The organism is bacterium (genome assembly GCA_035559435.1).
GTDB lineage: Bacteria > Zixibacteria > MSB-5A5 > WJJR01 > WJJR01 > JACQFV01.
Genome location: DATMBC010000055.1, coordinates 57672 through 112498, shown reverse-complemented (window position 1 = coordinate 112498; position 54827 = coordinate 57672). Strand labels below are relative to the sequence as shown.

Annotated in this window: 50 protein-coding genes and 1 tRNA gene (1 of these 51 only partly in view); 5 read left to right on the top strand and 46 right to left on the bottom strand. The window is 64.4% G+C overall.

Going from position 1 to position 54827, the window contains the following annotated elements; translation table 11 throughout:
- Positions 1-196: 196 nt before the first annotated feature.
- From wecB to VNN55_06720, 19 genes are all read right to left on the bottom strand, one after another.
- Positions 197-1291 (bottom strand): UDP-N-acetylglucosamine 2-epimerase (non-hydrolyzing), encoded by a 1095-nt coding sequence (gene wecB, locus VNN55_06810; GenBank protein ID HWO57259.1) that lies wholly within the window; start codon positions 1289-1291, stop codon positions 197-199.
- A 19-nt stretch (positions 1292-1310) separates the two neighbouring features.
- Positions 1311-2411: a DegT/DnrJ/EryC1/StrS family aminotransferase gene (locus VNN55_06805; protein HWO57258.1), complete on the bottom strand. Its 1101-nt coding sequence runs from the start codon at positions 2409-2411 to the stop codon at positions 1311-1313.
- A gap of 15 nt (positions 2412-2426) precedes the next feature.
- Entirely contained in the window at positions 2427-3194 is a 768-nt protein-coding gene (locus VNN55_06800; protein HWO57257.1) for a DapH/DapD/GlmU-related protein, read from the bottom strand.
- A gap of 26 nt (positions 3195-3220) precedes the next feature.
- Positions 3221-4255: a Gfo/Idh/MocA family oxidoreductase gene (locus VNN55_06795; protein HWO57256.1), complete on the bottom strand. Its 1035-nt coding sequence runs from the start codon at positions 4253-4255 to the stop codon at positions 3221-3223.
- A complete protein-coding gene (locus VNN55_06790) occupies positions 4252-5496 on the bottom strand; it encodes a hypothetical protein (protein HWO57255.1) in 1245 nt (414 codons plus the stop codon). The genes VNN55_06795 and VNN55_06790 overlap by 4 nt, the downstream gene beginning before the upstream one ends.
- On the bottom strand, positions 5493-7103 hold the full coding sequence (locus VNN55_06785) for an SLBB domain-containing protein (protein ID HWO57254.1): 1611 nt from the start codon (positions 7101-7103) through the stop codon (positions 5493-5495). Before VNN55_06785 ends, VNN55_06790 begins: the two co-directional genes overlap by 4 nt.
- A gap of 6 nt (positions 7104-7109) precedes the next feature.
- Positions 7110-9680 (bottom strand): sugar phosphate nucleotidyltransferase, encoded by a 2571-nt coding sequence (locus tag VNN55_06780; protein ID HWO57253.1) that lies wholly within the window; start codon positions 9678-9680, stop codon positions 7110-7112.
- Positions 9677-9958, bottom strand: coding sequence for a hypothetical protein (locus VNN55_06775; protein ID HWO57252.1), 282 nt, complete (start codon positions 9956-9958; stop codon positions 9677-9679). Before VNN55_06775 ends, VNN55_06780 begins: the two co-directional genes overlap by 4 nt.
- 52 nt (positions 9959-10010) lie before the next feature.
- Positions 10011-10865 (bottom strand): sulfite exporter TauE/SafE family protein, encoded by an 855-nt coding sequence (locus VNN55_06770; protein HWO57251.1) that lies wholly within the window; start codon positions 10863-10865, stop codon positions 10011-10013.
- 3 nt (positions 10866-10868) lie between these two features.
- Complete coding sequence (locus VNN55_06765) at positions 10869-12527, bottom strand: S41 family peptidase (GenBank protein HWO57250.1); 1659 nt, start codon at positions 12525-12527, stop codon at positions 10869-10871.
- A 256-nt stretch (positions 12528-12783) separates the two neighbouring features.
- On the bottom strand, positions 12784-13449 hold the full coding sequence (gene tmk / locus VNN55_06760; GenBank protein HWO57249.1) for a dTMP kinase: 666 nt from the start codon (positions 13447-13449) through the stop codon (positions 12784-12786).
- A gap of 256 nt (positions 13450-13705) precedes the next feature.
- A complete protein-coding gene (locus VNN55_06755) occupies positions 13706-14860 on the bottom strand; it encodes an inositol-3-phosphate synthase (GenBank protein HWO57248.1) in 1155 nt (384 codons plus the stop codon).
- A gap of 115 nt (positions 14861-14975) precedes the next feature.
- Positions 14976-15914, bottom strand: a complete 939-nt coding sequence (locus VNN55_06750; protein HWO57247.1) for a PfkB family carbohydrate kinase — start codon at positions 15912-15914, stop codon at positions 14976-14978.
- Positions 15911-16459, bottom strand: coding sequence for a CDP-alcohol phosphatidyltransferase family protein (locus tag VNN55_06745; protein ID HWO57246.1), 549 nt, complete (start codon positions 16457-16459; stop codon positions 15911-15913). The genes VNN55_06750 and VNN55_06745 overlap by 4 nt, the downstream gene beginning before the upstream one ends.
- A 166-nt stretch (positions 16460-16625) precedes the next feature.
- Positions 16626-17432, bottom strand: a complete 807-nt coding sequence (lgt, locus tag VNN55_06740; GenBank protein ID HWO57245.1) for a prolipoprotein diacylglyceryl transferase — start codon at positions 17430-17432, stop codon at positions 16626-16628.
- 15 nt (positions 17433-17447) lie between these two features.
- Positions 17448-18392, bottom strand: a complete 945-nt coding sequence (locus VNN55_06735; protein HWO57244.1) for a phosphatase PAP2 family protein — start codon at positions 18390-18392, stop codon at positions 17448-17450.
- Between the two features lie 43 nt (positions 18393-18435).
- Entirely contained in the window at positions 18436-19116 is a 681-nt protein-coding gene (gene rsmI / locus VNN55_06730) for a 16S rRNA (cytidine(1402)-2'-O)-methyltransferase (GenBank protein ID HWO57243.1), read from the bottom strand.
- The gene (locus VNN55_06725; protein ID HWO57242.1) at positions 19113-19961 is read right to left on the bottom strand and encodes an NAD+ synthase; all 849 of its coding nucleotides are present in this window, start codon (positions 19959-19961) and stop codon (positions 19113-19115) included. The genes rsmI and VNN55_06725 overlap by 4 nt, the downstream gene beginning before the upstream one ends.
- On the bottom strand, positions 19958-20818 hold the full coding sequence (locus tag VNN55_06720; GenBank protein ID HWO57241.1) for a nitrilase-related carbon-nitrogen hydrolase: 861 nt from the start codon (positions 20816-20818) through the stop codon (positions 19958-19960). The genes VNN55_06725 and VNN55_06720 overlap by 4 nt, the downstream gene beginning before the upstream one ends.
- Before the next feature lie 255 nt (positions 20819-21073).
- Here VNN55_06720 and VNN55_06715 point away from each other — a divergent pair, with 255 nt between their 5' ends.
- The 3 genes from VNN55_06715 to VNN55_06705 all read left to right on the top strand — a co-directional run bounded on the left by VNN55_06715 (position 21074) and on the right by VNN55_06705 (position 23588).
- Complete coding sequence (locus VNN55_06715; protein ID HWO57240.1) at positions 21074-21517, top strand: single-stranded DNA-binding protein; 444 nt, start codon at positions 21074-21076, stop codon at positions 21515-21517.
- 293 nt (positions 21518-21810) lie between these two features.
- Positions 21811-23007, top strand: coding sequence for a DegT/DnrJ/EryC1/StrS family aminotransferase (locus VNN55_06710; GenBank protein ID HWO57239.1), 1197 nt, complete (start codon positions 21811-21813; stop codon positions 23005-23007).
- A 2-nt stretch (positions 23008-23009) separates the two neighbouring features.
- The gene (locus VNN55_06705) at positions 23010-23588 is read left to right on the top strand and encodes a sugar transferase (protein ID HWO57238.1); all 579 of its coding nucleotides are present in this window, start codon (positions 23010-23012) and stop codon (positions 23586-23588) included.
- A gap of 5 nt (positions 23589-23593) precedes the next feature.
- On the opposite strand, the gene VNN55_06700 is transcribed toward VNN55_06705, so the two are convergent.
- The 21 genes from VNN55_06700 to VNN55_06600 form a co-directional block, all read right to left on the bottom strand.
- The gene (locus VNN55_06700; GenBank protein ID HWO57237.1) at positions 23594-24235 is read right to left on the bottom strand and encodes a hypothetical protein; all 642 of its coding nucleotides are present in this window, start codon (positions 24233-24235) and stop codon (positions 23594-23596) included.
- Positions 24236-24304: 69 nt separating this feature from the next.
- Positions 24305-24378 (bottom strand) — tRNA-Gly (locus tag VNN55_06695).
- A 62-nt stretch (positions 24379-24440) separates the two neighbouring features.
- Positions 24441-26138 carry a S8 family serine peptidase gene (locus VNN55_06690; GenBank protein ID HWO57236.1) on the bottom strand — a complete coding sequence of 566 codons (1698 nt, stop codon included), beginning with the start codon at positions 26136-26138 and terminating at the stop codon, positions 24441-24443.
- A gap of 39 nt (positions 26139-26177) precedes the next feature.
- The gene (locus tag VNN55_06685; GenBank protein ID HWO57235.1) at positions 26178-26924 is read right to left on the bottom strand and encodes an amino acid ABC transporter ATP-binding protein; all 747 of its coding nucleotides are present in this window, start codon (positions 26922-26924) and stop codon (positions 26178-26180) included.
- Positions 26921-27646, bottom strand: coding sequence for an amino acid ABC transporter permease (locus tag VNN55_06680; protein HWO57234.1), 726 nt, complete (start codon positions 27644-27646; stop codon positions 26921-26923). Before VNN55_06680 ends, VNN55_06685 begins: the two co-directional genes overlap by 4 nt.
- 68 nt (positions 27647-27714) lie before the next feature.
- The gene (locus VNN55_06675; GenBank protein HWO57233.1) at positions 27715-28497 is read right to left on the bottom strand and encodes a basic amino acid ABC transporter substrate-binding protein; all 783 of its coding nucleotides are present in this window, start codon (positions 28495-28497) and stop codon (positions 27715-27717) included.
- Between the two features lie 106 nt (positions 28498-28603).
- Positions 28604-29575, bottom strand: a complete 972-nt coding sequence (locus VNN55_06670) for a DUF5668 domain-containing protein (protein ID HWO57232.1) — start codon at positions 29573-29575, stop codon at positions 28604-28606.
- On the bottom strand, positions 29562-30026 hold the full coding sequence (locus tag VNN55_06665) for a PspC domain-containing protein (GenBank protein HWO57231.1): 465 nt from the start codon (positions 30024-30026) through the stop codon (positions 29562-29564). The genes VNN55_06670 and VNN55_06665 overlap by 14 nt, the downstream gene beginning before the upstream one ends.
- 107 nt (positions 30027-30133) lie before the next feature.
- Complete coding sequence (locus tag VNN55_06660; protein HWO57230.1) at positions 30134-30859, bottom strand: protein-L-isoaspartate(D-aspartate) O-methyltransferase; 726 nt, start codon at positions 30857-30859, stop codon at positions 30134-30136.
- A gap of 179 nt (positions 30860-31038) precedes the next feature.
- A complete protein-coding gene (locus VNN55_06655) occupies positions 31039-32214 on the bottom strand; it encodes a hypothetical protein (GenBank protein HWO57229.1) in 1176 nt (391 codons plus the stop codon).
- 71 nt (positions 32215-32285) lie between these two features.
- On the bottom strand, positions 32286-32891 hold the full coding sequence (locus tag VNN55_06650) for a sigma-70 family RNA polymerase sigma factor (GenBank protein ID HWO57228.1): 606 nt from the start codon (positions 32889-32891) through the stop codon (positions 32286-32288).
- Positions 32892-32903: 12 nt separating this feature from the next.
- Positions 32904-33947 (bottom strand): DNA polymerase III subunit delta, encoded by a 1044-nt coding sequence (holA, locus tag VNN55_06645; GenBank protein ID HWO57227.1) that lies wholly within the window; start codon positions 33945-33947, stop codon positions 32904-32906.
- A 119-nt stretch (positions 33948-34066) separates the two neighbouring features.
- The gene (locus tag VNN55_06640) at positions 34067-34444 is read right to left on the bottom strand and encodes a hypothetical protein (GenBank protein HWO57226.1); all 378 of its coding nucleotides are present in this window, start codon (positions 34442-34444) and stop codon (positions 34067-34069) included.
- 201 nt (positions 34445-34645) lie between these two features.
- Positions 34646-35818 (bottom strand): deoxyguanosinetriphosphate triphosphohydrolase, encoded by a 1173-nt coding sequence (locus tag VNN55_06635; protein ID HWO57225.1) that lies wholly within the window; start codon positions 35816-35818, stop codon positions 34646-34648.
- A 59-nt stretch (positions 35819-35877) separates the two neighbouring features.
- On the bottom strand, positions 35878-36705 hold the full coding sequence (locus VNN55_06630) for a hypothetical protein (GenBank protein ID HWO57224.1): 828 nt from the start codon (positions 36703-36705) through the stop codon (positions 35878-35880).
- Positions 36702-39911, bottom strand: coding sequence for a lamin tail domain-containing protein (locus VNN55_06625; protein ID HWO57223.1), 3210 nt, complete (start codon positions 39909-39911; stop codon positions 36702-36704). The genes VNN55_06630 and VNN55_06625 overlap by 4 nt, the downstream gene beginning before the upstream one ends.
- 61 nt (positions 39912-39972) lie before the next feature.
- Positions 39973-41553, bottom strand: coding sequence for a hypothetical protein (locus VNN55_06620; GenBank protein ID HWO57222.1), 1581 nt, complete (start codon positions 41551-41553; stop codon positions 39973-39975).
- A gap of 58 nt (positions 41554-41611) precedes the next feature.
- Positions 41612-43063, bottom strand: coding sequence for a sigma-54 dependent transcriptional regulator (locus VNN55_06615; protein ID HWO57221.1), 1452 nt, complete (start codon positions 43061-43063; stop codon positions 41612-41614).
- Between the two features lie 74 nt (positions 43064-43137).
- Positions 43138-45330 carry a ribonuclease R gene (gene rnr / locus VNN55_06610; protein ID HWO57220.1) on the bottom strand — a complete coding sequence of 731 codons (2193 nt, stop codon included), beginning with the start codon at positions 45328-45330 and terminating at the stop codon, positions 43138-43140.
- Between the two features lie 75 nt (positions 45331-45405).
- Positions 45406-46434 (bottom strand): rod shape-determining protein, encoded by a 1029-nt coding sequence (locus VNN55_06605; GenBank protein HWO57219.1) that lies wholly within the window; start codon positions 46432-46434, stop codon positions 45406-45408.
- A gap of 9 nt (positions 46435-46443) precedes the next feature.
- Positions 46444-47409, bottom strand: a complete 966-nt coding sequence (locus VNN55_06600) for an HD domain-containing protein (protein ID HWO57218.1) — start codon at positions 47407-47409, stop codon at positions 46444-46446.
- 157 nt (positions 47410-47566) lie between these two features.
- Here VNN55_06600 and VNN55_06595 point away from each other — a divergent pair, with 157 nt between their 5' ends.
- A complete protein-coding gene (locus tag VNN55_06595; protein ID HWO57217.1) occupies positions 47567-48937 on the top strand; it encodes an LptF/LptG family permease in 1371 nt (456 codons plus the stop codon).
- Positions 48938-48952: 15 nt separating this feature from the next.
- Complete coding sequence (locus tag VNN55_06590; protein ID HWO57216.1) at positions 48953-50083, top strand: LptF/LptG family permease; 1131 nt, start codon at positions 48953-48955, stop codon at positions 50081-50083.
- A 166-nt stretch (positions 50084-50249) separates the two neighbouring features.
- Here VNN55_06590 and VNN55_06585 read toward each other — a convergent pair whose 3' ends face one another.
- The 6 genes from VNN55_06585 to VNN55_06560 form a co-directional block, all read right to left on the bottom strand.
- The gene (locus VNN55_06585) at positions 50250-50948 is read right to left on the bottom strand and encodes a pirin family protein (GenBank protein ID HWO57215.1); all 699 of its coding nucleotides are present in this window, start codon (positions 50946-50948) and stop codon (positions 50250-50252) included.
- Positions 50949-51000: 52 nt separating this feature from the next.
- On the bottom strand, positions 51001-51720 hold the full coding sequence (locus tag VNN55_06580; GenBank protein ID HWO57214.1) for an HAD-IA family hydrolase: 720 nt from the start codon (positions 51718-51720) through the stop codon (positions 51001-51003).
- Complete coding sequence (locus VNN55_06575; protein HWO57213.1) at positions 51717-52013, bottom strand: NIPSNAP family protein; 297 nt, start codon at positions 52011-52013, stop codon at positions 51717-51719. Before VNN55_06575 ends, VNN55_06580 begins: the two co-directional genes overlap by 4 nt.
- A 106-nt stretch (positions 52014-52119) precedes the next feature.
- A complete protein-coding gene (gene ahcY, locus VNN55_06570; GenBank protein HWO57212.1) occupies positions 52120-53379 on the bottom strand; it encodes an adenosylhomocysteinase in 1260 nt (419 codons plus the stop codon).
- A gap of 37 nt (positions 53380-53416) precedes the next feature.
- Positions 53417-54571: a methionine adenosyltransferase gene (gene metK, locus VNN55_06565; protein ID HWO57211.1), complete on the bottom strand. Its 1155-nt coding sequence runs from the start codon at positions 54569-54571 to the stop codon at positions 53417-53419.
- Between the two features lie 61 nt (positions 54572-54632).
- Positions 54633-54827: the end of a sugar phosphate nucleotidyltransferase gene (locus VNN55_06560; GenBank protein ID HWO57210.1), read on the bottom strand. 789 nt of this gene lie beyond the right edge of the window; 195 of the gene's 984 nt are visible here — the last part of the coding sequence; its start codon lies beyond the right edge, outside the window — the gene reads right to left on this strand; the stop codon is at positions 54633-54635.

The following is a 54827-nucleotide window of genomic DNA, read 5'->3' as shown; positions in this document are numbered from 1 at the left end:
CGGGCATGGTGAACGCCGCCAGGAAAAGGTCGACCTCCCTCGTCGCTCCGTACGCGGCGGCGACCACTGCCTCGCGGAAGTATCCCATCAGACGGGCGGCGATGGTCACCAGGATCATCACCAGGCCGGCGCGACGCAGGGAGACGGCGTTCATCGCGGCCAAGTTAAGCGCTGATCGGAAAGAATGCTTGCGTGATTACGACCGCGCCAGATCGCGGGCGAGAGTGCGAACAATGACCCGCGACGGGGCGCGTTGGCGGAAGATGCGATCGGTCACCGGTCGGCGAATCCATCGCCGGTCAATGGCCGCGCGCGCTCGGCGCGCATCCAGCCCGACCAGGCGCGCCGCGCCGCAGTCCAGCAATTCCACCCACTCGGTCACATCGCGCAGGATCAGGCAGGGCACCCCGGACCAATACGCTTCGCGTTGCACGCCGCCGGAGTCGGTCAGAACCATGCGCGCTCCGGCGGTGAGCGCCAGCGAGCGCGAGTGCGGCACGGGCGGCAGAAGCATGAGGTTCGGGCGCTTTCGCAGACGTTGCCACAATCCCGCCGCGGTCAGCCGTTTGCGTGTGCGCGGATGCACCGGCCAGACAGTCGGCGCATCGAGGCCCGAGAGAATACGCACCAGCGATCGCAATCGTTCGGGAGCGTCGACATTCTCGGCCCGGTGCGTGGTGACATAATAGTACCCGCCGGGCGGCAGTTCTGCCGGCGGCGAAAGCGATGGCCGTTGACCAAGCCAGTGCTCGTACATCAGATCGCCGACAGCGTGGAGTCCGTCGCGCATTCCTTCGCGCCGCAGATTGGCCATGGCGGTCCGTGTGGGGCAGAACCGCCAGCGGGCGAGGTGATCGGCAATGAGACGGTTTTTTTCTTCGGGGGCGGAACGGTCAAAAGAGCGCATGCCGGCTTCGATGTGCGCCACCGGGATACCGCGATAGGCGGCGGCGATGGCGGCGCCGGCGGTGGTGCTGGTATCGCCGAAGACGATCACGGTCTGGGGCCGCAATCGGGCCAACCGCGCATCGAGGGCGTCGGCCACCCGTCCGATCTGCGCGGCGGGGCTTGACGATCCGACACCCAGATGAAGATCGGGAAGCCGCAGTCCGGTGTCGGCATGCATCACGCCGGCCAGTTCCCAGTCGTAGTGTTGACCCGAATCGATAAGGACCGAGCGGAAGCGCTCTTCGAGCGGCCGCCAGAGGACGGCCAGTTTGATGAATTGGGGGCGGGTGCCAAAGACGGTGACGACAAGAGGGCGGGCGCGGCCAACTTGTCGTGCTCCCATCATCACCGTAGTTCGGACCTCAGGCGAAAAACCGCTTGATGGCGTCGATCACTTCCGACTGTTCGCTCTCGGTCATCTCGGGGAAGATCGGGAGTGACAGGACGGTCCTGGCGGCCTTCTCGGCGACCGGGCACTGCCCCGGTCTGTCGCCGAGGTAGGCGTAGCACTCCTGCAGGTGCAGGGGCAACGGATAGTAGATCTCGGTGCCGATCTTGGCGGCCTGCAGGTGCGCGCGTAGTTCATCGCGGCGCGAGGTTGTGATCGTATACTGGTGGAAGATGTGATAAGCGTTGGGGCGGCGCATCGGAATCTTGATGTCGCCGACGCCGGCCAGCTCGCGGTCGTACACATCGGCGTGTTGGCGGCGCTTTTCGGTCCAGCGATCCAGGTGCGGCAGTTTTGCCTGCAGGATGGCGGCCTGGAGCCCATCGAGGCGCGAGTTGTATCCGACCAGTTTGTGGTAGTACTTCGGGTGCGCGCCGTGCTGGCGGAGGATGCGGACGCGTTCGGCCAGTTCGGGGTCGTCGGTGGTCACCATCCCGCCATCGCCGGCGGCGCCGAGGTTCTTGGTCGGGAAAAACGAGAAGCAGGCGGCGTCGCCGCAGGCGCCGGCGGGCACGCCTTCGAAGGTCGCGCCGATCGATTGGGCGGCGTCCTCGATCATGGCGATGCCGCGCTCGTAGGTGAGTTCGCGCAGCGCGGCCATGTCGGCCATCTGACCGTAGAGCTCGACCACGATCGCGGCGCGGGTGCGCGGCGTGATGCGCCGGGCGGCATCGGCGGGGTCGAGGTTGAAGTCCGCGCCAATGTCACAGAAGACGGGTTTCGCGCCCAAACGGCTCACGCAACTGGCGGTGGCGAAAAAGGTGAAGGTCGGAACCAGGACTTCGTCGCCGGGACCGATGCCGAGCGCGTGCATCGTCAGGAGCAAAGCGTCGGATCCGGAGGCCACGCCGATGGCGTGCTCGGCGCCGCACTTCTGCGCCGCCATCTCCTCGAAGGCCTTCACTTCCCTGCCCAGGACAAACTGGCCGTGGTTCCAGACACGCTGTACGGCGTCGTCGATTTCCGACTTGATGCTGTGATACTGACGGACCAGATCGATCAGCGGCACTGCCATACGGGTCTCCGTCTCCTACTTGGCCTTGACATCGGGCCAGTTCTGCGCTTCGAGCAGCTGATTGGCCGGCACGTCGCGGAAGGGTTTGGCGGGCACGCCGGCGACGATCTTGCGGGCGGGCGCGTCCTTGGTGAGCACCGAGCCGGCGGCGACCAACGCGTCCTCGCCGATCTTCTTGCCGGGGAGGATGACGGCGCCGACGCCAATCCGACCGCCGCGTCCGACCGTGACGCCCTTGAAGTTCTTGAAGCGTTCCTCGGTGCGCCCGACGAAATTGTCATTGGAAGTGACCACGCCCGGCGCGACGAAGACACGATCGCCGACTTCGGAGTAGGCGGTGATATAGACGTTGGTCTCCAGCTTGCAGTACCTGCCGATGGTGCAGAAATTCTCGATGGCGACACCGCGGCCGACGATGGTGAAATCGCCGACGGTGACGTTTTCGCGCACGGTGGACAGATCGGCCACAAGCACCTTCTGGCCAAGCGTGGCGCCGCGGTAGATGACCACGTGCGTGCCGATGATGCAGTTGTCGCCGATCACCGTCGGCGGCAGGTCCTGTTCCTTGGTGACCGCGGTGTTGGCGGCGCGCATGGGACGTTTGCCGATCACGGCGCCATCGTCGATGCGCACCGCGGCGCCGATGCGGGTGCCGGCGTGCAGAACGACATGATGGCCGATCTCGCAGTTGGGCCCGATTTCAACGTTGGGACCGATGATGCAGAATTCGCCCCACCGCGTGTTCGAGCCGATGTGGGCCGAGGGATCAATGGAGATACTCATGGGCGGTCAACTCCTCCTCCGCGCGATCACGCGGGGTGGGGAATGTCGATGGGAACGCCGCCGGAATCCAGCGATTGTTGGGCGGCGTCGAGCACGCGGAGCACGCGCAGGCCATCCTGCCCGTCGGAGCGGGGCGTCTTGCGTTCGCGGACGCAGTTGATGAAGTGACGGCACTCCAGCGCCAACGGCTGGGTGTTGTCCACCAAGGGGATGTAGACCTCCCCGGTCCGCAGGGTCAGATACTCGGCGTAGGTTTCAAAATTCAACGACCGGTCGACGCCCTTGTCAAAAACCTTGATCTTCTCCTGCGGGTCGGTGTCGGAAAAGACAGCCATGCGCTTCTGGCCGACGATGGTCAGGGATCGCACCTTGTGCGGATCCAGCCACGAGGTGTGGATATGGGCCATGCGGTTGCCGGCGAAGGCGAGGTTCATGAAGACGACATCCTCGATGCCCTTGCGGACATAGCAACTGCCGACGGCGCTGACGCGGCGGGGGTAGTCATCGAGCAAGTAGGAGATCATCGAGACATCATGCGGCGCCAGCGACCACATGGCGTTTTCGTTTTCGCGGACCTGGCCGAGATTCACGCGTGTGGCATAAATGTAGTAGATGTCGCCAAGTCCCCCGTCGGCGATGTAGCGCTTGAGCCACTCAATGGCGGGGTTGTACTCCATGATGTGACCAACCATCAGGATGCGCCTGGCGGCGGCGGCGGCGGCGACCAGTTTCTCTCCTTCGCCCACATCCAGCACCAGCGGCTTTTCGACAAAGACATCCTTGCCGGCGGCGATCGCCTTCATCGCCAGCGCGAAGTGCGATACCGGCGGTGTGGCGATTACGACGGCGTCGATATCGGCGGCAAAAACGCCCTCGATCTGGTCGGTGATAATGATGTCGGGGTGATTCTGTTGGGCGCGTTGACGCGCGGCCGGAGCCGGATCGCAGGCGATGGGGACACGCGCGCCGGGCGTCCCGGCAAATTCACGCAGGAGGTTCTTGCCCCAGGCGCCCAACCCGATGCAGCCCACGTTGATGAGACGGTCTGAGGATGAGGTCATGGCGGGGACAGCTCCTTGGCCCTGTTGCCGGCGCGGCGAAACATCGCCTGCCACAGCGAGATGATTTCGTGATGACGTTCGGGATCCACGACCGCCAGCCGGTCCAGCCAGGCGCGGACGACGATCACTCCGGCGACCAACACCAGGGCCGCCAGCAGTGTCGCCAGGCCAAGCAGGAGCCGCCGCGGCCGCACCTTTTCGCCGCCGCCACTGGCCGGATCGAGGACCGAGAAGGTGGGCGTGTCGCGGCGTTCCTGAATGCGGGCATGTTCGTACTGCTGTGTGAGCAGTTCATAGAGCGCTTCCGCCACCTTCACATCGCGCAGACGGATGGCCAATTCCTGGGCGAGTCGGGGCAGTTCGGCGAAGCCGGTGCCCAGATAGGAACGTGCGGTGTCGTCCACCGGCGATTCCAGTGCGCTCAGCTTCTGCCGGGTCTGGCTGATGCGGGTTGACAGTTCGCGGATGCGGGGGTGGTCATCGGAAAGCGTTTCGCGCAGGACCGACAATTCGATCTCGTCGGCGGTCTGTTGCGCGCGCAGGGTCGCCGCGCCTTCCACCATCGCCTTGACCTCGACATCGAGGGCGATGGTGCGATGCTGCTTCTGAAATTCTTCGAGCGCGGCGGCGGCGCTGTCGAGCTGTCGGCGTGTCTCCTCCAGGCGACGTTCGACGAAAGCGCGGGTGCGCGAGGCCTTGGTGTTGACGATGGTCTGGTTGAGCCGGTCGGCGATACTCACCATCGTGTTGGCCAGCGTGTCCGCAAACCAACGGTTCCGGTACTCCACCCAGAAGGTGACCACGCCCGACGGCGCGACCTTGGATCCGGTGGTTTGCTGCAACTCCTCGAGAACCTCCGCGCGTGTCATTCCCCATCGTGCCGGAAGATCCAGACGCGTGGCGGTGGATTCACGCACCGTGCGCGAGAGGAGGACGGCTTCGAGAATGTCCGACGGCGTGGCCATGACCGGCAGCGCCATCCCGCCGGAGAGGAAGGATTTCAGGTCGCCGGTCGGCTGCGACAGGCTCTGGAAGTCGCGTTCGGGCGGCAGAATCGTGACCGTCGAACGGTAGATGTTGGGAAACAGGAACGATGCGCCCAAAACGAGGGCCGTGATCGCCAGTGGGTATTTCCACAGGAGCCCGCGGTTCCGCACCAGCAGACGCAGAAGCCCCAGCAGTCCGCCCTCGATGAGGGGCGGGGGATTCGACGCGGCGCGGGGCGTGGACTCGAGCGTCATTGTGTAACCTGGTCGATGACCAAGTAGAGAGTCGCCAGACTGGTCGTGACGGTGAGCGTTTCACGGAAGGCCGCCCACCAGCGGCGCCCGCGCCGGGTCGGGATCACGATGGTGTCGCCGGCGGTGATCTCGCGGATTCTCTTCTTTTTGATCGCGGAACCGGTACCACCTTTGACGAGGAAGGTGCCGCCACGGTCGGCCCGCCAGGAGTAACCGCCGGCCCGATCAATGTAGTAATTCAGGTCGGCGCCGGGCTTGACCGGCACCAGGCCCGGCTGGACCACGCGACCGATGATGTTGACGCTTTCGGTCATGCGCGGCACGACGATCTCGTCGCCGTCAAAGAGCGGGACGTTGTGGCTCTCGTTACCGCGCCCGAAGAGTTCGGCAAAATCGGCGGCGACCCGTCCGGGCACGGTCAGCGCGTCGGCCTGCAGCAGATCAGATTCGGCCTCGGAGCGCAGTTCCGAGGGGATCAACGCCACCCGCTGACGATTTTCCTCAACCCACTTGGGCTGCTGGTAGCGGATAATAAAGGCGTGAACGAGATCGGCTTCATCGGTGAAGCCCCCCGCCGAATCGATGACATCGCGCAGATGGATGCTCTCGCCGGCGAAGGGATAGTAACCGGGACGAACCACTTCGCCGGTGATCCGCACCAACCGCTTCGCGCGGAAGCCTTCAACGGTTCGGATAAACAGCCGGTCATCGGGCTGCAGGGCGAATTTGCGCCACTGCGAATACGTTGTGCCGGTGGGCCACTCGAAACGGATGGCCTCGTTCTGCCCGACCGGAAACCGCCACAGCTCGAGACGCAGCGTATCGGCATCGGCGCGCAGGCCGAAGGCGAGATCGATCAGGTCGCCGACCAGATCGCCGGGTGAAAAGCCGAAGGTGCCGGGCAGGTTTACCGCCCCTTCGATGCGGACATTCCCCCAGCGGTTGTCCAGCGGGGGGGCGACCAGCACATCGCCCTCGGCGAGATAAGGATTGGCGTTACGTATGCCCAGCCGCTCGAAGGCGGCCAAATCCACCAGCATGGTGGTGTCGCGGCGCTCCAGACGGACCTGCCGCCGGGCGGCATCATCCTCCAGCCCGGCCATGTCGAGCACCTCCGAGGCGCGGGTGTTGGCGGTGACGACATGAAGGCCGGGTTTCTTCACCGCGCCGGTCACGGTGACGCGGAAGCGGCGCACGGCCGCCAGCGTCACGGAAATGGGTGGCTGTTCGTAATAACGGCGCAGGCGCGCAATTGCCGACTCTTTCAATTGGGTGAGCGTGAATCCTTCCACATTCAGTTCGCCGACCCCCGGAATGATGAAGGTGGCCTCCGGCGAGATCTCGACGCGGAACTGTTCGGGCCGGGAACTCCAGATGTTGATCAAGACGACGTCACCGGGGCCGACGTGGTAGTCATCGGGGTCGATCACTTGATCCAGATACGCCGGAGCCAGCACGTCGGACGCGCTGATCTTCTCGGGTACGGCAGGCGTTCGCGCGGCTTCTGCGGCGGGCGGGGCGGCAGTCGGCGGGCGCAGTTGTGCCGATGCGACCGAGGCCAAAAGCCCAAGCCCCAGCGCCACAGACCATGTCAGTTGTCGCTTCATCCGTGATTAATCCGGGCTCAAGGAATCTTCCGTGAGCGTGGCCCGTTCGAGATCGCCGCGCCAGGCGGCCAGGTGCGCGCCCCATTCGGCAAGAACTTCGCTCGCCTTTTCCTGTGTGGCGGCCTCGACCTGGACCCGAAATAGCGCACTTCGGCGGTCGGGCGCAACCCACAACCACGCATCATCGAGACGAATCCGCACGCCGTCGACCATCAGCCGGGGCAGGTCGGAGGTCTCTTCGAGGATGCGGCGCATGAGCGCCCCCTTGTGACGCCACTGGCAGGGCACCGCCGCCTCGGCGAAGGCGCCGGGGACCGCCTCCTGCGCCACCAGGCCGAATTCGCTGTCGGAACGGGCCAGCAATTCGAGCAGGTTGGCCAGCGCCGCGGCGGCATCCGCCCCGCGTTGCCAGCCCGGGAAGATGAAGCCGCCACGGGTCCCGGCCACCAGCACCGCCTGCCCGGCCGCGGCCGCCTGCATCATCGCCAGATGGTCGCTTTTGACCCGTTCGACTCGTCCACCGACACGCTCCGCCAGTGTGTCGACCGCCGCGGTGGCGGTGACCGGAACGGCAATGGTGCCCTTGGGATGCACCCGCCAGGCGAGATCGCACATGGCCAGAAGCAGATGCTGCGCGCCGAGGATCTGCCCGGTGCGTGTCACCAGCGTGATCTTCTCCCCGGCCGGATGGATATGGATGCCCAGATCGCACTCCATCGCCGGGACGATACGGGACAACGAGCGGAATGCGGTGTCGTGTGCGTTTGGGCCCATCTCGATGTTGGCGCTGTTGAGCGCCACCGCCTCAACGCCCATCTCCTCAAGGAGCGGCGGCAGGACATGCGACATGAGGCCGTTGGCGTAGTCGACGACGATCCGGAAGCCGCGGGCACGAATCTCCCCCACCCGCAGATGGGTGAGGAAGGCATCGCGATAACGGTGGAGAAAACGTTCGGAGTAGCGGATGGTGCCGATTTCATCCGGGTCAGCGCGGCGGAAGTCCTCGCGGAAGAAGACACGCTCCACCGATCGGGCCGAGCCGCCGGACAGATCGAAACCAGCCTTGTCAAAGAAGATGGCGTCGGTGATCTGCCGGTCGGTGGGTGAGCGGCGCACAAACAGGCCGCCGCTGATCCGCGGCTCCCCGCGATTCTGCGACAGTTCGAAGCGCAGAACAGGCACGACCGTGTCGCGCAGGTCCCGGACATGAATGCCGGAGGAGGTGATGCCGGATTTGAGCGCCTCGGTGACGGCGCGGGCCTCCAGCGAGGGGTCGCGCGCGACCACCAGCACCGACCCTTGCGGAAACTGCGAGGCGAAGGCCGCGCCCAGCCGCGCGGCAAATTCCGGGGTCATCTCGCGATTGGTCAGGCCGGACACCTTGGCGTCGGTAAACAGTTCGCGGCTGTATTGTTCGCCCCAGACGACGCTGGAGGAAACCCGCGCACCATCCTCGACGCTCTTGTGTGGCCAGATTTTGCAGCCGGGCTGCACAGTGACGCGCTCGCCCAGCTGGCAGAGTTCGGAGACGATCGAGCGCTCACGCAGAATGCAATCGCTGCCGATGCGGGTCCCGGATTGAACGATGGTCTCGTTGAGGTTGGAGCGAACCCCGATCCCGACCGCCGTCCAGATGACCGACCGGCGGATTTGCGCCGCCTGCCCGATCGCCGATCCGGAGCCGACAAACGAGTCGGTCAGGTGCGCGCGCGGGCCGATGGAGACACGGTCGCCCAGCACCACCGTGCCGGAGAGTTTGGCGGACGGATCGATCATGCAATCGGCGCCGCAGACCACACGGGCGCCGTCGCGTTCCTGCATTGGGTTCGCCCAATGCACCTTGACGCGGTTGGAGATGAGGTCGATGTGCGCCTGCGCGTAGTCATCGACATGGCCGACATCACGCCAGTATCCCTCGGCGATCGGGCCATAAAGCCCCTTGCCCTGCGCCAGCGCCAGCGGAAAGACATCCTGCGAAAAGTCCACCGAACGCTCGGTGGTCCAAGGGGCCAGAAGCGATTTCTCCAGCAGGTAGATCCCGGTGTTGACCGTGTCGCTGAAGACCTCGCCCCAGGACGGCTTCTCAAGGAAACGCGTGATACGCGATTCGGGATCGGTCAATACGATGCCGTATGGCAGCGGGTTGGCGTGGCGGGTGAGCACAATGGTGGCGTCGGCGTTGCGGCTTTCGTGGAACCGTCGCGCCGCTGTCAGGTCGATGTCGGTGAGGACATCGCCGGCGATCACCAGGAAGCGGTCGGCCAGCAGGTCGAGGGCATGGCGAACGCTGCCGGCGGTGCCGAAGTCGCCGTTGGGGCGCAGATAGTGCATGTGGACGCCAAAGCGCGAGCCGTCACCGAAATGGCCGGTGATGCGCTCGGCCTGAAAGAAGAGCAGAACGAGGACGTCCTTGAACCCATGGTCGGCCAGAAGTCCAATGACATGTTCCATCAGCGGCCGGTTGCCGACGGGGACCATGGGTTTGGGCAGAGACGCGGTCAGCGGTTTGAGCCGGGTGCCGAAGCCGCCGGCCAGCACGACCGCATCGCAGGGGCGTGGTGTGGAAGTCGTTGTCACTTTACAACCCAGAAGGATGAGAGGAACAGTGAGATGGCCACGGCGAACCAACCGGTCCAATCCCGGCGATTACGCCGAATCCAGACCGAGCCGCCGATGAGCAGCGCCAGTACCGGCACCGCCCACAGTCCGACCAGCGAAACATGAGAACCAAGTTCGATCACGCGATTCCAAAATGGGTCCGCGCCGCCGGCAGACTGTCTGACCAGTCGCATCAGCAGGTAGACAAGCAGCAGCGAGCCGATCAGGCGCGCGCCCCAGTGATACAACATGGCCACGATGCCATCGGAGGCGGGCGCGGACGGACGGGGCGAGGGCATGGGCGGCTTTCTATCCGAAGGCGCGCATCAGCAGACGCGCGGACAACACGATCAGGATAATTGCAAACACACGGCGCAACAGCAGCGCCGGCAGCCGGTGCTGGATCGCCGAACCCAGCATCGCCCCGGCGAACACTCCCCCCGCCAGCAGCGCAGCCGGTTCGGACGGCACATCACCGTGCAGATAGTATACAATGCCGGCGGACGCGGCGTTCATCCCGACCATGAACACCGAGGTGCCGACCGCGCGACGCACGGGAAGATGCATCAATTCGGTGAGGATCGGAACAATGAACACGCCGCCGCCCAGCCCGAGAATGCCGGAGACCGCGCCGACCAGAAACATCGAAGGCAGAGCGAATGCATACTGTTTTGTCGTCGGTTGCGCGCCGGCCGTATGGGCGCCATCTTCGGCAGCCGCGCGTGGGTTCCACATCTTATAGGCGGAGAACACCGCCACCGCGGCAAACCCGATCGCGATGGCATCGACCGGGGCCCAGCGCGCCGACAGGGCGCCGAAGGCCGCCCCGGCCACCGCTACCACCTCCAAGATGATCCCCAGCCGCCAGTCGATCAGCCCGGCCGCCGAGTAATTGCCGGTGGCGGAGGCCGAGACCGCCAGTCCGCAGAAGTGGCTGGTGGCCACTGCCGCCAACATCGGCCAGCCCAGCCAGGAAAACAGGATCGGAACCAACAGGAAGCCGCCGCCAACGCCCAGAATCCCCCCGGCCAGTCCGACCACCAGCCCGACACACAGCAATGTCAATAATTCCACCATGCGGCGTTTCCGTCCCTGCGTTCCGACACGGAGAAGGAACTGAACCGCGGTGGCTCTGACAACAGCCAGACGCTGGGACGGTGGCAAGAATTAGCGCGCGGCGGAGAGGGCGGCCATCTGGCGTCGCCAGCGGCCGACGTAGGCGTTGTAGCGCTCCGGTTGCTCCAGCAGGTCGCGGGCGGCGGCCAAGTCCGGATCGGCCGACAGATACTCATCCAGTTCGGCCTCGTCAGGTCGCTCGACCGCGATCATCCGTTGCTCCCACAGCCGCATGGTCAACGCCTCAATTTCGCGTTCAAACAGAATGGTGCGATCACGCACCCAGGCTGAATCGAGCGAAAGGAGGAGATGTTCCCGCTCAACGCGGGTGGCCGCAGTGAGCCCGTGCGCCGACGGGGATTTCCCGGCTGCGACGAGATGGGCGGCCAATCCTTCCGGGATAATGCCGAGCGAGTCGCACCAGTACCGCAGTTCGACCGCCAGATCGTCGCCGGGCCAGTCATCGGCATAGGCGATGGCGAAATCGGCAAACAGGCCGCGCCGGGCCAGCGCATCCTCCCAGGGGCCGACGTCCAGCTCTTCCACCATCGTGTCCGGCTCCAGACCGGAAGGGCCAAACCAGGCAGAGTCGCCGGCCGCGGAATCGGCGGGGATACGAATGTGGGGATCGCCGAAGGTGCGTCCGGCGGGCGTGTAGTACCGGGCGGTGGACAAACGCAGGGCGCTGCCGTCCTCGAATTCGAAGACATTCTGCACCCAGCCCTTGCCGTAACTGCGCCGTCCGACCACCACGGCCCGCCCCAGTTCCTGCAGCGCGGCGGCGATCACCTCGGAGGCCGAAGCCGAGTTTTCATCGAGGACGATGGCCAGAGGACCGGTGAAGGTGGCGGGGGACTCGGCGGTTCGGTACTCCATAACGTTGCGTCCGCCACGATCCGCCACTTTGCAGATCAATTGATCGGGAGGCAGAAAGATACCGGCGGCATTGACCGCTTCATCGAGCAGGCCGCCGGGGTTGCCACGCAGGTCGAGGATGATCCCGATCGGTTCTTCGACGCGGATGCCTTCGACCAACGCCGCCAGACGGTCGGCTGAGCCGACGGTGAAATCGGTCCAACGAATGTAGGCGCAACCGGAGAAGGAAACTCCATGAATCGGGAACGGCGATACCGAGACCGCGCGCCGTTCGAGTGTGAGCTCGCGTTCCTCGCCATCCGGCGAAGACAGGCGCACGGCGACCGACGTCCCCTCTTCTCCGCGCATCAGTTCGATGGCGCGGCTCAGCGTCAGTCCCAGAGTCGGTGTGCCATCGATGGCGAGGATGGCATCGCCCGGCTGAATGAGCGCCTCGGCGGCGGGTGTTTGGGGGAAGACCCGGACGATGATGATCCGTCCGGCGGTCACCTTGATCTCGACACCAATGCCGACATACTCGCCTTCCGTCTCTTCCTCGAAGTAACCGAGTTCCTCGGCGGGCATGTAGCCGGAGAACGGATCGAGCGGGGCCGTCAGACCGTTGACCGCGGCTTCGAAGACCATTTCGGGGGTGGCATCGATTGCGCCATGGGTCAGGACATAGCGGAACGCCGTGGTCAATTGCAGGGCGCCGGAGAAACGCGGGTCGTCGCGCAACCAATTGGCCGCCGCGTACAGCAAAAACAGGATGGCCAGAAAGAAGACAAAACCGCGCGGCGACGGGCCACGCGGATCGCGCGGGCCGGTCGCCAACTGTTGCCAGAAGCGCCACATAAGAGTATGTCTGCGGTTCGTTATTCGAATCGCATCGCGTCACGGCGCGTCACATCACAGGAGCCGGTGTGAACACTGACAGGCGCGCGTCGCGCAAGATCCGACGGCATGCCCGACATTCCGCCTCTCCCGCGCAGGGGGAGAAGGGATATGCTTTTTGCGGCCTGCCACTTCCGGGAACGAGATTCGTTGGTCCAACCAATCCATTCGAGCAGGCATCCGTGTCCGCGTTTCCGTTCCCTCGGCACTTTTACCATCAGGTGTTGTGTTTGCTTCGGCGAAGTTTGCGCCGGACCAACTGCATCGCCTCTTCGAGCACCGCATCGGCGCCGCGGGCGGAGTCTATAATGTGGTGGCGAGGGCGCTTTTTGGCCCAAGATTGGTAGAAACGGCGGACCCGACGGTGGAAGGGACGCGACTCCCGTTCGATCCGGTCGGGGACATTGCCCATGCTCTCCAGCCGCGCTTCGGCGTCGGCTTCGCTCACCGCCAGGACCAGGGTCAGATCGGGCTGGATGCCATCGCGGGCGAACTGATCGGCGGCGATCACCGGCCCCAACGGCAGACCGCGTCCGCCGGACTGGTAGGCGTAGGTTGAAAGACTGAACCGGTCGGCGACGACCACCTCGCCGCGCTGCAGCGCCGGACGGATGACCTCATCAATCAGCTGCGCCCGTGAGGCCAGATAGAGATAAAGTTCGGCGCGCGGGGAGATGTTCTCCCGCGAATGGAGCAAGACCTGACGCACCCGCTCGGAGAGTCGGGTTCCCCCCGGCTCGCGCACCGCGCACACGGTGAATCCTTCGCGCTCCAGCGCCGCGCGCAGACGCCGGGCCAGTGTGCTCTTCCCAGACCCATCGGAGCCCTCCACCACGAGGAAAAACCCCGGACGGTTGGATCGTGGTTGGGCGGCGTGAGGCATGGTGACTCGACGAATCCGGGCGGTAAGTATGGCAGGAGAGCCGGGATGATCAAGGACGATCCGCAGCGATGGCATCACATTATTAGTTTGGCGCGCAGGCCAGCGGCGAGGACGAACGCAAGCTGCGCCGTCATGAGGGTCCGTCACGATACCGACGCCGCAGAAGCGGCTCTTGAGCCGCGTCCCGGTTCTGTCACAATGAAAAACGGGGCGGAGATGTCTCTCCGCCCCGTGGGTCCATCTGGAGGATAAGCCGTTATGACTGCGCGCCGACCGTCACCGGTGTGGCGGTGGTGACGGGCGCGGTGCGCGGGGTGACACGGGGAGCATCGGGACGGCGGTACTTCTCGATGAACTCCTCGGTCAGACGGCGCGCTTCCTCGTCGGAGTATTGCACCGGCGGGGATTTCTTGAAATAGGCTGAAGGGCCGATCAGGGCGCCGGAGAGCTTGTGGTCCATCGCCAGCTTGCAGCAACGGACGGCGTCGATTACCACCCCCGCCGAGTTGGGCGAGTCCCAGACTTCCATCTTCATTTCGATGTTGAGCGGCACGCCGCCGAAAGTCTCCCCTTCCATGCGGATGTAGGCCCACTTGCGGTCGGTCAGCCAGGCGACGTAGTCGGAGGGCCCAATGTGGATGTTCTCCTCGCCGAGGTCATAGTCCAGCTGCGAGGTGACCGCGTTGGTCTTGGAGATCTTCTTGGATTCGAGACGGCGGCGTTCGAGCATGTTGTAGAAGTCGGTGTTGCCGCCGACGTTGAGTTGCGAGGTGCGCAAGAGCTTGACGCCGCGTTCGCGGAACAGACGGGTCATCACGCGGTGGGCGATGGTGGCGCCGACCTGCGATTTGATGTCATCGCCGACCACCGGCAGGCCTTTCTCCTCGAAGCGCTTCTGCCAGTACTTCTCGCGGGCGATGAAGACCGGGATGCAGTTGACGAAGCCGCAACCGGCCATCAGGATCTGCTCGACATACCACTTGGTCGCCTCTTCGGAGCCGACCGGGAGGTAATTGACGACGATGTCGGTGCCGGTGTCCTTGAGCAGCTTGACGATGTCGACGGTGTCGCCGGGGGCCTTCTCGATGATCTTGGAGAGGTACTCGCCCAGGCCATCGTGGGTCATACCGCGCTGGACGGTGATGCCGAGTTTGGGGACATCGCAGAATTTGAAGGTGTTGTTCGGCTTGGTGTAGATCGCCTCGCCGAGGTCCTTGCCGACTTTGTTCTTGTCAATGTCGATGGCGGCGGAGAACTCGATGTCGGAGATGTGATAGCCGCCGAGATTGACATGCATCAGCCCGGGCACGAATTCGTCGTCGCGGGCGTTTTTGTAGTAGTGCACGCCCTGCACGAACGACGAGGCGCAATTGCCGACGCCGATGATGGCCACACGCAGTTTGGACGCCATGGATGCTCCTTACCTATTCGTTATTGATGAGTGAATCATTGTTGACGGCGTTTCGGACATCACACGATTCATTGCAATGGGGCGGCTCGGCAGGAGCCTCGCCCTCCCGGGCTTTTCAGCATGCGCTTACGTTCGCGGCTGATCGGACGGTCTGAAAGGGACGGACCCCGACGCCGGCGGCGCGTCGAAGGGCGTCCTCGTAAGTGAGCACAAAATCCGGCCCGCAGTTGGAAATCATGGTCGAGGAGCAAGCGGTGGCCAGCTGCGCCGCCTCGGCCCAGTTGCGCCCCTGCGAGCGGGCGTACATCAGGCCGCCGGCAAAGGTGTCCCCGGCGCCCGTCGAGTCGATGGCATGGGTCGGGATCGCATCGACGCGGTGCCAGCCCTCGTCGCTGACAATCAACGCGCCCAGTTCGGCCAGCGTGATCGCCACGGTGCGAATGCCCCATCCTTTGAGAATTCGCGCGGCGCCTTCCAGATCCACGCGCGGGTCAATGCCGGTCAGGATTTCGGTTTCCAGTTCGTTCGGCTTGACCACATCGCAGAGGGCGCAGATCTCCTCAATACCTTCCGGCTTGAAATGCTCGATGCGTCCATGCGAGCCGATGCGACGCAAGAGGCCCTGCGGATCGAGGAAGATCGGCGCTTCGGTGCGTTCGCGAATCTCGCGCACCAACGGCAGCGGCGTCTCCTGCATCACCGGTCCGATGAAGACCATGTCGGCGGTTTCGATGGCGGCGGGGATGCGCGCGATCGGTTCGGCGCGTCCAAGGATGGTCAGTTCGCGGCGGCCGCGGTCATCGTAGTCGAGGCCGAATCCGCCGGTCTCCGGGCAGGGATCGGTGATCTCGCCGATGCCGTTGAGCCTCAGGTAGCCGCGGTAGTGATCGAGACGGTCGTGGCCGACACGCCCCACCACGGTCACGTCGCCGCCGAGACGGCGGTAGACGAAGGCGGCATTGGTGGCGCAGCCGGAGAGCACGCGCCCGATGGTCGCCACCCACGGCGTGCGGATGTCATCGTAAACCGGATTGCCGAAGGCCAGCAACGTCATGCGGCGCCTCCCGTCCTTCCGGTCAGTTCCCGATGCGCGAAGATCAGGCGCTGGATGGTGGTGATAAACGAAATCGCGCCGACGGCGATCATCGCGATCTGCAGGGATTTCATCGGGAAGTAGACTTCGAACACCGCGCCGGCGAGAATGATGATGAATTTCTCCAGCCGTCCCACGAACCCGACCGCGCAGGTCTTCATCTTGCCAATCGATTCGGCGGCCGCGCGCGCATAGGAGGCCGACCACATGCCGAAGAGAGCGAACAGCCCCCAGCCGGGATGCACATGGCCGGAGAGCACGATGCCAAGGATGATCAGAAACTCGCCGACGCGATCCACATTGTGATCGAGCACCGCGCCGAAGACGGTGCCGAGATTGCCGGCCCGGGCGGTGGCGCCATCGAGCATGTCCAGGAGCGAAGTCAGAAGCATCAGGAAGACGCCAAGCCAGAAGCGCTCCTGCCAAAAGGCCACCGCCGCGCCGGCGGCGCAGACGAGCCCCAGCGCTGTCAGGATGTTGGGCGTCAGGCCCAGTCTGACACACACCCGGCCGTACGGGATCGAGAACGCTTCATATGATGCGCGCCGTGTATGGTGCATGACTTGATCCCGGAAGCACCCAGGCCGACGCTTGTTGTTGTGCCACAAGGCGTTCGCGTTCGGACCCGTACCCGCGGGAATGGGCGAATATACCCGTTACCCCAAAGGAGGGTCAAGCCGTTTTACCCGCCGACTCCGGCCACCGGCGAACCAGAAAGAACAGACCGATCACGAACATGATCACGGCGGCGATGACGTTGTAGGTGATGTCCAAGCCGGCCAGCGTGATCCACATGGCGTCCTCGTAGTAGCGCAGCGGTTCGATCGCCAGGCGCGCCGCCGATTCGGCGACGAAGAACAATCCGGTGGCGCGTCCCACCCGATAGCGCCGTCGATTGATCCACAGCAGAAACAAGAACAGCAGCAGGCCATAGGCGGAGGAGTACAGTTGGGTCGGATGCACGGCGCGGTCGCCGAAGACCGCATGCGGCGCGGAATGATCCGGGAAATGCACACCGAAGGGACCATCGGTGGGAGTGCCGAAACAGCAGCCGTTGAGGAAGCAACCGATCCGTGACACGAAAATCCCGAACCCGACCGCGGGCGCCACCGCGTCGAGCGCCGCCACCCAAGGGAGTTTCTTCCAGCGCAGATAGAACAATCCGGCGACAAAGCCGCCGATCAGCCCCCCTTGCAGATTCAACCCGGAGATGCCGAACTGGCCGGCCTGGAACGGATTGATGATGTCCAGCGGATTGTCGGCAAAGTCGGACCAGTGATAGAGCACAAAGCCCAGCCGTCCTCCGATCACGCCGAAGATGATCAGCACGAAGCCGAGGTTGACGATGGCGTCGGGGTTGAGGCCAAGCAGACGCGCCTCGCGGTCGATCAGCCAGAGGCCGATGAGAAACGAGAGCGCCAGCGCCAAGCCATAGGCGCGCACGGCGAAGTCGCCGATGTGGAAGAGTTCAGGACACATGGTGTCTCACGGCGGCTACCGCAGCGTTCCCGACGGCGCCATGGCGCGCGCCGATGACACGAGCAATTCGTGTTCGACGGCGGACGTTCTCCGCCAGAAACCGGTGAGCGCCAACGCGGCCAGTCCCACCGCGACGCCGACAACCGCGTCGGTGACGTAATGGAATCGCCCCCACGCGGTGCCGATGGCAAGCAGGATGACAAACGGGACGAGCACGCGTCCCAGGCGCGGCATGGTGCGCAAGGCCCAGGCCAGCGCAACCAGCGCGACCGCCACATGCGACGACGGCATGCAGCCGCCGTGGATCGCGCCGCCATCAATGATCATCCGCACCAGGGGCACAAACAGCCATCCCGCCAGCGGCGCGTCAAACCGCTCGGCCAGAAAGTAGCGCGGCCCCTCGACCGGATAGACGACAAATCCGATGTAGGAGATCACGAAAGCCGTGGTGGCGCCGAGGAGCAATCCGCGCAGGTCATCGATCCGGCCCCGGAAAAACAGCGGCAGGGCCACGATCGGAAGTAGCAGATAGTAACTGAAGTACCCCAGCATCATCACTTCGTTGAGCCAGGGGGATTGCAACGATGTGATCCAGACGTTGGGATCGATGCCGAAGATGGCGCGCTCGAAGGCCACCAGACGCGCATCGCGAAATTCGGGGAAGATCCAGAAATTGGCGACCGCCAGTTCACCGTAGAAGAACGGGTAGAGCATGGCCGGGTACAGCTGGCGGATGAAACCCGCCACGCCGGTTGAGCGGTCATGCCAGAGATGAATGATGACGACGATCGCCGCGGCCAATGCCAGATGGACCAGCAGGAGCCGTCCCCAGGCGGCGTTGTCGCGTCCAAGAAAGAAGAGCGCGACGGCAAACGCGAGGATGTAACCGATCGTCAGGCGATCCAGCGCGGTGGAACGATGCCACAGGCCGTTCCGGGGTCGGGCGTTCGGTTTCGACATCGCGCGCGAAGGTAACACACGGGCGGGAGGGCGGCAACCGACTTCAGCGCCCCGCGCCGCGCACGGCCAACACGAATTCGCCGCGCATCGACTTAGATTGCGCCCAGTCAGCCAGCTCGCCCAGCGTGCCGCGACGGATCTCCTCGAACTTCTTGGTGAGTTCGCGTCCGACGCAGGCGGAGCGCTCGCCCCAGGCGTCGCGCATCTCGGCCAGCGTGCGCACGATCCGGTGCGGCGATTCAAACAGCACGAGGGTCCGTGTCTCGGCGGCAAGCGCGGCGAGGCGCTGCGCCCGCTGGCCGCTTTTCACCGGCAGGAATCCTTCGAAGACAAACTGGTCGGCGGGGAAACCGCAGACCGACAGGAGCGCGGTCACCGACGACGGGCCGGGGATCGGCACCACCGGGAATCCGGCGGCGACCACGGTGTCCACCAGCCGCGCCCCGGGGTCGGAGATGCCGGGTGTGCCGGCGTCGCTGACATAGACCAGCGTTTCGCCGGCGGCGAGCCGTTCGAGCAGGCCGGCCGCGCGGGCGCGTTCGTTGTGCTCGCGCACCGACAGAAGCCGCGGCGACAGGCCCAGATGTGACAGCAGCGTGCGGGTGCGCCGTGTGTCCTCGCAGAGCACCAGATCGGCCGCGCCCAGCGTGGCCACCGCGCGCGCGGTGATATCGCCCAGATTGCCGATGGGAGTGGCGACGATGAACAGGACGCCCGCGCTCATGAGGGCCATCCGCCCCACTCGCGGGTGAAGTGGAAATCGATGCCGATGGTCTTGGTCGAGAGTTTGGGAATGGTCGGCAACGAGCGCTTAAACTGCGAACGGGCAATTCGTTTCAGCACGCTGGCGATAAACCGCGGCGCGAATCCCAGTTCGCGGAGCGACTCGAGGGAGTAGTCGCGATCGACCAGCAGATAGAGGAAACGGTCGACCTCGTCGTAGGTGAAGCCCAGCTCCCCCTCATCGGTCTGGCCCTTCCAGAGATCGGCCGAGGGGGCCTTGGCGATCACGGGTTCGGGCACGCCCAGCCAATCGGCCAGCGCCCAGACCTGGGTCTTGTAGAGATCGCCGAGTGGATTGATGGCGCAGGCCAGATCGCCGAACCAGGTGCCATAGCCCAGCAACAGCTCGGTTTTGTTGGATGTGCCGATCACCAATGCGTGATGCTCTTGCGAGTAGTCGAACAGCTGAATCATGCGCATCCGCGCCGCGACATTGCCGAGACGGACCCGGTCGACGTGGCGTTGGCCGGCGAAGAAACGGTCGACCAGCGCGCCGATGGGGCGTTCGATCAACTCGATGCCGAAAGTTTCGGCGACGAGGCGGGCATCCCTGAGACTCCGCGGATCGGATTGGGTTGCCGGCATCGCCAGACCGGTGACATGCTCGGGGCCGAGCGCGGTGGCCAGCAGCGCGACACCCAGCGCCGAATCGACGCCGCCGGAGACACCGAGGACGGCGTCTTCGAAACCCTTCTGGGCAAGTTGGTCGCAAAGGAAATTGACCAGCAGCCCGACAGTCAGCGGCGGATCAATAGTCAGATCAATGGCGGCCAGGCGCGGGTTCATGGCATGGGCGCGGCGCCCTGGCGCAGACGCCACATCTCCTGCAGGATCAGGTCGGGACGGCTCTCCTTCAGGTGGGGGAACAACGTGCGGGCGCGGCTGACGGATTCCATGTCGATTTCGCAGACGGCGCGCGCGGCCTCATACATCGGCAATTCGCAGAGCACCACGCCGAAGGGATCCATGACCTGCGAGCCGCCCCAGAAGGTGACCCCCTCCTCGACACCGACGCGGTTGACGTAGACCGTCATCAGGCCGCAAAGACGCGCCGCCGCCTCCTGCGCCACGCGGAACACCTGCTCGCCAGCCATGTGGCCTTCGGCGCTGATGCCGCGCGCCGGCGAGGCGGAAATCGAGATCAGCAGATGCGCGCCGGATTGTTCGAGGAGGTAGACCGTCGCCGGATGCAACAAATCAAAGCAGATGAGGATGCCGGCTTTCCCCCAGGGTGTGTCGAAACACTCCAGATGCGCCCCCGAGGCCATAAAGCGGCGCTCCTCGAACATGCCGTAATTGGGCAGTATGAGTTTGCGTTGGATGGCGGCAACCCGGCCATCGCGCAGATAGCAGCCGACATTGAAAAACTGCCCATCGTCGGACTTTTCGACCATGCCGAGCACAATCGACATCCCGCCGGCGGCGCCGGCCAGCGCCAGCAGACGCGGGTCATCGCGGGTGATGCCGACATGGTGGACCATGCCGCGAACCAGATAGCCGGACAGCGACAGTTCGGGGAAGACCAACAGGTCGGCCTTCTGGGTCTTGGCCCAGGCGATGGCGTCCTGATGCCGCTTGAAGTTGGCGTCCAGGTCGCCGAGCACGGGCGCCATCTGGTCGATGGCCAGTCGGAGTCGCTTCATTGCCGGGGAATCTCACCTAATTCGGGGGGCGCGTCAAGGGGTGTGGGGCGAAGAGCCCCGCGGTCGAAACCGGGCGGCTGGCAACGACATAGGCCGCCGCGGTCAGGGCCGTGACCGCAGACCGCACCCCTGTGGATAAGTTGACATGAAAGTGATTGACCCGAATTGTCCGAATTGTGGATGATAGCCACGGACGTACTGGCAAGGACTGACGCAACACATTCCCGCCACGGGCGGGCAGGCTCAGGAGGCATTATGGCGTCGCTCAACAAAGTCATGCTGATCGGCAATCTCGGCAAGGACCCCGAACTGAAGTACACCCCGAGCGGACAGGCGGTGGCCACGTTTTCGCTGGCGACCACCCGCAAGTGGCGTGACAAGGACGGCAACGACAAGGAAGACACGCAGTGGCACAACATCAAGGTGTGGGGGCGCACCGCCGAAGTGGCCAATCAGTATCTGAAGAAGGGACGCCAGGTCTTCATCGAGGGTCGTCTGGAGACGCGTCAGTATGAGCAGGACGGCCAGAAGAAGTATTTCACCGAAGTGGTCTGCGAGCAGATGGTGATGCTGGGCGGCAAGCGCGACGAGGGCGGTCCGGAACCGTCGTTCGACAACGGCCAGCCGACCGCCAGCCGCGGCTACTCCTCTTCTCCGAAGGGAACGGTCAGCGGGGATGAGGAGGACTTGCCGTTTTAGGACGTTTATCGCGCGTGCGAGGCAAGGCGCCGTCGCCCCTTGTCTCCGACGTGTTCTAACGCACGATTTGCCTGACTTGAATTGCTTCCGGAATACCAGATAGACACGCATCTGCGCGACAAGGGGCTTTCAGCCCCTTGATGGCCCAAGCGAAGCGGGGGCCACGCCCCACAGTCTCCAGGTTGTGGCTCGTCATCCACAACACCCGGGATCGTGAGAATCCACGATCTGTCTGACACTCCCAATCCCCCCTTGCTTTCGACTCAGAATGCGCCTATTTCCGGCGCATGAGCATGACACCCACGACCGGACTGCCTGCGCGCGCGACCTTTCTCCCTTTTGCGGCGCCCACCATCGGCGAGGAGGAAATCGCCGAGGTGGTGGATACGCTGCGGTCGGGATGGCTGACTTCCGGGCCCAAGGTGAAGCGTTTTGAGGAGGAGTTTGCCGCGAAAGTCGGAGCGGCGCACGCCATCGCAGTCAATTCCTGCACCGCGGCGCTGCATCTGGCGCTGGAAGCGGTCGGGGTGGGCGAAGGAGACGAGGTTTTGACCACGCCGATGACCTTCGCGGCCACCGGCGAGGTAATCCGCTACCTCGGCGCCACTCCACTCCTGGTTGATATCGATCCGGTGACCATGAATATCGATCCCGACGCGCTGGCCGAAGCGACACGCAAAGCCTGGCGGGCCAAGGCGGTCATCCCGGTGCACATCGGCGGACTCATGTGCGACATGGACGCCATCACCCAGATTGCCCGTGCCCACGGCATGGCAGTCATCGAAGATGCCGCCCACACCTTCCCCTCCACTTACAAGGGCCGGATGGTCGGCACGCTTGGCCATGTCACCTGCTTCTCCTTCTACTCAACCAAGACAATCACCACCGGCGAAGGCGGCATGGCCACCACGCAGGATGAAGGGCTGGCCGAGCGCATGCGGATGATGAGTCTGCATGGGATCAGCAAGAACGCCTGGACGCGCTACACCGCCGCGGGTTCATGGAAGTATGACATCCTCTACCCCGGCTTCAAGTACAACATGCCCGACATCGCCGCGGCGCTGGGGCTGGCGCAACTGCGCAAGGCCGAGCAGTTTCATGCGCGCCGTATGGAGATCGCACGCCGATATACGCAGGCGTTCAGGGAGATCGCCGAGTTGGTGGAGCCGCCGCCCGATGCTCCCGCAGGCGACGTGCACTCCTGGCATCTCTACATCCTGCGTCTGCGTCTGGAGGCGTTGCGGATCGGACGGGATGAGTTCATCGAGGAACTCAAACGCGCCAACATCGGCGTGTCGGTGCACTTCATTCCCCTGCACCTGCATCCGTACTATGTCGAGACCTACGGTTACCAGCCGGAGGATTTCCCGCGCGCGCTGGCCAGCTACCAGCGTTCGATCAGTCTGCCGATCTACCCGAAGATGACCGATGAGGATGTCGAGTCGGTCATCGCCGCAGTCACCGCGATTGCCCGCGCGCAGGCAAAGTGACGATGGGCAAGCGCCTCTTCGACCTGGTCTGCGCCACGGCCGGCCTGATTGTCGCCTCGCCCCTGCTTGTGCTCATCGCGCTGGCCGTGGTGGGAACCAGCCGCGGCCCGGTGTTCTTCCGTCAGGAGCGGATCGGCCGCGGCTTTGCGCCGTTTCGGATCGTCAAGTTCCGCACGATGTACGAGGGAATCGATGGCCCGCTGGTCACCTCGCGCGGGGACCGTCGTGTGACACCGGTCGGGCGGTTGCTGCGCCGCACCAAACTCGATGAATTGCCGCAGTTGTGGAATGTCGTCCGCGGCGACATGAGTCTGGTTGGACCGCGTCCCGAAGTCCGCCGTTATGTCGAGATGTTCCGTGCCGACTACGAGGTGATCCTGCAGGCGCGTCCGGGGATCACCGACCCGGCAAGTCTCAAGTTCCGCCGTGAAGAACTGCTGTTGGCCGCCGCATCCGATCCGGAAGCCAGGTACGTGACCGAAATCCTGCCCCAGAAAATCGCGATGGCGAAGGAGTATGTCCGGACACGCTCCTTCGCCGGCGATTTGGTTCTGATCCTGCGCACGGTGGCGCATCTGTAACCGACTTACGATTTCTTCAGATTGGCGATCAAGTAGTCGAAGTCGGGCTTGATTTCCGCGATGGCCTTCTCCGGTCCCGTGAGCTTGAAAAACAGCGGACCTTCGGGAGCTTCGACGATTGCTCCGAGCAGACGGAACCCCGGCTTGGGGACCGGCGCCTGTCCCATCATGCCGCCGGACATGTAAGTCCCGGTCAAATCGATGGTGGTGACATGCAGGCCGTTGGCTTCGAGGTGGCTGGTTTGCGCCTTGCCCTTCGAGTCGGAGCCATCGGGCTGCTGGAATTGCCCGATCCAGCGGTTGATGTTCGACTGGACATCGCCGCCCTGACCGGTGCCGAAGAAGAAGACGGCGCACTCGGATTCGTTGTCGCCTTCGCCGATCAGGTAAGTGGCGGCCCGCATTGGCCGCGCGCCCATCACCGCCCACCCCTCGGGAATCGACCAGCTGACACCGGCGGCGCCGGCGGTGGCGCCTGTGGCGCTGCCCGAGCCGCCGCTTTTGGGAGTCGTTGCCGACGACGCGGCGGACTGTGGAGTGGTCCCGTCCTTCTTGACGGTTTCGACATTCGAATCACCGCAGGCGGCAAGCAACAGCGACAGGCCGACGGTCAGCGTCAGTGCGGCAACAGGCAGGCGATTTCGCACGTGTGGTCTCCGAGTGAGGGTTGGCAGACAGCGCCGGACGATCCGGCGCGTGTGGTTCTTCAAGGTGAGAGCGGGAGACGGGATTCGAACCCGCGACCAACAGCTTGGAAGGCTGTGACTCTAGCCAACTGAGTTACTCCCGCGTGGTCAGGCGCTTCAGTATACAACGGCCGGCCGGGGCGAATCAACGAGGAAGCGCGCCGGGTCAATCCCGCGGCAGCCAGGCCAGCTTCAGGACTTCTTCGATGATCTCAGTGTGAATATGGATCAGATAAACCGCAGGGGCGGCGTCTGCGCCGGAGATGGTCTGGCCGTCCCACGTCCCTTCGCCGGCGCGGATTTCCCCTTCATAGACCAAACCGCCAGAGACCGTGAAAATGCGGAAGTCGCCGTCGCTGTTTGGTCCGCCGGTGACTTTGATGGTCACCGATTCCGAGGCGGGATTGGGGCGCAATTCGACGCTCCCGGCCACACGGTTGCAGTCAAATGGCCGCACCGGCTCGATGGCGTTGGTGTCCAGTCCGGCCGCCGCGACCGCCTGCACCAGCCCCCAGCCGTAGGTGGGCCAGGGCTTGGTCGCCTGGTCGGCGGTGGAGCGCAAAAGCAGGATCAAATCGAACGGCGACAGCGCGGGATTCTGCTCCAAAAGCAGCGCGCAGACACCGGCCACCAGCGGCGTGGCGAACGATGTCCCGTTGCCGGGCTGATACATTCCGGTGTTGGGCAGCGCGACCCAGACGCCCTGCCCGGGGGCGATCACATCGGGCTTGATGCGTCCGTCGCTGGTCGGCCCGCAGGAGGAGAAACTGGCGCGCACCCCTTCGAATGTCGAGGCGCCGACGGTCAGCACCGAATCGCCGTCGGCGGGCACGATGATGCGAATGTCGCCATCGCCGCAGCCATAGTTGCCGGCGGCGTTGACGACCAGAACACCCCGCGCTGCCGCCAGATCGGCCGCGATGGTCGATGGCGCGGTGTTGCCGTCGAAGTCATCCTGGCCGTACCAGTCCACATATCCCAGCGAACTGGAGACGATCTCGCAACCCATCGAATCGAGCCATTCGAGGCCGGCGACCCAGTTGTCCTCCTCGGCTTCGATCTCCAGATCGACCAGCTCGGTCTTGGCGACGACGAACTGGGCGCCGGGAGCGACTCCGACCATCCGGCCCTCGTCGAACCCGCCGCAGAGCGACAGGGTCTGCGTGCCATGGCGCATCTGCGAGGCCTCGTTGTCGCCGACATCGTCGTCGCCATTGATGAAATCGCGCGTGCCCCGGATGTCAAGGCAGTCGAAGGCGCGGATGCCGAGCGAGAAGCCGGTGTCCATCATGCCGATGCGCACACCGCGTCCGCTCAATCCGGCGCGATGGAGGTACTGGACGCCCAGCAGTTGGATCTGCGCCGCAGCGCCGCCGTAGTCGAACACGTCCTCGGATGCCACGGCGCGGCGCGGCAATGGCGAAGGCAGATCGTCCCCGGCGATCTCGGGCCGATGAAAGGTCACGACCGGCCGGAGTGAGTCGACAAACGGCAGTTGCGCGATGGCGGGCAGGTCCTCGGGGTGAATCCAACCGGTCACGGCATTGAGCCAGCGGGATTCGTTCTTGATCACCATACCGGCCTGTTCGAGGCCGTGGCGATAGCCGTTGTGCACCGGCAGGTCGATGCGCGGGTCGAATGACGATCCCCGGGCGGCGATCCGTGCCGCGGCGCGCGGCGGCACGATCCTGGCGCGGGCGCGCGCATCGGCGTCGGGCCCTTTATCGGAGATGAAGACCCAGACACGGTCGCCGGCGGCGGCGGCCTGACGCACCGGGTCGGAGATGCCCGCCGCGTTCAACATGCCGGCGCATCCGGCGACGATCAAAAGCGGCAACAACAAACGCGTGCGGGAGAATCTCATGGCTGTTTAACGCAACGACACGGTCGCTCGTTCCCTCGCCTACAGCATACGGTGGAAGAACTCGCGCACGCGCGGATCGGCGGCGCCGTTGAGGATTTGGTCCGGCGGGGCACACTCGATGATGCGCCCGTTCTCAAAGAAGGCGATCCGTCCGGCCACCTCGCGGACAAAGCCGAGCTCGTGCGAGACAACCACCATGGTCATGCCAGCGGCGGCCAGATCGCGGATCACCGCAAGCACCTCGCCGATCATCTCGGCGTCGAGCGCCGAGGTGGGTTCATCGAAGAGCATGACCTTGGGTTGCATGGCCAGCGAGCGGGCGATGGCGACACGCTGCTGTTGTCCGCCGGAGAGTTCAGCCGGGTAGGCGCCGAGCTTGTGGCGCAGCCCGACGAGGACCAGTTTCTCCTCGGCCAGACGCCCGGCATCGGCGGCGGACAGCCCGCGCACCACGCGCGGCGCCAGCGCGACATTTTCCAGCGCGGTCAGGTGCGGGAAGAGATTGAACTGCTGGAAGACCATGCCGATCTGGGCGCGCACCGTGTGAATGGACTCATCGCGCGGATCGACCTTTTGCCCCGCGACGGTGATCGTGCCCGAATCGACCGACTCCAGCCCATTCAGGCAGCGCAGGAAGGTCGATTTGCCCGCGCCCGACGGTCCGACCAACGCCACGACCTCGGAGTAGGACACATCCAGGTCGACATGGTCAAGTGCGACAAACTCGCCGAAGCGTTTGCAAAGCGCTTCGGCGCGCACGACGGGACGGTCGTCAATCCGGTTCAATGCCGCAGCCCTCCGGCGCCGAATCCCCGCACCGCGAAACGGCGCTCGAGATGACGGGCCAGCTTGGTCAGCGCCAGCGTCATCACCAGATAGAGACAGCCGACCAGAAACCAGGTCTGGAAGTCGACGAAGTACTGTGAGTAGTACTCGCGCCCGGCGCGGGTCAATTCGCGCAGGCCGATGATCGAGACCAACGACGAGTCCTTCAGGCAGGCGATGAACTCATTGGCCGCCGGGGGAATAATGGTGCGGGTCGCCTGCGGCAGGATGACATGGCGCATCGCCTGCGGGCGTGACATGCCCAGCGCCGCGGCCGCCTCGTGCTGGCCCTCCGCAATCGATGAAACGCCCGAACGGATGATCTCGGCCAGATAGGCCGAATAGCCGATGCCGACCGCCAGGATTCCGGCGGCGAAGCGATTCAAATTGAGGACAGAGCCCAACCCGAAGTAGATGAAGAAGATTTGGACCAAGAGCGGCACGCCGCGCAGGACATCGACATAGATCCGGGCGCAGAACGTGATGAAACGGTTGCGCGCCAGCGGTGCGAGACCAACCAGTGTGCCCAAGACCAGCGCGATCGCAAAGGAAGACAGGGTGATGCCGATAGTTGTCGGCACCGCCGGCAACAAGAACTTGAGGATTCGCAGCGCGAGCGCGCCCTGTTCGGCGATCAGGTCGATAGGGCCTCCCGGAGGAGTTTCTGCCTCCAGACGACACAAGTTACGCTGTCGATGAGATGGTTACAATCCCTTTTGTGTGAAGGGATTACGTCGCTGCCGGCCCACGATCAGGTGGCAGAGGGGCCGAACCATTTGGCGCGGATGCTCTCATAGCGGCCATCGGCCTTGATCTTGGCGAGGGCCCGGTTGATCGCCGCTAAAAGCTCTTTTTCATCCTTGGCCACGGCGAAACCGTACTCCTCGGCGGTCAGACTGGGGCCGACGATTTTGGCGGAGCCGCGCTGGCGGATGATCAGTTCGGTGGTGGGTTTGTCGTTGATGACCGCATCGACGCGGCCGTTTTCCATATCGATGAAGGCGGCGCCGATGTTCTCGAAGGCGATGATCTCGGCGTTCGGAATCTGGGAGGCGCGCCGCTCGCCGGTGGTCCCGAGTTGCACGGCGATGGTCTTGCCGCGCAGATCGTCGACGCTGAACGTCGAGGTGTCGTAGATCGGCACGGCGATCGCCTGGCCGCCGTCGTAGTAGGGCTCAGAGAAGGCAACCTGGCGGGCGCGTTCGGGGGTGATGGTGAATGTGGATGCGATCATGTCGTATTTGCGCGAGACCAGCCCGGCGATGATGCCATCAAAGGGAACGACGACGAACTCGGCGCGGCAGCCGAGCTCCCGGCAGATTTCGCGGACCAGATCGATGTCAAACCCCTCGACCTCGCCGGTGGCGGTGTCAACCCACTCGAAGGGTGGATAGGTGGCGTCGGTGCCGACACGCAGCACACCGGAAGCGGTGACACGCGCCAGCCCATCGCCGCCGCCGACGCCGCAACCCGATGGCAGTCCGGTCAGAGCAACCACCAGCGCCAGCATCAGTCCCAGCGCCAACACACGCATGGTCGGATCCGTTCTCATCCGTGAAAAAATGCCGCTTGGCGCGCGGCGGTTCAAGAAAAAACCCCGCGCCCAAGGCGCGGGGTCTGAGGATCACGGCCACTCCACGTCAGATCGACGTACCCTGCGACGGGCCGGAGGCGCGCCGCAAACGCAGCGAGCTGAGCGCCGACTGCACCTTCAGCTCGATCTTGATCGGGGCCTCCTCGAAACCGGCGGTCTCGCTGTGATCGCCCCGGTCGATCAGGTCAAGGTTGGTATCGGACAGACGCGAGATCGCGCCGTCGCGGTGCAGCCGCAGTCCCGCCGATGGCGGGATGGTGATCTCGACATCCGAGACGCCGCAGTCGATGGCGCAGGCGATTGACGACGCCAGAGAGCCGAAGACCACGTCGATGTCGGCGGCGCCGGCGTCGAGTTCGAGCGACTCGATCTTTACCGCGGTCAGATCAAGACGCATCTTCGCCGCCCCGCCCCGGACAATCAGATCCACCGGCAGACTGTCGGTCAGTTTCATCGTCCATTGATCGCGTCCGCGGTGACGTGCGCGATCCGCCTGTTCGACGCGGATGGAGCGGACGCCGCCTTCCAGAGTCGAGGTGACAATCGGTTTGTCGCCACGGTGGCTGGCGCGCGCGACGAGGATGCTGCCGGCATCGCTGCCCCCACGCACCGTGAGGCGTCCGCCGTCCAGTTCGAGTTCAAGCTTCACCCGCTGAACTTCGGGCGAAAGCGGCTCCGACCAGGTCGAGGTCGCGGTCGGGCCCTCGCTGTCGGAATCGTCCCACTGCCACTCCCAATCGCTGGACCAGAAGTTGGCCCGGGGCTCGCGCTCGCCGGCGATGACCGCATAGGAGACGACGCCGACGATGATGACCGGCGAAAGCCAGGCGAGATTGCGCACGCTCGAAGACTGGGCGGAGGAAAAGATCTTCTCGATACCGATCGCAACGAGGATGAGCGGCCAGAGTTTGCCCAGCCAGCGCCAGAAGCCGAAGTCGACCGTGCCGGTCGTGTTGAGCAGCAGCAGGACGCCCAAAGCGATCAGGATGACGCCGGTTCGCACCTTACCGACTGCCATTGCGCGCCTCCGCAATATTGGTGGCGGTGTGCTCTTCGCGCCGCGCGTCGGGTTTGACGGCGAAGTAGATGAACACCACGCCGGCGCCGACCAGGAACAGCGGCCAGACATAGTCCCAATCGAACCAGAAGAAGAGATTGTCAAACAGGAAGGCCATGCCGACGAGGATGAGGATCACGCCGGGCAGAAAACCGGCGCCACGGCGTTCGGGCACGCGCGCCGGCGCGGCGTTGGCCGGCAGCGGCGTGGCCTCGGCCGGATGCGCGAGCGGACCGCGCGGGATCACAATCCAGGCCACTATGTAGGCCACCAGGCCGAAACCGCTGGCAAAAGTCAGCAGGACTGCCAACAGGCGAATCCAAGTCGGATCGACATCGAAGTATTCGGCGATTCCGGCGCACACCCCGCCGATCATCGCCTTGTCCGGCGTGCGAACCAGCCGTTTTTGCATCACACCTCCCCGTGCACCGGCGGCCACCCGGCCGCCTGAATGGAGCACGTCATAGTTTACGACACCCCCCGGCCGAAGTTTCGCAATTCGGACGGGCGGACAACACCCTAGCGCGGTGACGCAGAGTCGGAGGGACGGGGCTTATCCGCCTCCCCGGTCATGGGGACAAAGCGGACGGGAAAGAGCGTGCGGCGCTCCACGCCGGTGGCGGTTTTTGTCAGGAGGATCAGACTTTGATCCTCGTCGCCAACGGGCAGGATCATGCGCCCGCCGACGGCCAGTTGGTCCACCAGCGCCGAGGGAATGTGATCGGGGGCGGCGGTGACGATAATGGCATCGAAGGGGGCCTTCTCGGGCCAGCCGCGGTAGCCGTCGCCGACTCTCACCGAGACGTTGCGGTAGCCGAGGGCAGTGAGCGTCGATTCGGCCCGCTGCCCGAGCGAGTCGAGGATTTCAATCGAGTACACTTCATCGACAATCTCGGCCAGCACCGCCGCCTGATACCCGGATCCGGTGCCGATCTCGAGCACCCGGTCGCGCGGCTTCAGTTGCAACGCCTCGGTCATGGCTGCGACGATGTATGGCTGCGAGATCGTCTGGCCGTAGCCGATCGGCAGCGGGGTGTCATCGTAGGCCTCATCCTGGAACTGCGGCGGCACAAAGCGGTGGCGTGGGACCACGCGCAGGGCATCGAGCACGACCGAATCGCGCACCCCGCGCGCCTCGATCTGGCGCTGCACCATCTCGGCGCGGGCGCGCGCGAAGGCCTCGTCGGCGCCGGGCGGCGGTGTGGGCGGCTCCCAAGAGGAAGCCCGCGGTTCCAACCAGGCCATCATCAGGCAGACTCCCGATATGAGCGTTGCGGTCCACACGGCGTCACACCAAAAACCTATCGCGCCGTCGCCGGGTTGGCAACCGAATTCCGCGGCTCGGAGAAAGCCCCGCCGGTCGCATCGACCGGCGGGGCCTGTGTTGCAGCCACCACGAACGGGCTTTGGGAAGCGTTAAATCGTCAACGTTGCAGCGCGGTCCGTCGGTTCTCCAAATGCGTCCGCCGATTCTGCCACTCGCGCGCGGTGGCGGAATCGCCGGGGACGGTCCGCGTGAAGTAGTCGACCGCGACAATGGCGGAGTCGACGACGACCTGCTGGTCGGAGAGCATCCCCAGCCGGTACCACGCGGTCGACCACTGACTCCACTGCGACATGGCACGGCTGGATGGCGGCACCGTCTCCAGACGGGCGATCAGTTCGCGCAACTCGGCGATTTCATCGAAGCGGCGCATCTGCTCGGCCGTGGTGAGACGTTCGGAACCGCGTGACGGCGCGGCCGCCGGTCCTTCCAGAAGACGGGTCGGTGTGGATGCCGCGCCCGCCGTCTCGAACCCCTGATCGGCCAGCGCCATCTGGCGTTCGTAGGCGCCGAAGGGGTCCTGCGCGGCCAGACGGCCATCGTCGGAGGAAGACTTCTGATCGGGGGCATTCGAATCGACCTGCCCCATGATCATGACTTGTCGATCGGGCCAGAGCGTCTCAGATGGTGTGGTCCCACGCCGGTCGGCGATCGCCATCGTGGGCTCGGCGGACGACGACGCCGGGACGTCGACGGGCCCTGTCGCCAGTTCCGGCTCAGCCGCAGTGGTCGCGCCGGCGGCGTAAGGCGCCGGGGCGGTACGCAGAGCGCTCTCGGTCTGCCGACGCACCGGGGCGAGTGCGGTCGCTGACGGCTCCGTGGCCGGGGCGGTCTCCTCGAGATTGGCAAATTCCGATGAATTCGGCGCCTGCGCGAGAGCTTTCACCCGCGACTGGAGCTCCGCCTCGGACAGGATGTGTACCGACTCGGTGGTCACCAGCGCCCGCTGGTTGGCCACAACCGCGACCAGGACAACGGCCAGGGCCGGAGCCCAGACGCGCGTCAGGATCCGCTGCCAGCGGGGAGTGGCCGGTTCCAGCGAGATCACGGTGGTCACCGGAGCGTCGAGACGCCGCGCCACCTGCTCACGCATGTAATTCCAATAGTCCTCGCCCGGCTCGGGGACGGGCATGGCGGCGACGGAGCGGTCCAACAGACGGACCTCCTCGATCAAGGCGCGGCAACCGGGACAGGCGGCGGCATGCTCCACCACCGCGGCCGGGAGATTCCCCGCCCCTTCCTTCCAGACCCAGTTTTCGACCCCACGGCAATTCATCGTCTTACCTTTCCCCTGTCCGGCCGTAGCCGGACGCCCGCCCTTTACCCTATTACCATCGTTCGGGCATTCTATTCCCGCAGATCATCCATAAAGTCACCCAGCGCCTCACGAAGCCGGTGGCGGGCGCGGGCAATCCGGGACATAACGGTCCCCATTGATACGCCAAGTGCTTTGGAGATTTCATCATAGCTCATTTCATCGCGGATGCGCAGGAGCATAATCGTCCGGTACAACGGCGGCAGGTCGTTGATGGCCGCCTCCAGTCGCTGCAACACACGTTTGCGCCTGAATCCCGCATCGGGCTGTGCCGATTCCCGCTCGAAATCGGTCGGATCGGGTCGGTTCTCCTGCGCCCATTGGGTCCGGAATTGCTGTTTGCGCACAATATTGAGCGCCACATTGACTGTGCTCCGGCAAAGCCAAGCGCCGAGAGGCCGATCGGGATCGACCCGGTCGAGGGCCTGGTAGGTGCGCACAAAGACATCCTGCGCCACTTCGTCCGCAAGGTCATGTGTGCGAACAACATGGAAGGCCCAACGGTATACTTGCCGCTGGTAAATCCGTACCAGTTGGTCGTAGGCGCGACGGTCCCCTTTCTGGGCCAGACGGATCAGCTCGGGCTCACTGAGCGCCGGATAGTGCTGATCACCGCCCGTGTCCGCTCTGGTTACCATCGGTGATTCGGATTATTCCCCGCTGCGAGCAGCGGACAGGTCCAGAAAGGCATCAGGGGGGATGTTCCGTCCGGCCACGATCCGCCAGACAAACAACTCCCAGGCAAGAGCGGGTCTGGCCTTTGAAGTCTTGACCATGAAATCGGTTTCGAAGGCGGCCTCGCAGGTGCGGATCAGGGCATCATATCCGAGATCGGTCGCCTGCCTGTGCAGTTTGCGCATCAGGAAAATGTGGATGTGCAGTTGCTGGGCGATCTCTTCGATCGGCCGGTCGGACAATTCGAGAATCTTCAAATAACGTTGGCATTGGCCGTAGATCAACGACAGCCAGACGGAAAGCTCGCCCAACTGGCGACTGGCGGAGGCGGCCAGCGCCCGGGCAATCGCCAAGCCGCGCACAAAGTCGGAGCGCGACGCCGCCTCCAGAAGTTGGAAGACATCGTACTCGCCCTCGCCGGCCAGCACGACTTCAATATCCGCGGCCTCGATGCGGCGGCGCTTGCCGACGTACAGCGCGACCCGTTCGATCGTCTGGCGGACGGCGAACAGGTCGGTGCCATGCACGCTCGCGATCAGCTCTACGGCCGGTGGCGCCAATATCGTGTCAAGATCGGCGGCGATGCGGGTCACCCACCCGGAGACCTGATCGGGGTAGACGCGCTTGAATTCCTCCACCGGGCCGAACGTGGCCAGCTTCTTGCCGATCACCGTGCGGCGGTCCAGTTCCGCGGCGGTCAGAAGCCACTTGGTCGAGGGCGACGACTGTTGCAGGATCCGGATCAGCTCTTCCTGCTTTTTGCCGGTGACCTTTTCGACGTCGCGAATCAGGACCAGTTGCGTGGTTTCGAACATCGGCATGGTGGCTCCGGCGCCGAGGAGACGATCGAAGTCGATATGGGGCGCGGTGAAGGTCTCGACGCGCAGATCGTCGCCCGCCTGCCGTCGCCAGGCCGCCTTCCAATGCTCGGCGGCGTCCCAGAGCAGATAGGGATTCTCCGCAATGAGAAGATAGAAGGAGCCGAACCTGCCCTGCGCGCGATCTTCCGAGAAGCCCATGATGTGTACGATGCTTGCGTTGTGTCCCGCCCTCGCCGGCGGGCAGGACAAACATATACCGCCGGCCGCCCCTGCGCCAAGCACTTCGGCGGCGGTCGAAAAATCGCCAAGTTCTTCGGTCAGCGAGGAACGTCGCTGGGACGGGCGGGATTGTCCGCCGGCGGCACCCAGCCGATCGTGTAGGGAATGCGCCGTTTGAGCAGCAGCGCGACGTTGCGGAAGTTTTCCAGACCCTGGGCGCAGTCGCGGCGGTCGTTGACCTGGCTGACCACCGAGAAGGAATCGCCGAAAATCTCAAGCGTCTTGTTCTCGAAGACACGGGGATTGATCTCGACGAATTCCAGCAGCGCCAGCAGACTGGCGTATTCGCACTCGCCTGCGGTGCCCTGATAGCGGGCGCGGAAGGTGATCTTCAGTTCGGGGATGACGAAGGAGACAAATCCGGGCCCGGGCTCGTCGGGCTGGCCGGGTTTAATCGACGAAAAGTAGCATTGCATCCGTTCTCCCTAGATGTTCGCAGGTCGACCCCCGCTGTCAGTGGATGCAAAGCCCGTGCCGTGCCCCCAGCCCAACCCGGCGCACTCGGCCGGGAACGGCTAACCTGCTTGTGGACTTACACTCGGCGCGGCGCGCCGGAATGGCGGCCACCGCCGGTGTGCACGTCAGTGCAGAGTTTCTGTCCGCAGGCAGCCGGCAGGTCAGACTTTCTCGAAGGGATCGAAGAGCTTGCGATGCTCAAGCATGGCGTAACGATCGGTCATGCCGGCGATGTAATCGCAGACGACCTGGCGCACATGCGCCTCGTCGGCATCGCGGCCGTTTTCGATCTTGGCCAGATACTGCGGGGCCAGTTGGCGCGGCTCGCTGACGTAGGCGTCGAAGAGCGCATGCACCATCCGCTCGGCCTTCAGTTTCATCCGCACCAGCCGGTAGTGACGGTACATGCGTTCGTAGAGAAAACGTTTGAAGGGGTCGATCTTCGCCTGGAACCCGGGCGAGAACTTCATGAAGATGACCGAGGCGGCGCGGACGTCATCGAGCGAGCGGATGTTGTGCGTTTCCAAAAGCTGATGGGCATGGTCAACCAGGTCGGTGACTTGGCGGTTGATCAGCAGCCGGACGATGTGGTGCCGGCGTAGACGTCGGTCGAGGTCCGGGTGCGCGCGACGCGATTCCGCGTTGAGTTCCTCCCAGAGCTCGATGCCGCGCAAGTCCTCCCAGGCAAACATGTCGGCGCGCAGGCCGTCGTCGAGGTCATGGGAATTGTAGGCGATCTCATCGGCGAAGTTGACCAGCTGCGCCTCAAGCGTGGGGCGCCACTCGGGGTGGAAATCGGGCAGACGCGCCTCGGGGCGGTCGTAGACGGTCTCGTGTTTGACAATCCCTTCGCGGACCTCGAAGGTGAGGTTCAAGCCCGTGTATCCGGGATAGCGTTCCTCCAGCACCTCGACAACGCGCAATGATTGGCGGTTGTGCGAGAAGCCGCCGTCGGGCGCCATCTTGGCGTTGAGCGCATCCTCGCCGGCATGGCCAAACGGGGTGTGTCCGAGGTCATGGGCCAGCGCGATCGCCTCGGCGAGATCCTCGTTGAGGGCCATGGCGCGGGCGATCGAGCGGGCAATCTGCGCGACCTCGATCGTGTGGGTGAGACGCGTGCGGTAGTTGTCGCCCTCGTGGTTCACAAAGACCTGGGTTTTGTATTCGAGACGACGGAACGCCGCGGAGTGGATGATCCGTTCGCGATCGCGCTGGAATTCGGTCCGGTAGGGGTGCGCCGGCTCGGCATAGACCCGTCCCAGCGTGCGCGCACTAAGCGCCGCATAGGGCGCAAGGACCTGTGCTTCCAGTTCGGCGAGGTTGCGTCGGGTCATTTCATCCTCAGGCGGTCGAAGATACGATATGGGCGGAGTGGAAACGACCGGATTTCGGCTCACCGGCTCCACGCCAGGCCGATGGCGTGCGTGCCGCCCAGTTCGGGATGCCCCTCATAGGTGTAGACCAGCGCGCCGCCACGGTAGCGGAACCGTCCGCCGAGAGCGTAGCGCACCGGATCGAATCGCAATCCGGCCAGGAATTCCACGTTGTCGGTCAGTGAAAGAACCTGCCCCAAACCGAAGCGATGATCACCCTCGCGGGTCCGGCGCCAGCGGGCGCCAAGCGCCACTTCTTCTCCGGCTGTCCACGCCGCCGACAATTCGACGACCGGATCGGAGGGGTCATTCTCGTACACTCGGTCGAGCGTGATACTGTGAAGCGCGGCGGCGAGATGAAGCGACGGCCATGGACGTGCCGCGACGGAGAGAGTGCCGAAGCCGCCGGCATACCGTGAGAGATTGTCGCCGAATTCGGCGCTCACATACATGAGCGATGCGCCGATGGCGAGCCGTCGCACGGGAGTCAGGGCGATGGCGCCGGTGAGGCGATATTCCTGATACAAACCGGCCTCGCCGGATCGCGTGACCGTGCCACCGGCGCGCCAGCGGCCGATCTGGCGCGCGGCGGCCAGCGTGAGATCTTCCAGTTCACTCAAACCGAATGGTTGGCGATAAGAGAGTTCCAGCGCGGTGCGTGTGTCGGCAAGACCCGACAACGCCGGATGCACGCCCACGACCGCGGGAGACCCCGGCAAGAGCGCGTAGACCTCCCCGACGCTCTGCAGCACCGCTGAACCGAATTCATCGTCCTGCGCCAATGCGTGTTTTGCGAGGGCCAGCCCGAGAAGGACGACCAGCGGAATCAGGAGTCGTCGCCGGGTCATGGGGCCAGCACCACCACGAGTTTCTTCGTTGATCCGGCCGGTTCGGAGCGGGCCAACAGGATGTATGGACCGGGTCGGAGGTCTGCGCCATCGTCGTCGGTGCCATTCCAGGCGATCGAGCCGGAAGCGCTGGGCGCATCATCGACGATGGTGCGCACCGTGTGGCCGTCGCGATCGAAGATCTTCAGCGTGAGCCGTTCGCCGATGTCGATACGGTAGACGATGTTGGCGATCTGTCCCGCGGCGCGGAAGACGGGGTTGGGTGAAACCGCAACGTCCAGCGGTCCGGCGGCGGCGGCATCGACGGAATTGGGCGCGCCCGGCGTCGCGCCCGCGGCGGCGACCGATGCGGTCCAATCGGCACGCGTGGAGTATGTCGGCGACAGGGAGATGCGTTCCCACGAACGGTTGTGGCCGGCTCCTTCGACATACGTCAGCGAGTCGATGATTTCGCCCAGAACGCCGCGCAAACGGATCCTGTCGCCGTCGTTGTTCAACTCGCGCCAGTTGCGGACTTCGATGAGGTCGCCGGTGAAACCGGCATACCAGGCGAGAAAGGCAACACGGTCTTGGCAGAGAACGACGTAGTCGCCGGGCGCCAGCACAAACGGCGCAGAGATCGGGAGCGGCGCATAGCCCACCGAGTCACCCAAGCCGCAGCCACGCAGGGTGAGCATCATATCGGAGGCGTTGTACAGCTCGACCCACTCGCCGGGGCCGGGACTGGCGGGATCGGCCAGGTATTCCGCGATGACCAGCCCGGGAAAAGTGTGCCCGATTTGCATCGACCGGGTGGCGCTGTTGTTGTCACCAAACTCATCATCCGGAACGGCCGCGCGCAGAATGTAAAACCCGGGCGGCAGCGGCCCGAACTCGAAGGGAACGACCACAGCCGACTCCGGCGCCAGGGACGGTAAGACGGTTGACCAGACTTCTGTGTCGCTGATCCCATCCACGATGCTGATCTTGGCCTGTTCGACGGTGGCGAAGCCCTCGTTGACGACTTCCAGTGAGCCGGTGATCGCAGACGGCCAGTAGACGCCCGACGCATCCAGACCAAAACCGGTCAACGCCAGATCGTTGTCGTTCCGGGCGATTGAATTGGGGCGTCCCGGTGTGGCGCCCCAGGGGTCGATGCTGTGTCCCCAATCGCGACGGTCAGCGGGCCGCGGTAGCAACTGCCGGCGTTCGAGCGATCGCCAATCCTGCGGCAAGGCGGCATACGTCAGTGAGTCGATGATCTCAGTCCCCGCGCCCGCCAGTCGAATGCGATCGCCGCCATCGCCCAGTGTGCGCCAGGCGGGCACGGTCAGTACTTCGCCGGCGAATTCCTGGTACGCGGAGCGGAATTGATCTTCATCCTGAGCCAGCACCACAAACGCCCCCGGCTCCAGGATGGACGCCGTTGGCGGAAGACTGGACAAGGCAGTGCTGTCGCCGATCTGGACACCGCGCAGGTCGACGGGAACAGTGGCCGTATTGTACAATTCGATCCACTCGCCGGAGAACCCGGCTACGGGGGCGGCCATGTACTCGGAGATGATGAGTAGCGAAGGCGGACAGAGAATGGTAATCACGATCGCGGCGCTGTCGGCTGCGGTTCCCTGAGCGTCGCGCAGCGAAAACTGCAGACGCTGCAACCCAATAGGCGCATCGACCCAGGGTAACGCGAGGATCGCCGACTGTCCCTCGTCCATCGCCGTGATCGCGAGTTCAGCGATCGGTTCGCGCTGTGCGCCGGGGTTGGCGAAGTCGAGTTCGCGCAGGACAGTCAGTATAAAACCCGAAGCCGGCCCGAAGCGGTGATTGCGCACTGCCGCGGCCAGAGTGAGTGTGTCGCCCCAGCGACGCAGCGCCGGCTCGATCCAGACGGAATCGAACATCAGCGACCCGGTTTCGCCGCGCGCCACCGAATTGGGCGTGCCGGGGGTGGCGCCCAGCGGCGCCTCGGAAACGGTCCAGTCACCGGGCACAGAGTACGATGGCGTCAATTCGACACGTTCCACCGATCGGTTGTCGGGATAGGTCAGGCGGAAGGACAGCGAGTCGATGATCTCACCGGAGGGGCCGATTAAGCGAATGCCATCGCCGGTATTGTTGAGCGCGCGCCAGCCGGGGATGCCGGTGAGCGCTCCGGTGAAGTCAGGATAGTGAGCGCGGAAGGCGGCCGCGTTTTCGGCCAGCACATGGAATCCGCCGGCAGGGATTGCTCCGGCGGTGGCGGGAATCGATTCGCTATTGAGCGAATCGCCGACACGCAGCCCTTCGAGACGAATCTCCCAGTCGCTGACGTTGGCGATCTCCACCCATTCATCGGGACCGGGGGTTTCGGGATTGGCGAGATACTCGGAGATCACCAGATGCGGTCGATTGAAACGCACGAGGACCGGCACCGTGCGTGCATTGTTGGAGCTGTCGGCGTCTTCGTTGAGCCAGGCCGTGACGGGGCTGATCCCCGGGGGCGGGTTCGGCCAATCGAGCACGAGCGTGAGTTCACCACTTTCGGGAATGGCCGGGTAGGGTCGCGCAACGATGACTCTGGCCGCGCTCCCATCGTGTCGCAGCGTCAGCGTGCCGCCGGCGACATCGCCGAAGCCGACATTGCGGATGCGCACGGCGACGCGCACCGTGTCATCCGGCGTGGGAAGCAGCGGGCCCGTGACGAGGGTATCGATGGCCAGATCGCCGCGCGGCGGCAGCACCGAATTGGGCGATCCCGGCGTTGATCCGGACGGAGCGACACTGGGCGCGAAATTGGACGGGGCATCGTTGTCGCCGGGACGAATCCGTTCGATCGAACGTCCATCGCCCGCGTCGGAAGCCCAGAGGATGAGCGAGGTATCGCCGGTGGGCGACACCAGACGCACCGTGTCGCCGGCGTTGCGCAAAGACATCTGGCCGACCGCGATCAACGGAAATGATTCATCGGGCCTATCGCCCCAGACACCGGACGAGTCACCCCAGCGCGCTTCGAAACTGGCCGCGCCGATCGTCTTGCGCGCGAGAACGGCAAAGCCGCCGGCGGGGATGACAAGCGAGGTGTCGAAAGTGATGATCGACCCGCCATCGAGCAATCGGTATCCCTGCAGCGAAACGTCGGCTCCGGTGTCAGGCCAATGGAGGAGTTCGATCCACTCGAGTGTGGTGGCCGACCCGGGTTCGTTGGCGAGGGCCTCGTTCAGGATCAAACCGGCCCGGGCCGGCATGGCCATCCGGAGGATCGCACCGAACGCAAGGAGTAAGGGAAGCATCCTGCGAAGCATGTTACTACCTTAATGCGAGCCGCACCCGCAATTCAACCGGATCGTTGGCGTCCGGATTCTCGAGTTGCTTCCAGACCAGCGCCGCCTCGAACTTCAGGCCGGCCGCCGGAGTGACGACTTCGGTGAAGTAGAAGTACCAGTATCCATCGCCGGGATGATCCAGATCGGGATCGGTCCAGCGGATCGCCGGCGCCAGACGCACAAACCGTCTGAGCTGCCACTCCAGCCCGACGCCGGCGCGGACAAACGGCGCTTCACGACTGTAATGGCGCCCATACTCGGCGCGCAGATTGAGGCGCCGTCCCTCCCTCCCCCACCAGAGGTAGTTGCCCAGCGAGTAGGACTCGCTTTCGTCCTCGTCGATGCGGGCCCGGACGAAGGGCGTCAGACGCAGACCGTCGCGTTGGACCTCGGCACGGAACACGCCGTCGTGTTCCAGCTTTTCGCCGGGCGCCTCGCGGTGAGTCATCCAGTCCCAGCGCAGACGCATACCGGGCGCGACATCCAGCCGTGTCGAGAAGTCGAATCCGCGCTCGCCGGCGGTGCGTGAGGAGAACGCCCTTCCGCGCGATTCAAGCCCGACCACGCGTGTGTCGATGTGCCCCGGCCCGCCGCCGAGGGGATTGGTGAAGCCATCGCCATATGACCATAGCCGGGCATGGAAGCGGCCGCGTTGCAGCGGCCAGAGAAATTCGACCGCCTTGGCGGAGACACCGCGGTTGTTGATGGCGAATTCAGCCAGCAACTGCCGCGGGCCATGCCCCAGGCGTGTGTGAGCGCCATAGACCTGCTCCTCATGAGCGGAGAACAGCTCGAAGCCCTCAATTTCAGGTCTCTCGATGCCGTTGACGCTGCTGGCCCAGTTGAGGCCGACATCCATCGTTTTCCGGGACCAACGCAGTTGCGTCCCGCCCGACCATTCAGTCAGACTGTCGCTGTCGAGAAAACTGAGAAATCCATCTCCCCTCACGGAAGGGGCCAGCGCGATGCTCGCGGCGATTCCATCGTGCCGCCCGAGCGCAGGTTGCCAGAAGGAGCCGGAGCGGTCCACGGAACGCACTATCCGTGAGCGGCGTCCGACCACCAACCCTCTCCCCCAGCGCGGTTCGAGGTTGCCGAGTTGCATCGTGACCCGGCGTGTCTGCCAGATGAGGGTGCGCCGTCGCCAGCGACCGCCCTCGTCGCGGTCATGCTCCCAGTCGAACAGGCCGCGGACTGCGCCGCTCTGCCAACGGACCACGGTGTACCCATCGCTGCCGGTGGGTTCATTCAAGTCGGCATCGATCCCGCTGCGCCACGAAGTCAGAAGCGGCAGGTCGACACGTCCGGTGACGGCAGCGGGCCGGGGTTGAGTGATCGGCTGGGATGAATCGGCGGCCAGATAGCCGGCATCGGAGCCAGGAAGCGCTTCCCAGTCGGAGGGAGGGTTGGTCAGTGTGTCGGCGCCGGCGCGGACCAGTTCCAGAAGATCGAGGAAATCTTCGAAACTGATCTCGCCTTGGTCGAGCGCTTCCCAGAGATCCTCCTCGGATTCATAGGGGCGGATATCGGGTTGCTGGGCGGCGGCGGATGGGGCAAGGGCCAATAAGACCAATAGGACCAATAGGACAGATAGGACGAATTGGGCCAATGCGGCGGTACGCTCAGAGGCCATACTCGCGAATCTTGCGGTAGAGTGTGCGTTCGCCGATGCCCAGCAATCGGGCCGCCTGCGAGCGGTTGCCGCGGGTTTGCTGGAGAGCCAGCGCGATGCGCTCGCGCTCCACCTCGCGCATCGAGGCAAAACGGTCCCCGCCGCTGACGGCGTGGTCGGTGTCGGAGAGACGGTCGACACGACGCTTGAGATAATCCAAGTCGCGTTTCAGCTCGGAGAGCGCGGCGAAAATCATCTCGCGCTCGACATTTTCGGCGCGCCGTCCGGTCGCCACCGGGAGGTTGACGCCGGGGCGGACGTTTTCCAGCAGCTCGCCGACCCGCTCGGTGTCGAGCGTCAGGCCGGGGAAGCGCACGCCGGCGCGCTCGACAAAATTGCGCAGTTCGCGGATGTTGCCCGGCCAGTCGTAGTCGACCAGCCGTGCCAGCGCGGGTTCGTCGAGGAATCCGGTCAGCGCGCCGCCGGCCTGGCCGCGATGATGGGCCAGGAGCGCCGGAACATCGGCGCGGCGGTCGCGCAATGGCGCCAGCGGCAACTGCACCACCGCCAGGCGGAAATACAGATCGCGGCGAAAGTGTCCATCAGCTACGGCGCTTTGCAGATGGCGGTTGGTGGCGGCGACAATACGGAAATCGACCGGCAATGCCCGGGTCGCGCCGATCGGGCGCACCTGACGCTCCTCGAGCACACGCAGAAGACGCGCCTGCACCGCCGGACTGGTCTCGCCGATTTCATCGAGGAAGATCGTGCCACCGTCGACCGCCTCGAAGATGCCCTTCTTGCGGCCGAAGGCATCGGTGAACGCCCCCTTTTCGTGGCCGAAGAGTTCGCTTTCAAGGAGTGTCTCGGGAAAGGCCGAGCAATTGAGGGCCAGGAAGGGTTTCGCGGCACGAGCGCTGTTGCGATGCACGGCGCGCGCGGCCAGCTCCTTGCCGGTGCCGGATTCGCCTTCGATGAGCACGGTCGCATCCGATTGCGCCGCAGCCAACAGCAGATTCGAGGCGGCGCGTATCTCAGGCGAAAGCCCCACCCAACCGCAACGCGCCACCTGGTCGCGCTCCGACCAGAGGGCGGTCAACCGCGCCCGCAACTGGGCGATCTCCTGATCGCGCGGCAGGAGATTTGCGCCCCAGCGCGCGGACAAATCACGCCATGTTGCCGGCTTACTCCATCCACCCGGCTCCGCATCCTCAACGAGCAACAAGTCAGCCATCGGCGCGCGATGACGGACCTTGGCTGTCAATTGTTCCACCGTCAGGCCGGCGTTGGCGAGATCGAGAAGGATGATGTCCGGAGAGCGATCGGCCAGACGACGCAACGCCGTCATCAGGCCGTCGAAGGCGGTGTGCGATCCACCGAAGGGTTCGATCGCCCTCCGCCAATGCTCGGCCAAGCGGGGATCGGCGGTGATTGTGCAGATTTGACGTGCCTGCCTTGCCATCCAAGCCCTCGATTTCTGCCATAATAGCAGAGATCTGGCCAGAATGGCAAGGGCCCGGATCGCTGTGTGGACAGTCAGCGACGACGGGATCGTCGCCCATAGCGGCGCGCTGCGCCGGCTTTGGGCTTTCGGGGTGATTCCTCGGCGACCAACTCCAGGTCGATCTCGCGACGTTCGGCATCGGTGCGGATCAGGCGCACACGAACGCTTTCGCCGAGACGGAAGGTCCGTCCGCGTCGGCGTCCCCGCACCTGCCAGCGTTCGCGCTCCCAGACATAGAAGTCATCGTCGATGCCGGAAAACCGGACCAGCCCGTCGGCGCCGATCCCATCCAGAGAGACAAACATGCCGAACTCGAGGAATCCGGAGACTTTGCCGGTGTATTCGTCGCCCAGGTGCTGCGAGAGGTACTCCAGTTGCTTAATGCGGATTGATTCGCGCTCGGCTTCCTCCGCCTGCCGCTCACGGTCGGAGGTTTGCCGACCAATGGCCGGCAGCGCGGCGCGCATGCTGTTCTGTTGCGCCACCTTCCAGGTGTTGGACTCGAGCTTCTTGATGTGCCGGTGAATCCACAGATCGGGGTAGCGGCGGATCGGCGAGGTGAAATGCGTGTAGTACGGGAACGCCAATCCAAAGTGCCCGACGTTGTCGGGTTGATAGACCGCCTTCATCAGCGAGCGCAACAGGACCTGGTGGATCATGTCCTTGCGCGGGTCATCGCGGATCTGCTCAAGAAACTGCGCGAGCTTTTTCGGCGTGACGCCCCCTTCGGCCGAGAAGCGGAAGCCCAGGTGCTCGGCGAATCCGGCGAATTCTTCCATCTTTTCCGGGGCCGGCGGCGCATGGACGCGATAGAGACAGGGAAGATTCTTGCGCAGGAAGCGGTGCGCGGCGCACTGGTTGGCCACCAGCATGAATTCCTCAATCAACTGGTGCGACTCATCCGAGTGCCGCAGCCGGATGTCCACCGGGTGGCCGTCTTCGTCGAGAATCACCTTCGCTTCCGGGACATCGAGGTCGAGACTGCCGTGGGCGAACCGCCGCCGTCGCAGCAGGCGCGCCAGCGCCCGCATCATGTCGAGCGTGTCGGCCAGCGGCGCGATTGTGCGCGTCTTCTCCCCTGTCGCGAAGTAGTCCATGACCATCTCGTAACTCAACTTCGCGCGCGAACGGATCACGCCCTCGACGAACCGGTACTTGATCACCTCGCCGGTTTCGCTCAGGTCGATGATGCAGGAGAGCGTCAGCCGGTCGACCTTCGGCCGCAGACTGCATAGATCGTTGGAGAGCCGCTCGGGAAGCATCGGGATGACACGGTCGACCAGATAGACCGATGTGCCGCGCTCGTAGGCCTCGCGATCGAGCGCGCCGCCTTCACGGACATAGTGGCTGACGTCGGCGATGTGCACTCCCAGCCGCCAGTGACGGCCCACGCGTTCGATCGAGACGGCGTCGTCGTGGTCCTTGGCATCGGCGGGGTCGATGGTGAAGGTGATGAGGTCGCGAAAGTCCTCGCGTCCCTTCAGCTCACCGGGAGGAATCGAGTCGGGGAACGCCTTGGCTTCCTGAAGCACCTCGGCGGGGAAACGTCGCGGAAGATTGTAGGAACCGATAACTCGTTCGATGTCGACACCCGGTTCATCGGGGAAGCCGAGCACCTCGACGATCTTCCCGGACGGGGAGGCATCGGGGGAGTCCCAGTCGGTGATCTGCACGATCACTTGCTGGCCGATCTGCGCCTTGCGGGTCTGGGCGGGCGGAACATGGATTTCGCGCAGCGGGTGCGGGGCATCGGGCACCACGTAGGAGAAGTGCCGCGACTTGTGGTAGATACCGACGATCGGCTTGAGCGCCCGCGCGAGAATCTTGATGATAGCCCCTTCCTCGGTGGGCCCGTCTTTTTCCTGATGCAGACGCACCATCACCCGGTCGCCGTCAAGCGCGGTGAGCCGCTCGCGCGGGCGGATAAAGATCTCGCGGCGCGGCGCCCCGGGGTCCTCGTCGGGTGGATCAAGACGGACGAAGAAGTGCTGCCCGCGACGCACCGCCACGGTGCCGATGATCAGGTTGAGCGGATCGGGCGGCGCCAGACGTCCGCGCTTGAGCGTCACCAGCCGTCCGGACGAAAGCATCTGCTTGACCAGGCCGCGCAGTTTCGGGTAGTCGCGCTCTGGCAGATGCATCAAGTGCGACAGTTCGCGCAGCTTGACCGGCCGTCCAACGTCGTGGATCAGGAAGTGAATAATGCTGTCGGGCGTCAGGGTCATGCGAAGGGCTCCAAAGGCAAACAAGGGGCTTACGCCCCCTGTTCACCATCATATCGAACGGACAGACACATCGGATCAGTCGCGACGGCTCTTGATCAGCACCTTGCTAAACATCGGCATGTTTTCCAGGACCCGTCCGGTGCCTCGCACCACGCAGGTGAGCGGGTCATCGGCGACGTTGACCGGGAGATTGGTTTCCTGCCTGAGACGGCGGTCGAGACCGCGCAGAAGGGCGCCGCCGCCAGTGAGGATGATACCGCGGTCGAGGATGTCGGAGGACAGTTCGGGCGGGGTGCGTTCGAGCGACTGCCGGACCGCCTCGACAATGGCGTCGATGGGTTCTTCCAGCGCCTCGCGCACTTGCACCGAGGAGATCTTCATTGTCTTGGGCACGCCGGCGATCAGGTCGCGTCCCTTGATCTCGATCGATTCCTCGCGGTCCAAGGGCGCGGCCGAGCCGATCCGGATCTTGATTTCCTCGGCTGTCAATTCGCCGATCAGGAGGTTGTAGTTCTTCTTCAGGTAGAGCACGATCGACTCGTTCATCTCGTCGCCGGCGATGCGGATCGACATGTTGTTGACGATCCCCGAAAGGGCGATGACGGCGATTTCTGACGTGCCGCCGCCGATGTCGATCACCATGTTGCCGGAGGGCTGGTCGACCGGCAGCCCGACGCCGATGGCGGCGGCCATCGGCTCCTGCAGCAGGAAGACCTCGCGGGCGCCGGCGCTCTGGGCCGAATCGCGCACCGCGCGCTTTTCCACTTCGGTGATCCCCGACGGCACCGAGACCACCACTTTGGGTTTCATCAGGTAGCGGTGGCGAATCACCCGGCGGATGAAGTCCGAGAGCAACTTCTCGGTGATCTCGAAGTCGGCGATCACGCCGTCTTTGAGCGGACGCACCGCGCGGATTTCATCGGGGGTGCGTCCCAGCATCTCCTTGGCGGCCGAGCCGACGGCGAGGATGCGTCCACTGCTGACCTCGGTGGCCACCACCGAGGGTTCATTGAGCACGATGCCGACGCCGCGCACCCAGACCAGCGTGTTGGCGGTGCCGAGGTCGATGCCAATGTCGGAGGAAATCAGGTCGAAGAGTCCCACTGCCCCATCCTATTCATCTGCGCCGGCGGCCGTTCCCTGGTCCCGCCCGCCGAAGTATATGTGCCGTCCGATCAGATTGACAAACTCGCTCCACGGCCGGTCGCCGGTTTTTTCGGCGACATGGCGCAGGGCGCCCATTTTGGAGTCGATCTCGTCGGCGTAGTAGAGAATGAACGCCTCGCGCGTCTGCGGCACCACCGGCGATCCGGTCTCCATCTGTCCCTGGTGCGAGATGATCAGGTGCCGCAGCAGTTGTTCGGTCCGTTCCGGAAACCCCTCGATCGCCCGCATGGCGCTGGTGACGCGGAAGTCACCGGAGTTGATATGCCCGACCAACCGGCCCTCATCGGAGTAGTCGATCATCGACCCGATGGCATACTGCTCGATCTTGCCGATGTCGTGCAGCAGCGCCCCGCAAATCAGAAGCTCGCGGTCCAGATCGGGATAGACCTGGCAGAGCAGCTCGACGATGCGCGCCATGTTCAGCGAGTGTTCCGCCAGTCCACCGAGCGAATCATGGTGCCAGCGTTTGCCGCCAGCCGCCTGCAGGTAGGCCGCGCGCGTGGCGCCGTCGCCGAGCAGCGACCCCAGCAACCGTGAAAGCCAGGGATCGGCGATCGACCCGATGAAGCGGTCCAATTCCGCCGCCAGTGTTTCAGACGGGACCGGCGCGCGGGGGACGAAGGCCGATTTGTCAACCTGGTCGTCGGCTCCGGCGGGACGCATCCTTTCGATGCGAATCTGCGGACGATCGCGGTAGGTCCCGACCAGACCGCGGACCTTGACGATATCGCCGGCGCGCAATTGGTCGAGCAGAGATTCATACCCCTCCCACATGACCGCTTCCATGCGTCCCGATGCGTCGCCGAGCTCCAGCGTGAGCCGTTCGCCCCCCTGATGCTCGCGGCGCTCGAACTTGCGGAGCGCAAAGAAATCTTCGACGCGGTCGCCGGGCGCAAGGTCGCGGATGGCCATCTTCCCCTCTTAAACTCGCTGGACCCCAATGGGTTCCGTAAACGGCCCAAAATCCCTTCCCCCGGCGGCAAAGTCAAGCGGAAAGCCCGTAAGTGCCGTTTGTGGCGCAGACTTATGAACTGTCGGTATGAGAAGGCGGGGTCTATATTCACGCCGCATGTCGCGACTGGACCGATACATACTGCGTGAGCACTACGGGCCCTTTGTGTTCGCGCTCGTGGTCGTCACGCTGGTCCTTGTCGTCGATTTCATCCCCAACGTGGTCAAGATGGTGGTGTCCAAGGGCCTGCCCGCCTGGGTGATCATTCAAGTGTTTGTCCTCAATCTCGCCTGGATGTTCGCCCTGGCGGTGCCGATGGCGGTCCTGTCTGGGACGTTGATGGCCTTCGGTCGGATGGCGGGCGATTCGGAGACCACGGCGATGAAGGCGGCCGGGGTGTCTCTGTACCGAATGATCGTGCCGGTGCTGATCCTGGCGGGGGTGATGGCGTCCGGGCTGATTGTCTTCAACAACGAGGTTTTGCCTGATGCCAATCATCAGGCGCGCAAACTGATGTCCGACATCCGGCGCAAGCGTCCGACGCTGGACCTGAAGGCCAATGTCCTCGAGGACCGGATCGCCGGCTACCATCTGCTGATCAAGTCGCTCGACGAGAAGACCTCCGACATTGCCGACGTAACGATCTTCGATCACAAAAACCGCGCCGAGCCGCGCACGGTGACGGCGAAGACCGGCACGATGCGCAACTCGGAGGACGGCAACACGCTGATCCTCGAATTGTACGACGGCGAGATCCACGAGCCCGATCCCGAGGACCGGGTCAAGTACCGCCGCACGCGTTTTGAGCATCAGACCTTCTACCTTGGCGGAGTGGGCGACGAGTGGACGCGGACCGACACGGAGTATCGCACCGACCGCGAGAAGTCGGCGGCGCAAATGAACGAGGACATCGCGGTCTGGCGGGCCTCGATCGACTCGCGCTGGCGCACCATCAACAGCACCTGCTCCTCCTGGGTGGCGGCGGTCTTCCTCCGACCGCCCGATTCACAGATGGTCGCCTATCCCATGCCGGTCGACCGTCCCGATTTTCTGCCCGCCGCCGACAGCCTCAACGCCCGTCAGCGGGCCGCCGAGCGGGCCTCACGGGTGGTCGCCATGATCGAGCGCGAGCGGGCGGCGATGGACAATCAGCAGCGGTTGATCGATCAGTACAAAATCGAAGTGTACAAGAAGTACTCGATCCCGGCGGCGTGCGTGGTCTTCGTCCTCATCGGCTGTCCGTTGGCGGTGCGGGCACGGCGCGGAGGGATTGCGACCGCCATCGGCGTGTCGATCGGGCTGTTTTTGCTGTATTGGGCTTTTCTCATCGGCGGGGAGAAACTGGCCGACCGCGGCTTTGTCTCGCCGTTCTGGGCGATGTGGAGCGCCGATCTGCTGATCGGCGCGGCGGGGGCGCTGCTCTTGTGGACGGGCACCAACGAGATTCCGCTCTCCCCGCGGGCGATCTGGGCATGGACACGCGGCTGACGTCGGGTTGACGGCATGTTGATACGCATTGATCGCTACCTCATCGGCAAGTTCGTCTTCAGTCTGCTGTGGGCGCTGGTCGCCTTCTGGGCGATCTCGATCATCGTCGACCTGGTGGAAAACATCGACAAGTTCATCGACAAGGGCGTGCCCTTTGTCTATGTCGCGCTCTACTACCTGTACTACAGCCCGTATGTGCTAATCCTGGTGACGCCGGTCGCGGTGCTGCTGGCGACTCTCTTTGCCGTCGGATTCCTGGCCAAGACCAACGAACTGGTGGCGATGCGCGCCGCCGGGCTGTCACTGTGGCGGCTGTCGGCGCCCTTCCTGGCAATGGGGCTGGTTGTCACGGTGTTGGTCTTCATGGCCGGCGAGACCATCTACCCGCGCTGCGAGCGCAACCGCGCCGATCTGCGCGAGCGGCTGATCAAGGGAACCGCGGAGCCGGCGCGGCTGCTGCTGCAAAATGTCTTTCTCGTCGGCGGCGGCGGACGCGTCTACCACTTCAAGACCTTCAACACCAAGCAGAATCTCGGCACCGATGTGACGGTGCAAACAATCGACAACGGCCGTCTGACCCAGACGGTCGAGATGAAACGAATCTGGTATCAGGAGTCGGCGTGGGTGGCCGAAGACGGCGGCATCCGCAATTTCTCCCCCTCCGGCGACAGTGTGGTGTCGTACGAGCCATTCAACGTCACAGCTTTCCCCGCCTGGTCGGAAACGCCCGAGGATGTGGTCCGCAAGCGGGTCAACCCGCAGCAGATGACCTACGGGGAGCTAAAGCAGACGGTGGCGCGTCTGCGCGGCACCGGCGGCAATCCAACGCTTGAGGAAACCGAGTTGGCGTTGAAGATCGCCTTCCCCTTCATCAATCTGATCGTGGTTATGATCGGGTTCCCGATCGCGGCACGGACGCGTCACGCGGGCATGGCGCTGAATTTCGGCATCGCGATGATGATCACGTTCGTAGTGCGCGTGTTGTACGAAATCTTCCGGTCGCTGGGGCACAGCGGCGCGTTGCGTCCGCTCCTGGCCGACTTGTATCCTGCCTGGGTTCCCCATGCCTCGATCGTGGCCGCCTGGACGCCGAATGTCCTGTGCTTGCTGGCAGGGCTGATCGCGCTATGGCGTGTGCGGAAGTAGGCCGCTCCCCTGCCGAACAAAGATTGCTTCGCCGGCCGGGCGCACAGCGCCGGGCCGTCTCGCAATGACGATCAGAGGGGCACAAGCCCCCCCTATCGTCATTGCGAGCCCCGCGGCTTTATGCGGGGCGAAGCAATCTTTGTTTGTCGCTGGGCTGCGTCGGAGGCTACGGGACTTCGACGACAATGAACCTCGCCGCCGACTGCGCGCGGATTGTCAGCTCCTTCTCCCCTTCGATGCGCGCCTGGTCGTTGGTCTCCAGAAGCGCGCCATTGACCTCCAGCGCGCCCGCGGTGACATAGAGGAAGATGCGTCGTCCCGCCTCATTGCGGAAGACATGCTCATGCCCGGCGTCCATGTCCGACAGGTAGATTACGGCGTCGGTGTTGAGCCGCACAACGTCCCGGTGTGACGGATCGCTGGAAGCGACCGCCAGCAGGCGGTTCTTGTAGTCGGCGACGCGGGTGGTGCGCTGCTCGTAACTGGGCGTCAATCCGCGCTTGTCGGGCAGGATCCAGATCTGGTACAGATGCAGCGGCTCGCCCTCGAAATTGAACTCGGAATGGCGCACACCGGTGCCGGCGGTCATGCGCTGGACATCGCCGGCGCGGATGACCGTTTTGTTGCCCATGCTGTCAGAATGAGTGACCGCGCCGGAGAGGACGATGGTCACAATCTCCATTTCGCCGTGCGGGTGCGGCGGGAATCCGCCGCCGGGCGCGACGACGTCGTCGTTGAAGACGCGCAGCGCGCCGAAGTTGACGTTGTCGGGATCGCGGTAGGTGTCAAACGAGAACAGCCAGTACGTCTGCAGCCAGCCGAAGTCGTTGAAATGACGTTCCCGCGCGGGGATGACTCGGATCATGTTGCCTCCCGTGGATTGAGGTTCTACGGTTTTCGGGCGCGTTGTCGCGCGTTCAATCGGTAGAAACGCCCAACCGTACGGCAAGTTCCCGCAGGGAGCCGACGGTGTAATCGGGACGGATATCGATGCCGGGCGGTCGGACTGCGCCGCCGGACTGGCCGCGGTAGCGATCCACCCAGGCGGTGGCCAGCCCCAGCGCCTTGGCGGGGACATGATCATGGTAGAGACTCTGCGCGACATGGAGGACGCTGTCGCGCCCGATGCCCATGTTCGCCAACGTCGACAGGGCGCGATCGAACATGCGATGATCGGGCTTGTAGACGCCGACATCCTCGGCCAGCACCAGCGCATCGAATCGGATGTCCAACGACCGCTGGGTGCCGGCGAAGGAGGCATGATCGGTGTTGGAGACGATCACCAGCTTGAAGCGTGTCTGCAGATCGCGCAGGGCGGCGACGGTGTCGGGAAAGGGCGGCCAGTCGCCCACCGAGCCAGCGAAGGCCGCCGCCGCGGCGGCGTCCCCAGGCAATTCAAAGGTCGATTCCAGAGATTGATGCACGCGGCGCAGAATCTCGGTATAGGGCAATGTCGGGTGCTCGCGTTCGATGCGGCTTTCGGCGTCGCCGAAGGCGACGAGCAACTGGCCATCATCGATTCGATCAACCAACCGCTGCCGCATTGGACGCAGCGCCGTGAGAATGCCCCGCTCCCAGTCGATCAGGGTGCCGTAACAATCGAAGGTCAACGCCTGGAATCGGGTCACGTCGCTCATGCGATCACAGAATAAATCTCACGGTGCCCGGAGACAACCAGTGGAACGAGTTTGGCATACCACTGCTGCCACTCTTTCTGGTTGCCCAGATCGGCCAGGGCCTTCTCAAAGGCGCCCATGCTCTCCCAGGTGTTCTCCAAGACGAGCGTGTAGAACGGCCCGGACAGATCCATGTAGGCGCGATGCTCGATCAGTCCCGGGGCGGTCAGGGCCTTCATCCCGGCCTGGATGACGGCCTTGGCTTCCTTGGCCTTGCCGAACTGCAGCTGGAAGGTGTTGCGGACCAGAATCATGGAACCTCCTGTGGACTAAAAGTGGACATTTCCAGTCCGAGTATAAAAAGCGACGGCGCCGTGTTCAAGCACGGCGCCGCCAGAGACAGCGAAATTGTGGGGCCGATCAGGTGCCCATCGTCCACTCGGCGAGGTATTTCTTCTGCGCGGCGGTCAGGGTGTCGATCTTGACGCCCATCGACTTGAGTTTCAGCCGGGCGATCTCCTTGTCGATGCGCTCCGGGAGGGCGTGCACGCCCAACGGGAGTTTTCCGCGGTTTTTGGCAATGAACTCGACGCCCAGCGCCTGGTTGGCGAAGGACATGTCCATCACCATCGCCGGGTGGCCCTCGGCCGAGGCGAGGTTGATCAACCGTCCCTCGCCGAGCAGATGGATGCGACGTCCATCGCGCAGCGTGTACTCCTCGACCTCGTGACGGACCTTGCGCTTGCCCTTGGACATTTTGTCGAGGGCATCGATGTCGATTTCGACGTTGAAGTGGCCGGAGTTGCAGACCACGGCCCCGTCTTTCATCTTCGCGAAGTGTTCCTTGCGGATGACGGCGAGGTTGCCAGTGAGCGTGATGAAGACATCGCCGTCCCTGGCGGCCTGCGCCATCGGCATGACGCGGAAGCCATCCATGACCGCCTCGATCGCCTTGACCGGCTCGACTTCGCAGACGATGACATCGGCGCCCATGCCGCGGGCCCGCACCGCCACGCCGCGTCCGCACCAGCCATAGCCGACCACGACCACTCTCGATCCGGCCAGCAGATGGTTGGTGGCGCGCAGGATGCCGTCGATGGTCGACTGTCCGGTGCCATAGCGGTTGTCGAAGAAGTGCTTGGTCTGCGAATCGTTGATCGCGACCATCGGGAACTTGAGCACACCTTCGCGCGCCATGGCGCGCAGGCGGATGACACCGGTGGTGGTCTCCTCGAGGCCGCCCCAGATGCCGGCGGCGATCGCGTTGTTGCGCTCCTGATGCAGCGCGGAGACCAAATCGGCGCCGTCGTCGATCGTGACCTGCGGCTTCATCGCCAGCACGGCGTCGATGTGTTTGTAGTAGGTTTTGTTGTCTTCGCCGCGGGTGGCGAAGACGCCCACCTTCGTGTGCTTGGCCAGCGAGGCGGCGACATCATCCTGGGTGGAGAGCGGATTGGAGGCGCAGAGGCGGACTTCGGCGCCGCCGTCCCTCAGCGTTTCCATCAGGTTGGCGGTCTCGGTGGTGACATGCAGGCAGCAGCCCACGCGGATGCCTTTAAGCGGTTTTTCCTTGGCGAAGCGGGCGCGGATCAGGCGCAGGACGGGCATGTTCTTTTCGGCCCACTCGATGCGCAGCGCGCCGGATGCGGCCAGCGACAGATCGGAAACGTGATAATCCATATCGATTGAATTCTCCTCGTACGGGGTGATGGCGCGCTCAGGCGTCCTTGCTCAGCGCCGCGGCCATGTTGGTCTTTTCCCAGGTGAACGTCGCCTCGGTGCGTCCGAAGTGCCCATAGGCGGCGGTCGCCTTGTAGATCGGCGCGCGCAGTCCCAGGTAGTCGATGATCCCTTTCGGGGTGAGGTCCCAGTGCTTGCGGACCAGCTCGCTGATGCGGGCCGACGGGATGCGTTCGGTGCCGCTGCAATCGATCATCACCGAGACCGGCTCGGCGACGCCGATGGCGTAGGCCAACTGCACGGTGCACTGCTCGGCCAGGTCGGCGGCGACGACGTTCTTGGCGATGTGGCGCGCCATGTAGGCGGCGGAACGGTCGACCTTGGTCGGGTCCTTGCCCGAGAAGGCGCCGCCGCCGTGCGGGGCCATACCGCCGTAGGTGTCGACGATGATCTTGCGTCCGGTCATGCCGGTGTCGGACTGCGGGCCGCCGATGACGAATTTGCCGGTGGGGTTGACGTGGAAGATCGTGCGGTCGTCGAGCAGTCGCTTCGGAATCACCTCGCGCGCCACCGTGTCGATGAGTTGCTCGCGCGCGGCGTTGGTAATCATCCTGCCGGTGCCGTCGAGAATGGATTCGTCGTGCTGGGCGGCCAGCACCACGGTGTGCACGCGGGCCGGGACACCGTCTTTATATTCGATGGTGACCTGCGACTTGCCGTCGGGTCCGAGGTAGGGCAGGATGCGCTTCTTGCGCACTTCCGCCAGCCGGCGGGTCAGGTGGTGCGCCAGCATGATCGGCATGGGCATCAGCTCGGGCGTTTCGCGGCAGGCGAAGCCGACCATCAACCCCTGGTCGCCGGCGCCGCCGGTGTCGACCCCCTGCGCGATGTCGGCCGACTGCGGGCCGATGGCGTTGAGGATGCCGCAGGAATCCCAACTGAAACCGCACTGCGTGTAGCCGATCTCACGAAGCGTTTCGCGCACCAGCCGATGGATATCGATGAAGGCGCTGGTGGTGATCTCGCCGCCGACGATCACCAGCCCCACGGTGGCAAAGGTCTCGCAGGCGACACGCCCCATCTTGTCGAGACGCATCACCTCATCGAGGACCGCGTCGGAGATTTGGTCGCAGACTTTGTCCGGGTGGCCTTCGGTCACCGATTCGGACGTAAACAGAAAATCGCCGTTCATTCATCCTCCCGCCGCCGGCCCGGAGCCATCGTTGCGGCGCTGGTGTTGAGGGGGTGCAAGCTCAGGGCAGGCCCACGGCCGATGAGTCGCCGACGTTGAGACGTTTGGCGGTTCCTTCCACGGTGGCGCGCGCACCGACGAGCGAATCTTCCATGACGCAACGGCTCACCTGGGCCTCGTCGGCAATGATCGAATTGCGCACGACCGTGTCCGCAACCCGGGCGCCTTGGCCGATAGAAACATACGGCCCGATCAC

What these genes read in the sequence shown, in the direction of transcription:
- VNN55_06725 (HWO57242.1), bottom strand. Translation starts at nt 19,961, where the DNA reads ATGAACCCGCGCCTGGCCGCCATTGATCTGACTATTGATCCGCCGCTG.
- VNN55_06655 (HWO57229.1), bottom strand. Translation starts at nt 32,214, where the DNA reads ATGAATTGCCGTGGGGTCGAAAACTGGGTCTGGAAGGAAGGGGCGGGG.
- ahcY (HWO57212.1), bottom strand. Translation starts at nt 53,379, where the DNA reads ATGGATTATCACGTTTCCGATCTGTCGCTGGCCGCATCCGGCGCGCTG.
- VNN55_06690 (HWO57236.1), bottom strand. Translation starts at nt 26,138, where the DNA reads ATGAGATTCTCCCGCACGCGTTTGTTGTTGCCGCTTTTGATCGTCGCC.
- VNN55_06590 (HWO57216.1), top strand. Translation starts at nt 48,953, where the DNA reads ATGTTGATACGCATTGATCGCTACCTCATCGGCAAGTTCGTCTTCAGT.
- metK (HWO57211.1), bottom strand. Translation starts at nt 54,571, where the DNA reads ATGAACGGCGATTTTCTGTTTACGTCCGAATCGGTGACCGAAGGCCAC.
- VNN55_06755 (HWO57248.1), bottom strand. Translation starts at nt 14,860, where the DNA reads ATGGCGTCCAAACTGCGTGTGGCCATCATCGGCGTCGGCAATTGCGCC.
- VNN55_06615 (HWO57221.1), bottom strand. Translation starts at nt 43,063, where the DNA reads ATGGCAAGGCAGGCACGTCAAATCTGCACAATCACCGCCGATCCCCGC.
- rsmI (HWO57243.1), bottom strand. Translation starts at nt 19,116, where the DNA reads ATGAGCGCGGGCGTCCTGTTCATCGTCGCCACTCCCATCGGCAATCTG.
- VNN55_06735 (HWO57244.1), bottom strand. Translation starts at nt 18,392, where the DNA reads ATGTCGAAACCGAACGCCCGACCCCGGAACGGCCTGTGGCATCGTTCC.
- VNN55_06785 (HWO57254.1), bottom strand. Translation starts at nt 7,103, where the DNA reads ATGAAGCGACAACTGACATGGTCTGTGGCGCTGGGGCTTGGGCTTTTG.
- VNN55_06665 (HWO57231.1), bottom strand. Translation starts at nt 30,026, where the DNA reads ATGCAAAAACGGCTGGTTCGCACGCCGGACAAGGCGATGATCGGCGGG.
- VNN55_06750 (HWO57247.1), bottom strand. Translation starts at nt 15,914, where the DNA reads ATGACGTTGCTGGCCTTCGGCAATCCGGTTTACGATGACATCCGCACG.
- VNN55_06675 (HWO57233.1), bottom strand. Translation starts at nt 28,497, where the DNA reads ATGCGTGTGTTGGCGCTGGGACTGATGCTGGCGCTGGTGGTTGCTCTG.
- VNN55_06800 (HWO57257.1), bottom strand. Translation starts at nt 3,194, where the DNA reads ATGAGTATCTCCATTGATCCCTCGGCCCACATCGGCTCGAACACGCGG.
- VNN55_06720 (HWO57241.1), bottom strand. Translation starts at nt 20,818, where the DNA reads ATGAAGCGACTCCGACTGGCCATCGACCAGATGGCGCCCGTGCTCGGC.
- VNN55_06625 (HWO57223.1), bottom strand. Translation starts at nt 39,911, where the DNA reads ATGCCGGCCCGGGCCGGTTTGATCCTGAACGAGGCCCTCGCCAACGAA.
- VNN55_06660 (HWO57230.1), bottom strand. Translation starts at nt 30,859, where the DNA reads ATGGCCTGGTTGGAACCGCGGGCTTCCTCTTGGGAGCCGCCCACACCG.
- VNN55_06710 (HWO57239.1), top strand. Translation starts at nt 21,811, where the DNA reads ATGACACCCACGACCGGACTGCCTGCGCGCGCGACCTTTCTCCCTTTT.
- VNN55_06765 (HWO57250.1), bottom strand. Translation starts at nt 12,527, where the DNA reads ATGTGGCGCTTCTGGCAACAGTTGGCGACCGGCCCGCGCGATCCGCGT.
- rnr (HWO57220.1), bottom strand. Translation starts at nt 45,330, where the DNA reads ATGACCCTGACGCCCGACAGCATTATTCACTTCCTGATCCACGACGTT.
- VNN55_06630 (HWO57224.1), bottom strand. Translation starts at nt 36,705, where the DNA reads ATGACCCGGCGACGACTCCTGATTCCGCTGGTCGTCCTTCTCGGGCTG.
- lgt (HWO57245.1), bottom strand. Translation starts at nt 17,432, where the DNA reads ATGTGTCCTGAACTCTTCCACATCGGCGACTTCGCCGTGCGCGCCTAT.
- VNN55_06715 (HWO57240.1), top strand. Translation starts at nt 21,074, where the DNA reads ATGGCGTCGCTCAACAAAGTCATGCTGATCGGCAATCTCGGCAAGGAC.
- VNN55_06795 (HWO57256.1), bottom strand. Translation starts at nt 4,255, where the DNA reads ATGACCTCATCCTCAGACCGTCTCATCAACGTGGGCTGCATCGGGTTG.
- VNN55_06790 (HWO57255.1), bottom strand. Translation starts at nt 5,496, where the DNA reads ATGACGCTCGAGTCCACGCCCCGCGCCGCGTCGAATCCCCCGCCCCTC.
- VNN55_06635 (HWO57225.1), bottom strand. Translation starts at nt 35,818, where the DNA reads ATGACCCGACGCAACCTCGCCGAACTGGAAGCACAGGTCCTTGCGCCC.
- VNN55_06805 (HWO57258.1), bottom strand. Translation starts at nt 2,411, where the DNA reads ATGGCAGTGCCGCTGATCGATCTGGTCCGTCAGTATCACAGCATCAAG.
- tmk (HWO57249.1), bottom strand. Translation starts at nt 13,449, where the DNA reads ATGCCTCACGCCGCCCAACCACGATCCAACCGTCCGGGGTTTTTCCTC.
- VNN55_06670 (HWO57232.1), bottom strand. Translation starts at nt 29,575, where the DNA reads ATGGCAGTCGGTAAGGTGCGAACCGGCGTCATCCTGATCGCTTTGGGC.
- wecB (HWO57259.1), bottom strand. Translation starts at nt 1,291, where the DNA reads ATGGGAGCACGACAAGTTGGCCGCGCCCGCCCTCTTGTCGTCACCGTC.
- VNN55_06595 (HWO57217.1), top strand. Translation starts at nt 47,567, where the DNA reads ATGTCGCGACTGGACCGATACATACTGCGTGAGCACTACGGGCCCTTT.
- VNN55_06585 (HWO57215.1), bottom strand. Translation starts at nt 50,948, where the DNA reads ATGATCCGAGTCATCCCCGCGCGGGAACGTCATTTCAACGACTTCGGC.
- VNN55_06600 (HWO57218.1), bottom strand. Translation starts at nt 47,409, where the DNA reads ATGGCCATCCGCGACCTTGCGCCCGGCGACCGCGTCGAAGATTTCTTT.
- VNN55_06705 (HWO57238.1), top strand. Translation starts at nt 23,010, where the DNA reads ATGGGCAAGCGCCTCTTCGACCTGGTCTGCGCCACGGCCGGCCTGATT.
- VNN55_06640 (HWO57226.1), bottom strand. Translation starts at nt 34,444, where the DNA reads ATGCAATGCTACTTTTCGTCGATTAAACCCGGCCAGCCCGACGAGCCC.
- VNN55_06580 (HWO57214.1), bottom strand. Translation starts at nt 51,720, where the DNA reads ATGAGCGACGTGACCCGATTCCAGGCGTTGACCTTCGATTGTTACGGC.
- VNN55_06650 (HWO57228.1), bottom strand. Translation starts at nt 32,891, where the DNA reads ATGGTAACCAGAGCGGACACGGGCGGTGATCAGCACTATCCGGCGCTC.
- VNN55_06575 (HWO57213.1), bottom strand. Translation starts at nt 52,013, where the DNA reads ATGATTCTGGTCCGCAACACCTTCCAGCTGCAGTTCGGCAAGGCCAAG.
- holA (HWO57227.1), bottom strand. Translation starts at nt 33,947, where the DNA reads ATGGGCTTCTCGGAAGATCGCGCGCAGGGCAGGTTCGGCTCCTTCTAT.